The 57,671-nt window shown below is 55.4% G+C and carries 52 protein-coding genes (1 of these 52 running past the window's edge); 30 read left to right on the top strand and 22 right to left on the bottom strand.

What is annotated here, in order from left to right; genetic code table 11:
* On the bottom strand, positions 1–341 hold the 5' portion of the coding sequence (locus PEL01S_RS20245; RefSeq protein WP_127461591.1) for a DUF5367 family protein. Its footprint begins 61 nt before the window's first position; the window shows 341 of its 402 coding nt (coding positions 1–341); the start codon lies at positions 339–341; the stop codon falls past the left edge of the window.
* Between the two features lie 37 nt (positions 342–378).
* Complete coding sequence (locus PEL01S_RS20240) at positions 379–963, bottom strand: TetR/AcrR family transcriptional regulator (RefSeq protein WP_127461590.1); 585 nt, start codon at positions 961–963, stop codon at positions 379–381.
* A 181-nt stretch (positions 964–1,144) separates the two neighbouring features.
* On the opposite strand from PEL01S_RS20240, the gene PEL01S_RS20235 reads away from it, so the two are divergent.
* Complete coding sequence (locus tag PEL01S_RS20235) at positions 1,145–1,765, top strand: PH domain-containing protein (RefSeq protein WP_127461589.1); 621 nt, start codon at positions 1,145–1,147, stop codon at positions 1,763–1,765.
* A gap of 570 nt (positions 1,766–2,335) precedes the next feature.
* Here PEL01S_RS20235 and PEL01S_RS20230 read toward each other — a convergent pair.
* Together PEL01S_RS20230 and PEL01S_RS20225 are read right to left on the bottom strand one after the other, a co-directional pair.
* Positions 2,336–3,070: a DUF5626 family protein gene (locus PEL01S_RS20230; RefSeq protein ID WP_127461588.1), complete on the bottom strand. Its 735-nt coding sequence runs from the start codon at positions 3,068–3,070 to the stop codon at positions 2,336–2,338.
* An 845-nt stretch (positions 3,071–3,915) separates the two neighbouring features.
* Positions 3,916–5,907: a methyl-accepting chemotaxis protein gene (locus tag PEL01S_RS20225; RefSeq protein WP_063179162.1), complete on the bottom strand. Its 1,992-nt coding sequence runs from the start codon at positions 5,905–5,907 to the stop codon at positions 3,916–3,918.
* A 227-nt stretch (positions 5,908–6,134) separates the two neighbouring features.
* Here PEL01S_RS20225 and PEL01S_RS20220 point away from each other — a divergent pair, with 227 nt between their 5' ends.
* The 10 genes from PEL01S_RS20220 to PEL01S_RS20170 all read left to right on the top strand — a co-directional run bounded on the left by PEL01S_RS20220 (position 6,135) and on the right by PEL01S_RS20170 (position 18,395).
* The gene (locus PEL01S_RS20220; RefSeq protein WP_127461587.1) at positions 6,135–7,604 is read left to right on the top strand and encodes a glycosyl hydrolase; all 1,470 of its coding nucleotides are present in this window, start codon (positions 6,135–6,137) and stop codon (positions 7,602–7,604) included.
* A 48-nt stretch (positions 7,605–7,652) separates the two neighbouring features.
* On the top strand, positions 7,653–8,120 hold the full coding sequence (locus PEL01S_RS20215; RefSeq protein ID WP_063179165.1) for a DinB family protein: 468 nt from the start codon (positions 7,653–7,655) through the stop codon (positions 8,118–8,120).
* A gap of 187 nt (positions 8,121–8,307) precedes the next feature.
* On the top strand, positions 8,308–9,252 hold the full coding sequence (locus tag PEL01S_RS20210; protein WP_127461586.1) for a DMT family transporter: 945 nt from the start codon (positions 8,308–8,310) through the stop codon (positions 9,250–9,252).
* A 144-nt stretch (positions 9,253–9,396) separates the two neighbouring features.
* A complete protein-coding gene (locus PEL01S_RS20205) occupies positions 9,397–10,569 on the top strand; it encodes an acyl-CoA dehydrogenase family protein (RefSeq protein WP_127461585.1) in 1,173 nt (390 codons plus the stop codon).
* Between the two features lie 107 nt (positions 10,570–10,676).
* Entirely contained in the window at positions 10,677–11,123 is a 447-nt protein-coding gene (locus tag PEL01S_RS20200) for a hypothetical protein (protein WP_127461584.1), read from the top strand.
* 20 nt (positions 11,124–11,143) lie between these two features.
* Positions 11,144–12,019: a tetratricopeptide repeat protein gene (locus PEL01S_RS20195; protein WP_163768050.1), complete on the top strand. Its 876-nt coding sequence runs from the start codon at positions 11,144–11,146 to the stop codon at positions 12,017–12,019.
* A 3-nt stretch (positions 12,020–12,022) separates the two neighbouring features.
* A complete protein-coding gene (locus tag PEL01S_RS20190) occupies positions 12,023–13,441 on the top strand; it encodes an ATP-binding protein (RefSeq protein ID WP_127461582.1) in 1,419 nt (472 codons plus the stop codon).
* 370 nt (positions 13,442–13,811) lie between these two features.
* Entirely contained in the window at positions 13,812–14,846 is a 1,035-nt protein-coding gene (locus PEL01S_RS20180) for a hypothetical protein (RefSeq protein ID WP_127461581.1), read from the top strand.
* 276 nt (positions 14,847–15,122) lie between these two features.
* Positions 15,123–16,142, top strand: a complete 1,020-nt coding sequence (locus tag PEL01S_RS20175; RefSeq protein ID WP_010493100.1) for an AI-2E family transporter — start codon at positions 15,123–15,125, stop codon at positions 16,140–16,142.
* A gap of 168 nt (positions 16,143–16,310) precedes the next feature.
* Positions 16,311–18,395 (top strand): septation ring formation regulator EzrA, encoded by a 2,085-nt coding sequence (locus PEL01S_RS20170; protein WP_127461580.1) that lies wholly within the window; start codon positions 16,311–16,313, stop codon positions 18,393–18,395.
* An 87-nt stretch (positions 18,396–18,482) separates the two neighbouring features.
* On the opposite strand, the gene PEL01S_RS20165 is transcribed toward PEL01S_RS20170, so the two are convergent.
* Positions 18,483–20,135 carry a stalk domain-containing protein gene (locus tag PEL01S_RS20165; RefSeq protein WP_239551372.1) on the bottom strand — a complete coding sequence of 551 codons (1,653 nt, stop codon included), beginning with the start codon at positions 20,133–20,135 and terminating at the stop codon, positions 18,483–18,485.
* Positions 20,136–20,372: 237 nt separating this feature from the next.
* Between PEL01S_RS20165 and PEL01S_RS20160 the strand changes: the two genes are divergently transcribed.
* The 4 genes from PEL01S_RS20160 to PEL01S_RS20145 all read left to right on the top strand — a co-directional run bounded on the left by PEL01S_RS20160 (position 20,373) and on the right by PEL01S_RS20145 (position 24,123).
* Positions 20,373–21,398, top strand: a complete 1,026-nt coding sequence (locus PEL01S_RS20160) for an ABC transporter substrate-binding protein (protein WP_127461579.1) — start codon at positions 20,373–20,375, stop codon at positions 21,396–21,398.
* A 61-nt stretch (positions 21,399–21,459) separates the two neighbouring features.
* Complete coding sequence (locus PEL01S_RS20155) at positions 21,460–22,509, top strand: FecCD family ABC transporter permease (RefSeq protein WP_127461578.1); 1,050 nt, start codon at positions 21,460–21,462, stop codon at positions 22,507–22,509.
* Positions 22,506–23,519, top strand: a complete 1,014-nt coding sequence (locus PEL01S_RS20150) for a FecCD family ABC transporter permease (protein WP_127461577.1) — start codon at positions 22,506–22,508, stop codon at positions 23,517–23,519. Before PEL01S_RS20155 ends, PEL01S_RS20150 begins: the two co-directional genes overlap by 4 nt.
* A 37-nt stretch (positions 23,520–23,556) precedes the next feature.
* Complete coding sequence (locus tag PEL01S_RS20145; protein ID WP_127461576.1) at positions 23,557–24,123, top strand: DJ-1/PfpI family protein; 567 nt, start codon at positions 23,557–23,559, stop codon at positions 24,121–24,123.
* 47 nt (positions 24,124–24,170) lie between these two features.
* Here PEL01S_RS20145 and PEL01S_RS20140 read toward each other — a convergent pair whose 3' ends face one another.
* Positions 24,171–25,016: a DUF5643 domain-containing protein gene (locus tag PEL01S_RS20140; RefSeq protein WP_127461575.1), complete on the bottom strand. Its 846-nt coding sequence runs from the start codon at positions 25,014–25,016 to the stop codon at positions 24,171–24,173.
* Between the two features lie 198 nt (positions 25,017–25,214).
* Between PEL01S_RS20140 and PEL01S_RS20135 the strand changes: the two genes are divergently transcribed.
* A complete protein-coding gene (locus PEL01S_RS20135; protein WP_127461574.1) occupies positions 25,215–26,294 on the top strand; it encodes a copper amine oxidase N-terminal domain-containing protein in 1,080 nt (359 codons plus the stop codon).
* A 72-nt stretch (positions 26,295–26,366) separates the two neighbouring features.
* Here the strand turns inward: PEL01S_RS20135 and PEL01S_RS20130 are convergent, their stop codons facing one another.
* The 5 genes from PEL01S_RS20130 to PEL01S_RS20110 form a co-directional block, all read right to left on the bottom strand.
* Entirely contained in the window at positions 26,367–26,585 is a 219-nt protein-coding gene (locus PEL01S_RS20130) for a helix-turn-helix domain-containing protein (RefSeq protein WP_127461573.1), read from the bottom strand.
* A gap of 323 nt (positions 26,586–26,908) precedes the next feature.
* Positions 26,909–28,474 (bottom strand): hypothetical protein, encoded by a 1,566-nt coding sequence (locus PEL01S_RS20125; protein ID WP_127461572.1) that lies wholly within the window; start codon positions 28,472–28,474, stop codon positions 26,909–26,911.
* Positions 28,468–29,031 carry an RNA polymerase sigma factor gene (locus tag PEL01S_RS20120; protein ID WP_063179193.1) on the bottom strand — a complete coding sequence of 188 codons (564 nt, stop codon included), beginning with the start codon at positions 29,029–29,031 and terminating at the stop codon, positions 28,468–28,470. The genes PEL01S_RS20125 and PEL01S_RS20120 overlap by 7 nt, the downstream gene beginning before the upstream one ends.
* 89 nt (positions 29,032–29,120) lie before the next feature.
* Positions 29,121–29,987: a polysaccharide deacetylase family protein gene (locus PEL01S_RS20115; protein WP_063179195.1), complete on the bottom strand. Its 867-nt coding sequence runs from the start codon at positions 29,985–29,987 to the stop codon at positions 29,121–29,123.
* 262 nt (positions 29,988–30,249) lie between these two features.
* Positions 30,250–31,149, bottom strand: a complete 900-nt coding sequence (locus PEL01S_RS20110) for a polysaccharide deacetylase family protein (protein WP_063179199.1) — start codon at positions 31,147–31,149, stop codon at positions 30,250–30,252.
* Between the two features lie 188 nt (positions 31,150–31,337).
* Here PEL01S_RS20110 and PEL01S_RS20105 point away from each other — a divergent pair, with 188 nt between their 5' ends.
* Together PEL01S_RS20105 and PEL01S_RS20100 are read left to right on the top strand one after the other, a co-directional pair.
* On the top strand, positions 31,338–32,207 hold the full coding sequence (locus PEL01S_RS20105; protein ID WP_163768047.1) for a GNAT family N-acetyltransferase: 870 nt from the start codon (positions 31,338–31,340) through the stop codon (positions 32,205–32,207).
* Positions 32,208–32,263: 56 nt separating this feature from the next.
* Positions 32,264–33,367 carry a GIY-YIG nuclease family protein gene (locus tag PEL01S_RS20100; RefSeq protein WP_127461570.1) on the top strand — a complete coding sequence of 368 codons (1,104 nt, stop codon included), beginning with the start codon at positions 32,264–32,266 and terminating at the stop codon, positions 33,365–33,367.
* Between the two features lie 69 nt (positions 33,368–33,436).
* Here the strand turns inward: PEL01S_RS20100 and PEL01S_RS20095 are convergent, their stop codons facing one another.
* The gene (locus PEL01S_RS20095) at positions 33,437–34,018 is read right to left on the bottom strand and encodes a hypothetical protein (RefSeq protein WP_127461569.1); all 582 of its coding nucleotides are present in this window, start codon (positions 34,016–34,018) and stop codon (positions 33,437–33,439) included.
* 15 nt (positions 34,019–34,033) lie between these two features.
* Positions 34,034–34,564 (bottom strand): P-loop NTPase family protein, encoded by a 531-nt coding sequence (locus tag PEL01S_RS20090; RefSeq protein WP_063179208.1) that lies wholly within the window; start codon positions 34,562–34,564, stop codon positions 34,034–34,036.
* A gap of 210 nt (positions 34,565–34,774) precedes the next feature.
* Here PEL01S_RS20090 and PEL01S_RS20085 point away from each other — a divergent pair, with 210 nt between their 5' ends.
* From PEL01S_RS20085 to PEL01S_RS20075, 3 genes are all read left to right on the top strand, one after another.
* Positions 34,775–35,203, top strand: a complete 429-nt coding sequence (locus PEL01S_RS20085; RefSeq protein WP_127461568.1) for an Rrf2 family transcriptional regulator — start codon at positions 34,775–34,777, stop codon at positions 35,201–35,203.
* A gap of 92 nt (positions 35,204–35,295) precedes the next feature.
* Positions 35,296–35,949, top strand: a complete 654-nt coding sequence (locus PEL01S_RS20080; RefSeq protein ID WP_063179212.1) for a DsbA family oxidoreductase — start codon at positions 35,296–35,298, stop codon at positions 35,947–35,949.
* A gap of 56 nt (positions 35,950–36,005) precedes the next feature.
* Entirely contained in the window at positions 36,006–36,638 is a 633-nt protein-coding gene (locus PEL01S_RS20075) for an NAD(P)-dependent oxidoreductase (protein ID WP_127461567.1), read from the top strand.
* Positions 36,639–36,670: 32 nt separating this feature from the next.
* Here PEL01S_RS20075 and PEL01S_RS20070 read toward each other — a convergent pair whose 3' ends face one another.
* The 5 genes from PEL01S_RS20070 to PEL01S_RS20050 form a co-directional block, all read right to left on the bottom strand.
* The gene (locus PEL01S_RS20070) at positions 36,671–37,744 is read right to left on the bottom strand and encodes a phosphotransferase (RefSeq protein WP_127461566.1); all 1,074 of its coding nucleotides are present in this window, start codon (positions 37,742–37,744) and stop codon (positions 36,671–36,673) included.
* Positions 37,745–37,849: 105 nt separating this feature from the next.
* Positions 37,850–38,947, bottom strand: coding sequence for a GerAB/ArcD/ProY family transporter (locus PEL01S_RS20065; protein WP_127461565.1), 1,098 nt, complete (start codon positions 38,945–38,947; stop codon positions 37,850–37,852).
* Positions 38,948–38,962: 15 nt separating this feature from the next.
* Entirely contained in the window at positions 38,963–39,187 is a 225-nt protein-coding gene (locus PEL01S_RS20060; protein WP_127461564.1) for a hypothetical protein, read from the bottom strand.
* Complete coding sequence (locus PEL01S_RS20055) at positions 39,184–40,377, bottom strand: Ger(x)C family spore germination protein (protein ID WP_127461563.1); 1,194 nt, start codon at positions 40,375–40,377, stop codon at positions 39,184–39,186. Before PEL01S_RS20055 ends, PEL01S_RS20060 begins: the two co-directional genes overlap by 4 nt.
* Entirely contained in the window at positions 40,374–41,978 is a 1,605-nt protein-coding gene (locus PEL01S_RS20050) for a spore germination protein (RefSeq protein ID WP_127461562.1), read from the bottom strand. Before PEL01S_RS20050 ends, PEL01S_RS20055 begins: the two co-directional genes overlap by 4 nt.
* A gap of 276 nt (positions 41,979–42,254) precedes the next feature.
* Here PEL01S_RS20050 and PEL01S_RS20045 point away from each other — a divergent pair, with 276 nt between their 5' ends.
* Together PEL01S_RS20045 and PEL01S_RS20040 are read left to right on the top strand one after the other, a co-directional pair.
* Entirely contained in the window at positions 42,255–42,695 is a 441-nt protein-coding gene (locus PEL01S_RS20045) for a MarR family winged helix-turn-helix transcriptional regulator (RefSeq protein ID WP_127461561.1), read from the top strand.
* 9 nt (positions 42,696–42,704) lie between these two features.
* Positions 42,705–44,351 (top strand): MDR family MFS transporter, encoded by a 1,647-nt coding sequence (locus tag PEL01S_RS20040; RefSeq protein ID WP_127461560.1) that lies wholly within the window; start codon positions 42,705–42,707, stop codon positions 44,349–44,351.
* A 229-nt stretch (positions 44,352–44,580) separates the two neighbouring features.
* Here PEL01S_RS20040 and PEL01S_RS20030 read toward each other — a convergent pair whose 3' ends face one another.
* Positions 44,581–46,524 carry a TOMM precursor leader peptide-binding protein gene (locus PEL01S_RS20030; protein ID WP_127461559.1) on the bottom strand — a complete coding sequence of 648 codons (1,944 nt, stop codon included), beginning with the start codon at positions 46,522–46,524 and terminating at the stop codon, positions 44,581–44,583.
* A complete protein-coding gene (locus PEL01S_RS20025; protein WP_239551371.1) occupies positions 46,521–48,170 on the bottom strand; it encodes a bacteriocin maturation protein in 1,650 nt (549 codons plus the stop codon). Before PEL01S_RS20025 ends, PEL01S_RS20030 begins: the two co-directional genes overlap by 4 nt.
* 250 nt (positions 48,171–48,420) lie before the next feature.
* Between PEL01S_RS20025 and PEL01S_RS20020 the strand changes: the two genes are divergently transcribed.
* The 6 genes from PEL01S_RS20020 to lepB all read left to right on the top strand — a co-directional run bounded on the left by PEL01S_RS20020 (position 48,421) and on the right by lepB (position 54,808).
* Positions 48,421–49,101, top strand: coding sequence for a response regulator transcription factor (locus tag PEL01S_RS20020; protein ID WP_063179231.1), 681 nt, complete (start codon positions 48,421–48,423; stop codon positions 49,099–49,101).
* A complete protein-coding gene (locus tag PEL01S_RS20015; RefSeq protein WP_127461557.1) occupies positions 49,098–50,474 on the top strand; it encodes a sensor histidine kinase in 1,377 nt (458 codons plus the stop codon). The genes PEL01S_RS20020 and PEL01S_RS20015 overlap by 4 nt, the downstream gene beginning before the upstream one ends.
* Before the next feature lie 84 nt (positions 50,475–50,558).
* Complete coding sequence (locus PEL01S_RS20010) at positions 50,559–52,754, top strand: MMPL family transporter (RefSeq protein WP_127461556.1); 2,196 nt, start codon at positions 50,559–50,561, stop codon at positions 52,752–52,754.
* A gap of 37 nt (positions 52,755–52,791) precedes the next feature.
* A complete protein-coding gene (locus tag PEL01S_RS20005; RefSeq protein WP_127461555.1) occupies positions 52,792–53,253 on the top strand; it encodes a hypothetical protein in 462 nt (153 codons plus the stop codon).
* Between the two features lie 188 nt (positions 53,254–53,441).
* The gene (locus tag PEL01S_RS20000; RefSeq protein ID WP_063179239.1) at positions 53,442–54,083 is read left to right on the top strand and encodes a GTP pyrophosphokinase; all 642 of its coding nucleotides are present in this window, start codon (positions 53,442–53,444) and stop codon (positions 54,081–54,083) included.
* Positions 54,084–54,253: 170 nt separating this feature from the next.
* Positions 54,254–54,808, top strand: a complete 555-nt coding sequence (lepB, locus tag PEL01S_RS19995) for a signal peptidase I (protein ID WP_127461554.1) — start codon at positions 54,254–54,256, stop codon at positions 54,806–54,808.
* Between the two features lie 93 nt (positions 54,809–54,901).
* Here lepB and PEL01S_RS19990 read toward each other — a convergent pair whose 3' ends face one another.
* Positions 54,902–55,918 (bottom strand): GNAT family N-acetyltransferase, encoded by a 1,017-nt coding sequence (locus PEL01S_RS19990; RefSeq protein ID WP_127461553.1) that lies wholly within the window; start codon positions 55,916–55,918, stop codon positions 54,902–54,904.
* A gap of 216 nt (positions 55,919–56,134) precedes the next feature.
* Here PEL01S_RS19990 and PEL01S_RS19985 point away from each other — a divergent pair, with 216 nt between their 5' ends.
* Complete coding sequence (locus tag PEL01S_RS19985; protein WP_063179243.1) at positions 56,135–57,079, top strand: TRM11 family SAM-dependent methyltransferase; 945 nt, start codon at positions 56,135–56,137, stop codon at positions 57,077–57,079.
* 33 nt (positions 57,080–57,112) lie between these two features.
* Here PEL01S_RS19985 and PEL01S_RS19980 read toward each other — a convergent pair whose 3' ends face one another.
* Positions 57,113–57,343 carry a hypothetical protein gene (locus PEL01S_RS19980; protein WP_063179245.1) on the bottom strand — a complete coding sequence of 77 codons (231 nt, stop codon included), beginning with the start codon at positions 57,341–57,343 and terminating at the stop codon, positions 57,113–57,115.
* Between the last annotated feature and the right edge of the window lie 328 nt (positions 57,344–57,671).

Here is a 57,671-nt window from a genome sequence, read left to right as displayed (position 1 = left end):
CCAAGCAGAATCAGGGAATAGGCCCACAGCAGCCAGGCGGAAAATAAATAGAGCCCGGATACGGGGATGGCGGGAAATACCAGCGTGTGAAAGCTTGTGCTGACGATATCCAGCAGCATCCCCGGAAGAGCCAGAAGCAGCGCAGCCAAGGGCCGCTCCGCCGGAGCGGCTTTGCCCCACGCGAAAGACAACTTTAGCAAAAGCGCAACGACAGGGACGACCCCGATAAACGTGGCCCACAGCAGAGGGGTATGGGGGGCAAGCAGCTCCGCTCCCCATAAGCGAAAGACGGCGGTCGCCGCCAGCCACACGACAAAACCGATAACGGCAAACAAAGGCACGAAAGCCTCCTCCTTTCTGGAATGAATGTTAATGTGTTCATTCGGCTGCGATTCGGGCAAGGAGCGCCGACAGCTCCGCATAAATCTTCTCCGACTCGAAGTCCGGATTGATTAAGGCCTGCAGGGCGAGACCGTCCATCAGCGCGTTGGCAAGAATCCCCCAGCTTTCCATGGATACGATGGAGCGGGCGGAAGCGGGCAGCCACCCGTCCAGCAATTCGGCGGCCTGCGCATTTTCCTTCTCCAGCAATCGGCCGAGCTGCTTCAGCATCTCTTCGTTTTGAAGGCTGTGGACGACGAGCGAGAAAAACAGCGTGTGGTAGAACGATCGATAAGCGGCGCGCTCGCGGGCCCCGGCCAGCGCTTGAAGAATAGAGGCCAGCCGGTCTTCGCCAGCCGTTTGAGCGGGCTGCACAACCTTCCATGAGGCGTCGCAGAGTGATTGAACGATTTCGAACAGCAGCTGCTCCTTCGTCTTGAAATGATAGTAGACGGTTCCCTGCGTGACCCCGGCTCCTTCGGCCACCGCCTTGAGCGTCAATTTGTCGATGCCCTTGTCCCGGATGCACCGTTTCGCAGACTCGATCAGCTCCTGCTTGCTGATGCCGTTGGGCTTGGCCAAGTGAATCCCTCCTGTCTTAGTTAGTTGAATAACTAACTTGTAAATTCATTTTACCGAAAAGATGGAAAATTGTAAATGAAGGATCGCGAGGCGGGTGCTGGAGAATATCGTTCAAGCGCGCGGAATGATATAATCGTGTTGGATTGAACAGATCCAGCAGACCAGGGAGAGGGATGATGACATGTTTGGGAAAGTAGCCGCCGACATCTTGGGAATCAGTGACATCGGGTCGGTCATTAAACCGCAGGATTACGACAAGGTCGACTCCGACGATTATGTGATGCACGAAGACAACGAGAAAATTTACTTCCTTATCAAGTCCAAGACGGACGAATACTGCTTCACTAATCTTGCACTGATCCATCTGGACGGCACGAGCGCCATCAGCAAGAAGCGCACACTGCACCGCTACAGCTACAGCACCTACAGCATCTCGGACGTTCTGCTGGAAACGGCCGGAACGGTGGATCTGGACGTCGAAATCAAATTTACGATGGGCTCCGGGTCCGCAGCGTTCTCCATCGATGTGCATAAGAAGCATATTGCCGAGGTCAAAGATTTGTACAAAGCGCTCATCAAGATTTCCGAGCTCACGCATGAGAACGAAGTGACGATGGCGTACGCGAAGGAAAGTCTCGAACTGGCGTCCTCTACCTTGAACCGCGTGGTCAAGCACGACATCGATACCGCCGGGCAGTTCAAGGAAATCAACCAAGCGGCGTTCGATTGGCTGACTAGTGCCCGCAAGCAGTATAAAGTCAAAGACTTCGGATTCGTATTCGAGAAGTATATCAACCAATAGCGGCGGGTTGTCGCACTTGCAAAAAACTGCCAAGTGAAATGATGAATTGTGACCTACAAGAGGGATACTTTGAAAAAGGTGCCCCTCTTGTGGGTCATTTATGTTTTATTCAGAATAAGGATAAGGTGTGAGTCGAACACAGGTTATTTACAAAAGACAGATCAGAAGTTGGAGACGAATTCTTAATGTGCAACATTTGTCCGATTCGATCATTACCTACACGCCTGCTTTCAAATTTGTAGCGGTACAAGCCTACGCGGGACAGACACCTTCGGGAGATTTTCATACAATCTGGCATTATCGCCAAGGCTGGCCCAAAACAGTCTCAGTCCCAACGACGCTTCCATGGAATCGTTTTTAGGTCACATGAAGGATGAGGTTGGTTTCAGATGTTGCCTGACTATTGAAGAGGTTCAAATTACGTGTTGCTGACTAAGAGCGATATCAATGTACATTAAAAAGATGACCCCTTATGAATTCCAGGGTCATCTGCTAGTAAGTTAAGCTTATGACTACTAAAAATTGTCCACAAGTCGGGTCACAGTTCCTAACCTTGGGCAAGTTTTAGGATCAGCCTTGTTGAGAAGTTGCTTTATTATTTCCGACGTATAAGTGCAAGTAATAAGTAGAGGTAGTCGAGCCATTCCATGCTGTCCATGCGAATCTTAAAGATGCACGAGCAGGTCCCTCCAAAGATTCATTTTGTTTATCAATCTTGAGGTCAGCGTTAGAGTACGTCCCACCATAAGTTGTGATGTGGTAGTCCCTAACGGAGCTAATAGAATCGTTAAAATCGCCATCGACTAAAGTATAGCTAGCCTTGAAATCGGCCTTAAATACGACAGCCGAATCGGAAACAGTTGCATCGGTAACAGTGCAATAACCACTACCACACTGTTTGAGGCCACCTTCAACGGCGCTAGGAAAAATTGTTTGTTTCGGCTCTGAGACATTTTGTACTCTTACTGAACCATCCGGAAAGGTAACCTTAGTAGTGCGAATAATTGAATCTTCTGTTTCTGCAGTTGTTTCAACGGCAAAACCCTTATCTTTCATTTCTGGATTGATAGAGTCAATTAATTGACCAGCTTCAATTTTTTTAATCAAGCTTTCTTGTGTAGTCGGCGATACACCAAATTCTGTGAAACCTTGTTTAAGACCGTCAATGTCGCGTTGACTCAGTTTAGTTTGATTCACCTGAACTTGAGTCGAGGTTGAGGGCTTCAGCGCGTCCTCAGCAGAACCGACCGCGGCAAAGGACATGGACAATGAAGCAATTAAAGCTAGTGTAGATATTTTTTTCATTTTCTACTCTCCTCTATGGTATAATGTGGATATAGTTACAGGTTTTATTGTAGTCTAATTTTCAACAAATTACAAATTTTATAGGAGGTTACATTTAATGGGTAATGAGGTAGTGTCTAATTCTCAACAATGGGACTTGGTGCCTGCTTATCTCAGTCTAACACTTTCATTAATTCCGCTGCTTGTCCTAGTAATATTGATTACCTGGTTCGTCGTATCTAATAAAAAAAGAGACAGAAAAATTAACCGAATACTAGAAGAACTAGAAAAAATGAATAAAAAGTCTTAGCTTAGTATCGCCGTAGTTGATCGTATCTCCAAGGCCGCTCAGAGCTCCGGCAGTCACGGAAAGAAACGATGGGGAAGCTGTCGCTCGCCGTGGCCCATTGATTATATGGCATGCAGGAACCTAATATCGCCGTAGATGGCGCGTCATCTAGAGCAACACAGCCGGGATGCTGTAGGCTTCACTGTTTACTCTTATTTACAATAGGACACAAAAGCCAGAGGAGATCAAAAATCTGGAAAAAGCATCGTACAACCACGGTGCACCGACGTGAATATAGACATTTTCAACAAAATTATTATTATTTGTAGAATTCGTGAATGTTCACTTTATGGCAATCGATTGCTATAGCCACTTAAGCATAGAATTTTCCTTATTTCTCCACGTCGCCGATTTCCTTACATCGAAATTAAATATAGAATCATGCGTCGCCGAGAAATTTTGCTCTCATTTTGTCTCAAACAACCCGCTTAACTTAGTCTCTGTGAGAGAAAACTGGTCTAAAAATTAAAAAATCGGCAGCTCCGAGGATAACCCTTGGATCTGCCGATTTTGCCGTTTATACCTTGAACTTCAGCAGCTCTTCGTTGAGCTCCTGCGACATCGAGCTCAGCGATTTGGAGGAAGACGAGATTTCCTCCATCGAAGCAAGCTGCTGCTGGGAAGCAGCCAAAATTTCCTGCGCGTTCTGGAGGGAAGCTTGCGAGATGGTGACCAGCTCGGTCATCGAAGCGCTGACTTCCTCCGTTCCGGCCGACATTTGCTCGGAGGCGGCAGAAATTTCTTGAATTTGCTCCGAAATGCTTTGTACGGATGCGTAAATGTTTTGGAACAGCTCTCCGGCTTCGGTGATCAGCTTGGAGCCTTGACCGACGTCGGCAACCCCTTGATTCATCGAGGTCACCGCTGCACGGGTCGAGCCCTGCACCTCTTTCACCAGACCGGCGATATCGTCGGCGGATTGCTTCGCCTGCTCCGCCAGCTTCTTGACTTCATTGGCGACGACGGCGAAGCCCCGGCCTTGCTCCCCGGCGCGCGCCGCCTCGATGGAGGCGTTGAGCGACAAGAGCTGCGTTTGATTCGAGATATCCGCGATGACTTCGACGATGTTGCCGATTTTTTGGGACAACTCGTTGAGAGCCGCCAAATCGGATGCCGTCTGTCCGACCGAAACTTGAATCGACTTCATTTGGCGAATCGCCGAAGTGACAAGCTGGTTACCTTCCCGCGCTTCCTGCGCCGAGGCGAACGATAGCTCCGAGACGTTGGAAGACGATTCGGCGATTCTTTGTACGCCGACGGCCATTTCCTCCATCGCCTTGGATGTCTGTTCCGCGCCTGTCGCTTGCGCCTCCGAGCCGTTGACGACTTGCTGTATCGCCTCGGCGACGTGATTCGAGGTTTCGACCGACTGGTCTGCAATCGCGTTCAGCTCCTCGGAGGAAGCCGCGACATGCTCGGCGGTCGCATGGGCCTGCTGGATCATGCCTCCGATCGAAGTCAGCATCGTATTCATGTTCTCAGACAGCTGCCCGACTTCGTCCTTGGACTTGACCGGGAGTCGCGTTGTGAAATCGCCCGTTCCAATCCGCTCGAGAAGCTGGGATAGAAGCACGATCGGCTTCGTGTTGGCTCTGGAGATGAGCAGCGCCAAGAGCGTGTTGATGACTACGAATACGGCGATGAAGATCCAAGAGATCAGCTTGGACTTGGCGATTCCTTCGTACACTTCGGAGGCCGGAGCGACCGTAATGATTTTCCATCCCGTAGAAGGCACGGTATCGTAGGCGGCGATATTTTCGCCGTCCTCGGCTGCGAAGGTCACCATACCGCTCTCATTGGCCAAGATGTCTGATCGGAACACCGCCGCTTGCTCTGCGGTGAACGCCTCTTCGACTTTTTTGCCGACGGCTGCCACATCCCGGAACGTAACGACAGTGCCGTAGGAGGTCACCAGGAAGCCGAAGCCGGTTTTCCCGAATTTGATATTTGACGTCAGTCCGTACAAAATCTCGGAGTTGAGTATGGTGGAAATCGCGCCGATAAATTCGTTCTTTTCGTTCAGCATAGGCACAAGCAAGATGATGACATTTTTGCCGGTTTGGCGGCTCACGATCATGTCGCTGACGACGGGCTTCTTGGTTTCCCGGGCTTGCTTGTAATAATCGCGGTCGGTAATTTGGCTAGTTTTTCCGTCGGCGGCATTGCTGATTCCGTTGGCGTCCACATAGGAGTAGTATTCGACCTCGCTGTCGATTTCCCCGAACGCCTTCAGCAGGGGTCTGATCGCTTCGACATTGCCAGATTTGAAGACCGGATTTTTTGCGATCATCTCTTGTACGAGTTCCGTCCGTTTACGCACCCAATACTCCATATATCCGACATTGGATGAGGCCAGACTTCTCTCTTTGTCACGGGTCTCGTTTTGAATTTCCGCTGTCAAATAATTGGCCAAAAAGATGGTGCTGCACAGCAAGGGAAATAAAGAAAGCACCAGTAATAATACGGTTAGTTTGATACGGATTGAAGTATTGACCCACTTTTCTAGCATGCAAGTTCCTCCCGGTTGTAAGTTTGAGTCCAATGTATGTTGTCTTGCGGCAGTGGCCGAAAGCATCTGGTTATTATATCGGTGTTGCCAGGAAACAAAATGATAGCCATGCGTGCAGTAAATAAAAAATTAATGAAACTTTAGAATTGAAACGATTATCTTTTTCGTTGCGCTCCGACTTTTTCCAAGCTAAGCTCTTAGTATGGAAAGTTCAGGAGGGGTCCCAGATGCGATGGACGGCAATTCCGTGTGCGGGCAAAATCAGTATCGCCGCCGTGCTGGCGCTGAGCTTGTGGTATGGCGCAGCCGGCAAAGAAAGCGGGGCCGCAGCCGCGGCGTCTCCCGACATGCTGTACGAGGCGGAGGACGCCCGGACGGAGGGGACGGTCATAGCCGCCACGCGGCCCGGGTTCTCGGGGACGGGCTATGTTACGGGCTTCGAGCACGCCGGGGAAGCCGTGCGGTTTACGGTGAACGTGGAGGCGGACGGGTTCTACCCGCTCAAGATCGGATACGCGTCGCCGTTCGGCGATAAGACGAACTATGTGGAAGTGAACGGCAGCACGGCGGGGGAGAAGCTGTTTCCGCAGACGGAAGCGTTTACGGAAATCGATTTCGGTCAAGTGCAGCTGGAGGAAGGCGAGAATGAGATCCGTATTTCCACCTACTGGGGCTACTTCGACGTCGATTACATCCGGCTCGGAGCGATGCAGCCGCGGCCCGCGATCCCCAAGGTAACGCCAAAGCTTGCTACGCCGCAGCCCTCGCGCGAAGCGCAGGCTTTGATGGACTACATGACATCCCGCTACGGGAAAAACATATTGTCCGGCCAGCAGCGCACCTCCTCCGAGGAGCTGAACTATATTTACCGCATCACGGGGAAGCTGCCGGCCATGGCCGGGTTCACCGCGACGGATTTTGGTGACAATGCGCTGGAGTGGGCGAAGTACGGCGGGATCGTTTCCGTGGAATGGCATTGGCCGGCGCCGATGGGGGGACATGAGTTTTTCGCTTCCAAGACGACCTTCGACGTGGCGAAAGCCGTGACCCCTGGCACGGAAGAGAACCGCATGCTGCTCCGGGACCTCGACGAGATGGCGGAGAAGCTACTCCGCTTCAAGCAGGCGGGCATCCCGGTCGTCTGGCGCCCGCTGCATGAGGCGGAGGGAGGCTGGTTCTGGTGGGGAGCCAAGGGGCCGGAAACCGCGAAGCGGCTGTACAATCTGATGTTTGACCGGTTTACCGGCTACCATGGGCTGGATAACCTGATTTGGGTATGGACGACGTCCGATACGATCCATTCGAAGGATTGGTACCCCGGCGACGACAAGGTCGACATTATCGGGGTGGACCGGTATATCAGGGACGGGGATTACAGCCCGCTGCTCAGCGTGTACGATACGCTCGTAAACATGACCGGCGGCAAAAAGCTGGTCGCCTATCTGGAGAACGGCCCGATCCCGGACCCCCGGCAGCTCAAAAAAAATAAGGTCGGCTGGATGTATTTCAACACGTGGAACGGCAAATTTCTGATGGACGGGAAGGTCAACGCCGAGCAGCATCTGCGGACCGTGTACAATCATCCGTATGTGATCACGCTGGACAAATTCCCTTCGCAAACGATTTATGGCAAGCCGCCGGAGCCTTATCCGTACCCGGCGCGCAAGGAAGCCCCGCAGCCAGTTACCGCGCATTGAGCGGGTCGGCAGGGCAGGAACTCTAATTTCGAATAAGAGGTGGGACTTATGCAAAACACTCCAAAGCTGTTCGAGCATTTGAACTGGGCCAACCTTCGGATCTTGGAACGATTGAGAAGCGGGGAGACCGGCAGCCATCCGAAGGCGGTTGGGCTTTTCGCCCATATCTTGCAGGCGGAGCGGATTTGGCTGACCCGGCTGCAGGGCAAGGACAGTTCGGCGCTGACGGTCTGGCCCGAAGCCGATCTGGACTTCTGCGGCCGGATGGCCGAGAGGAATCACGAAGATTACACCGCTTATTTGGCGGGCCTGACCGCTGCCGAGTGGGACCGCGTTCTCCGTTACACCAATCAGTCCGGCAAAGTGTTCGACACTTCGGTCGGGGATATTTTGACTCACGTGGCTCTGCATGGACAGTATCACCGCGGCCAAATCAACGCCTTGCTCAGAGCGACCGACACGGAGCCTGTGAATGTGGACTTCATTACCTTTGTTAGAGAAAAAAATGGCGCATAAGCGAAGAGGCCATCCCGGCAAGCAGATTTGCCACGGGGCGGCCTTTCGTCCGTTCTCGGACGAAAACAGGGACTTTTCGCCGGGCGGGCCGCAGTGGTACCCTCCGATTCGGGGCTCAGTGGCTCTAACCGCAGCGGGTAGGGCATGGTATAGTATCCGCACGTGAACCAGAAGGAGGAACTCGTCCATGTCCAAGCCTTGGGCGGCTTATGCCGCCATGACCTTATCGATGATGACCGTGGGAAGCTCGGTCGTCGCCGGAAAGCTGCTCGTTCAATCCGTCCCCGTATTCGTCGCTTCCGCTCTCCGTTTCGGGATCGCCGCCGCCCTGTTGATCGCCTTATGGTTTATTTTGGACGGAAATAAGCCCGTATGGGTCAAAAGCGAAGTATACCGGATGCTGCTTATGTCGTTCTGCGGGTCGTTTCTGTTCTCGGTCTGCCTGCTGTACGGTCTGCAATATACCGGTGCTGCGGAAAGCGGCGTCATTACCAGCACGACTCCGGTATTCGTCGCCTTGCTCTCGGCGCTCCTGCTTAAGGAACGATTGACGCCGCCGGTCATGCTTGGCGTCGCCGCCGCTGTCCTCGGGGTGGTGGTTCTGCACATCGGTGAACCGGTCGGGACGGAGGCGGGGACGGGGGCTGCCTGGATCGGCAATCTGCTGATCCTCCTCGCCGTAGCGAGCGAAGCGTTATTTACGGTCATCGGCAAGGGGCTCACCGGGAAATACAGTCCGGTTCTTCTGTCGGCGATCTCGTGCACGCTCGGGTTTTTGTGGTTTCTGCCGCTTGCGGTTTACGATGTCGTACGGATGGAAGGGCTTCATCTGACCGCCGGCGAGTGGTCGTACATTGTATATTATGCGGTCGTCGTGACCGTGCTGGGGTACATCCTGTGGTACGCTGGAATGAAGAAGGTTCCGGGATCGGTCTCCGGGCTGTTCACGGCGGTCATTCCCGTCACTTCGATCGTATTGTCGTTCTTCATTCTGCAAGAGCAGGTGACTTGGCGTCACGGCATCGGCGTGCTGCTCGTCGTCGCGGGCATCTTCGGCTATGCGCTCCTTGCGTCCGGTACTCGCAAAGGATGGCAATCGTCTCGTTCCTCGTATGCAGGCAAGAAAGTTTAACGCGCGGCTATGCCATCCAAATGAATCCATAATATAATTGAAAATAGAAGCCGGGTTGACATGTTCGGAAAATTCGTCGTAGGCTAACCTGGTTCAAAACATATTATTCTTATATGAATAATAGTAAAAAGGGGTGTGCATCAGATGAACCCAAATCAACCGTCGGATATGTTCATCCGCAGCGAGCGTGAGGCTGAACTTGCCGCGTTGGCGGACCGATTGGCGGCACGCTTCGCGCAGCGGGCGCCGGAGTATGACCGGGAAGGGAGCTTCCCGTTTGATAATTTCGCCGATCTTCGGGAAAGCGGCTACCTGCGGTTAACCGTGCCGCAGGAGTACGGGGGCGACGGAATTTCGCTCTACGAGCTCGTGCTGGCCCAAGAACGATTGGCACGCGGTGACGGTTCGACGGCGCTGGCGGTCGGCTGGCATGTCGGGCAGATGCTTCATTTCCGCTGCACCCGGTCGTGGCCGGAAGCCTTGTTCGCCCGATTTTGCGGCGAGGTGGTGCGCGAGGGAGCGATGATCAACCACTTCGGGACGGAGCCGGCGACCGGCAGTCCGAGCCGGGGCGGGAAGCCGCAGACGACGGCGGTCCGGACCGAAGGCGGCTGGCTGCTGAGCGGACGCAAAACCTACAGCACCTTGAGCCCGGTGCTGAACCATTTTACGGCAACGGCCGGAATCGAAGGGGAGGACGCGACTGGCGTCTTTTTCGTCCGGCGGGGTCCCGGCATCCGGGTGGAAGAGACGTGGGATACGCTCGGCATGCGGGCAACAGGCAGTCACGACCTCGTGCTGGAGCATGCTTTCGTGCCGGAGGATGAGCTGCTTGGCCGATCGGACTCGGGCTGGCCGCGTGTCGACGACGGCGACGGCTGGCTGCTGAACATTCCCGCATGCTATATTGGCATCGCTCATGCGGCAAGGGATTTTGCGATCGGCTTTGCCCGGGATTACCGGCCGAACAGCTTGCCCGGACCGATCGCGGAGCTTCCCCATATCCGCCAACAGGTCGGCCAGATGGAGGCGGACCTGATCACAGCCCGCACGCTGCTGTATGCGATGGCCGACCGGTGGGACCGGGATGAGGCCGGACGGCCTGCGCTGAAGCCGGAGCTCGGGCTGGTCAAGTACGTCGCGACGAACCATGCGATCCGGATCGTCGATGCCGCGATGCGCATCGTGGGCGGCGCGAGCTTGTCCCGCAAGCTGCCGCTGGAGCGGATGTACCGCGACGTCCGCGCCGGGCTGCACAATCCGCCGATGGACGATGTTGCGCTGCAGCGGCTGGCGGCACGTGCGTTAGCGGAGTAAGCGCAGGAGGCCAGCCCCTGAAATTTGGGTAAATTTTTGTAAGCCGCCAGCCGATATTGGTAAGAGAAACATAACCTGACCAAGTTCGAACGATGGGGGCATTAAAAGTGAGTTTGTACGAAGCCAGCTTGTCGCAGGAAACGATACGCCGTACCAAATCCTACGATATCGGCAATTTATTCTATGTCGCGTTTTTCGGAGGCGTCATTGCGCTTACCGTGCTGGCGAACCGGACCGGCCGCTGGCTGCATGTGAATCCGAACGTCTTAAGGGGCTTCATCCTCGTGGCGGCCCTGCTGTATCTTGGCAAAATGGGCTTCTACTACGCTTATTTTCATCACATGATCGAGCTGGAGCGCGTTTATGTAAAATATATTGCCCGGGCCGCGGAGCTGCTGCTGTTCGGTGGGTACTATTTGGCGCTCCGCCAGCCGTACCGGCAGCATATGCTGACCGTCGGCGAGAACGAGCCGCTCAAGAAAAGCGGGATCATATGGTGCCTGATTTCCGCCGGGATCGAAATCGTTTCGATCGTGCTGTTGATCGCACTTTAAGGCTGGGGGGCTGCGGTTTCGTGGACGAGAGAGCAAGCAGGGCGTTGGATTCGAAAATCGACCATTATTTGGGCATGCGGCGCTACGCCAAAGTGATCGAGCTGGCGAAGGAAGGGCTGGCTGACGATCCCGGCCAGGCGCGGTATTATTTTTATCTTGGCGTCTGCTTCTATTCTCTGGAGCGCTACCGCGAAGCGGAGGATCATCTGCAGGAAGCTCTGGTGCTCGGTTACGATAAAGAAGCAGTATTCGAATGGCTCGGAGACGTCTACACCAAGACGAAGCGCTGGGTGGAGGCGGAGCGGGCGTATCTGGATGCGCTCGGTGATAACCCCGAGAGCGCACGGGTTCATGCGTCTTATGCGATGCTCCTCAGGGAGACGGGGCATCACGACAAGGCGGACCAATTGATGCGGAAGGCGCTCGAGCTGGACCCGGAGGACGATTACGTGGTGCGTTCCCACTATATGTTCGCGCTGACGAAGGACAGCCGTTTGCAGCAAATCCATTCGCTGGAGCGGCTGATACAGGTGTCGGGCGATCAGATCGCCATCGAGGTGCATCTCGGGCTGGATGCCCTGTACCGCGACCGTCTGACGGAAGCCCGCGACCATTTCCGGCAAGCGTTCCTGCTCGACCCGACGAATAAGGAGCTTGCGGCGCTGTTGGAGGAGCTGGACTGGGGACGGCATCCGATACTCATCCCGCTGCGGCTGGTCGAAAAAATCGGCGGCCCCATGGTCGTCTACGTCGTCGGCCTCGGCGCGATGCTGGGGACCCGGGCACTCGGATGGGAGCAGGCGACGATCGTGCTGCTCGTTCTATATTTTTCTTACTTAATCTATTCGTGGACGGCCAAGCCGCTGGCGAAACTATTAACGAGAATCCGAGGGTAGCGTATGGACAAGATCAATTGGCTGGAGCAAATGGCACAAAAGCAGCCGGAGGATGCGCAGACCTGGTTCTGGCTCGGCAAGGAATACGAGGCCGTGGAACGCTGGCTCGATGCGATTCAGGCGTTTTCCAAGGGCCTAACGTATGCCCAAGACGGTGCCCTGCGCGGCGAAATCGTCGCCGTATTGTCCCAGGTGACGGCGCGGCTGCAGCAGAGTGCGGCGGCAAGCGCTCCGGCGGACGCCGCTGCAAGCACCCCGTCACCGGCGGAGTCCCGGCTCGAAGGCCGGCCGGACACTTCCGGCGGCGGCACCGTGACGGAGCTCTTTTCCGGCCGGGGGCCGGAAGCCGCAGAGCATGGGGACCGCTTTGAGGAGCGTGCGGACTGGCGTGACGAGCGGTTCGGGGAGCGGAAGCCGGAGGACGACGGGCCGGATGAAGACGAGGCGGATGTCCGCCGCGTTCCGGGCAAGCAAGTGACGGCGTTCCGTCCGAAGGTACACCCGGGCTTGCAGGTGGTGGCCGGCGGCAAGGAACCGGTTTCCGAGCGGAAGTCCGACATTCCGGTCATTATGTTCGAGCACGTGGCGGGCCTCAAAGACTTGAAAAAAACGATCCAGATGAAGATCATCAGCCCGTTTTTCAACCAGGGCTTATTCTCCAAGTTTCGGAAGAAGACGGGCGGCGGCGTGCTGCTGTACGGGCCTCCGGGCTGCGGAAAGACGTACATGGCCCGGGCGACCGCAGGAGAATGCCGGGCGAAGTTTATTACGGTGCACATTACGGATATTTTGGACCCCTATATCGGGATAAGCGAACGCAATCTGAAGGAAGCGTTCGATAAAGCGCGGGCGCAGCGGCCCAGCGTCATGTTTTTCGATGAAGTCGACGCCATCGGCTTCAACCGCTCCAAATCGTCCTCGCTCACGAGAGGCTTGGTCGATACGTTTCTGCACGAGATGGACGGTATCGACAGCGATACGGACCACCTGCTGATCATCGGCGCGACCAATATGCCGTGGGACGTCGACAATGCGCTGAAGCGGCCCGGCCGGTTCGACCGTCTGGTCTTCGTCGAGCCTCCCGATGTGGAAGCGCGAGAGCATATTTTTGCGTTGCAGATGCATGAGCGGTACGCCGAGAAGCTGGACACGGCCAAGCTGGCGAAGGCGACGGAATTTTTCTCCGGCGCGGACATCGCGAACGTATGTGAGCGTGCGGTGGAGCGGGTGCTGATGGAAATTCTCGAAACCGGCGTCGAGCGTCCGGTCCGGATGCGGGATATGGAGGAAGCGCTGGCGGAGGTGCAGCCATCGACGCTGGACTGGCTGCGGACGGCCAAAAACTATGTCAAATACGCCAATCAGGGCGGGATGTACAACGATATCGAGCGGTACTTGCGCCAGCATGGGAAGCATATTTGACCGGCTTGTCGCGCACCCCGAGACAAGTTGAAAGTGGAAGTCCGGAATGCTATCATTTAAGTACTAATCATCATGTATGGAAGAGGAGCCCGATTGTGCGTCGTTCGGGCTTCTCTTTTTTGTAAAATCGGACCCGGGAGGAGGCGGCGCATGAACTTCAGAGTGCTTGTGGCGGATGACGAGCAAGCGATTGTCAGCGCAATTGCATATGCCTTGAAGCGGCGAGGCTGGGAGCCGACGATTACATGACCAAGCCGTTCGATCTGCGCGAGCTGGTCGCCGAGCGGGTAGCCGGAAAGTCCGGCGAAGACTTCTTTACCACGGTGTATGATTTGAAATCGTAGAGAAACCAACATGAGGTGGAGTGCAGATGATGAAACGTGCTGGAAGGATGGCTGTTCTGGCGCTGCTTGTCGTGACGGTGATGACAGGGTGCGGAAGCGGCGACAACTCGTCGACCGTGAAGGAGCCGCAAGGGCAGACGACTTCTCCGCAGCCGGGGACGCCCAATTCGGAACCGGTCCGCGGCAAGGACTTGCTGAAGCAGTTGGACAAGACTGCTTCGGGAGCGAAGGAAGCCCGGGAAATTACGGCGTTTCTGGACGTTAACTTGCAGAAGGCCGACGTGAAGACGGCGGACAGGATGCTGCTGCGGCTTGAGCAGTATTACGACCAGTTGCTGCCAGGCGTGAACGGCAATTTCAAGCGGATGCTGGAGCAGCCGGGAACGGCCGAGAAGCTGCGCGAGCTCGGGTTTCCTCTCGATTTCAATAAAATCCAAAACGACGATACGCTGAAGCAGTGGCTCCTGCGGCAAACCGAAGGGAAGCTCGCGCTGGACATGAGCGGCGAAGGCGATTTTTATTGGAAAATCGACTATGAGGCTTTGAAGAAAGCGTACGCTTCCTTCGCGTCCGACGATGTTAAGGCTTACCTCAGCATCCGGGCGGCGGAATCGAACAAGACGTTTTTCGACGACGGCCGTCTGCTGATCGGACGCAGCGAGCTTGCGGATCGCATCCTGCGGGCGGAGAACTACTTGACGAGCTATCCCTCCGGCCATCGGAGGACCGAAGTCAAAGCGCTGTATGTCGATTATATGGAGCAGTACATTCACGGATACCGGTACGACGCCATCGATGAAAGCACGATGAAGCTGCTTCCGGCGGTCAAGCGCAGCTACGAGCAGCTGGTGAAGCAGCACCCGGATACGAAGACGGCGCAGATTGTGCAGGATTACCTGGAGGAGATCAACCGGAACAAGGACGTGATCTATCATCCCGGCAAAAAAGGCGAGAGTATCGTCGGCGATCCGAAGCGGAATATCGGCGAGTTCTGGAGCGGGCTCCGAAGCCGGATCGATGCCGCATTCCAGACAACGAAGCAGCAGCCGGGGGCGGGATAAACAACAAAACTGAATAAAAAACGAAAAAAGGACGATAAAAGCTAATGAAGCCGTGGAAGAAGGCGATCCTCACGTTGACGGGCCGCGGGATCTTATGATGTTCTTTTTCCTAGGGCACGCAAGCCCGGACAGCGGGACACGTTCCCGTGCTGTCTCTTTGCCTTTTGAAATATTTATGTCAATCGGGCGCGTTTCCCTGAAACTTTCGTTCCCTTTGCTTCGTATACTGCATGGGAAGTTTTATTCCTTATTCCGGCGGAACAGGAGATTAAATGTATGGAATGGCTTAAAACGATGTTTACCAACCTGACGGTAAGAAGATTCGCCATATTGCTCATAGTTTGCTTTTTGCTGTTCCAAATTCGGGATATGCTGAATTTGGTGCTGCTGACCTTCCTGTTCACCTTCATCATGTACCGTCTGCAAGGGTATGTCACGGCGCAGTTGAACCGTTTCATCCGGATCAACAGCAAGACCGTTGTGATCTTGCTGTATTTGATCATTTGCGGCCTGTTGGGCTGGGCGATCGCTCACAATCTGCCCAAGGTTATCGTCCAAATCAAACAGCTGTACGACGTCGTGTTTTCACTGATGAACTCGCCTCACCCGGATGATGAGCTGTCCAGATGGATCGCGGGCATCTTGAAGGAATTGAATCTGCAATCGTATGTGAAGCAAGGCTTCGAATATGTGCTCAAGATCAGCAACTGGGGAACGACATTTATTTTCGCGCTGCTGCTCAGCCTCTTCTTCATCCTGGAAAAGAACCGCATCGTCCGATTCACCTCGAAATTTAAAACGAGCAAAATCGCTTGGCTCTATAACGAGCTGGAGTATTTCGGCCGGAAGTTCGTGCTTTCCTTCGGCAAGGTGATCGAAGCGCAGCTGCTGATCGCCGTGTTCAATACGATTTTTACTGCGATTGGGTTATGGATACTGGGGTATCCGTACTTGTTCGCGCTGTCGATCATGGTGTTCCTGCTCAGTTTGATCCCGGTGGCGGGCGTTATTATTTCACTTATTCCGCTCTGCATTATCGGCTATACGCTGGGCGGCCTGCTGATGGTCATCTATGTGATCGTGATGATTACCATCCTGCATTTCCTGGAAGGGTATTTCCTGAACCCGAAGCTGATGTCGTCCAAAACGAATCTGCCGATGTTCTATACGTTCATCATCCTCATCTTCTCTGAGCATTATTTCGGGGTATGGGGGCTCATTATCGGGATTCCGGTGTTCGTCTTCCTGCTGGACATTCTCGACGTGAACGTGGATGAACGCTCTGGCAAGGGATGAGCGGGAAGCTGGTTGGGTAAAGTCATAAAGCTTGAAACTTAAGACAAGGCGCCTTCGGGTGCCTTTTTTGTTGCTCTAACAGTGCCATAATCCGACAAAAAAGGATGTTGGCCTGCCTCCGTTTCTAGTATAATCTTCCTATAACACCGATGCGGACGAGGTGGAAGGATGAAAAAAATACTACTCGGCGTCATGCTGGCGTTAGGGTTGCTGGTTCACCAGAACGCGCTGGCCGACCCGGCTCCTGCAGGCGGCGTGCCTTCGGAGAATGCTCCGGCCAAGCCTGATCAGGCGGTACAGCCGCCTGCAGAGAAACCGCAGGAAACGCCGTCTTCGGTTCCTGCTCCGGCGGATGCCCCGCAGTCAGGGAAGATTACCATTTCTGCCGGTACGTTCTTCCTGGTGCTGGGTACGGTACTGGTTTTACTTGTCGTACTCGGCTGCGGACTTGTCTACAAGCTGAGGGTCAGAAGGCTTCGCCGTGGGGCGCAGCGTCTGCTGGTAAACATGATGAGCGCGGTGGAAGAGTTAAGACCTTACGAAGGGAATGCAAGGGGAAGCACCGAATCGATCGTGAAGCAAGCAGACGAGCGGCTGGCTAACCTTACGGTGGCTGTTAGCCGGCGGTTGACTGTGTTAACGGAAACGAAAATTTTCTTTCTCCACTTCGTCAAGCTCTCGCGGTTTATCCGTGATTCGAAGGGCGAACTCAAGCGGTTGAGGGCGTCCTTCAAGGAGGTTCATGCCGAGGTCCGCCGCGTTCTGGAAGCGGCCCAAGCCCTATCGCCGCAGCTTCAGAGGCTTACCGATCAGCGTGTCGCCGTAGAAGCCGAAGCGAAAAGCCGGACAGCGGAGCTTGCATTTCCGCTGAACCAAACGTACGAAGAGCTGGAACGGCTCCGGCAGGAGCTGAAGCAAGCGTCCGATGCGGCGCGGCCCGACCCGGTCGGAGCGCAGCGGATTGCGTCGCAAGCCGAAGCCCGGCTGCAAAGCATCAGCCGGGACGTGAAGGACATTGGCGTCTATCTGAACGAATACCGGGCTTTCCCGGGCCGGGTGAACCAAGCTGAGGCCAAAGTGAAGAAGCTTGTGGAAGAGCATTGTTTAAATCTGCTTCATATCGATCCTTACGGGAGCCTTGCCGAGGCCCGGAGGCTGTCGGAGGACATGCTGGAAAATCTCAAGGCCGGCAGCCTTGAACAGGTTAGAACCACCGCTGCCCAAGTCAGCGCCCTTTTAAAGGCTGCGGTTGAGATGACGCAGCGGCATGCGGCGTTCCGCCAGCAGAACCCGAAAGACATTCAGCTTGTGCAGAAGAAGCTGTGGGAATACCGGACAACGGACGCGGCGCTCGCGCCGGCGCTTGCGAGAACGCGCCAATGCTACGCTCAAGAGCATTGGCAGGACATGTGGGAGCGTTACGTGACAATCGATCGGCATGTGAAGCAGATGGAACAGCAGTTGCCCGAGGTGAAACGGCGATCCGACGACGAGCACCAGGATTACGATACCGCCAGACACGCTTTGGACGACATGCTCGCACGGCTGCGCGAGGCCGAGGAGATGCAGCGGAATTGCCGCAGCGCCATTGAGCAGTTGGATCGGGGCTACGGCAGCTTGAAAAGCAGACAGGAGCAGGCGTGGTCGGCGCTTGACGCGGCAGTGAAGCAGGTGAAACAAAACCATCTGCGCTTCCTCGTGGCGGACCAGGTCGACATGGTGCTCGCAAGGGCGGAATCGTTAAATAACGAGCTGAATCAGCGGCTGTTCGTCCCGCCTTATCGTCTCGGAGCGATTGAGCAGCATGTTGTCCGCCTAACCGATCTCGCCAATGAGTTTGCCGGAACCGTCAAGCAGAGGCTGGATCAGAAGCGGCAGGCGGAAAAAGCGCTTGGTCAAGCGCAATCGAGCTACCGCTCCACACGCGCCAAGGTAAGATCCAGGATCGAGGTTCGAAGGTTCGACGCTCCTCATACATCCGTTATTCAGCGCGTAGAAGGCCTTATTGCCGGAGGCCGCTACATCGAGGCTGTCCATGAATGTCATGATATGGATAAAATTATAAGCGAGATGAAACGGCTGTATCGGCGGGAAATCGAAGAAGAACGAAGAGTAGCGGCGGCACGCCGGGCAAGCGCATCAAGCTCGAGCTCAGGATTCTTCGGTTCCTCCGGCTCTTCCGGTTCCTCTCGCACTTCCCGTGCTTCCGATGACGATGACGGCGGAGGGGATAGCGGAGACGAAGACGAATAGACGGCGCATAAAAAAGGCACCGCTCCTGTTTTGGCAGGATGCGGTGCCTTTTGCATGGATGGGTTTGGCTCTGACAGGGTCGCCCCATCAGTAAGTAATCATAACCGTCCGCGTAGCTTCGGCGTAATCTACTTTGGCCCCCAGCACTTCGGCCAGCAGGCGGACTGGGACCATCGTGTTGTCGCCAACCAGTCGGGCAGGCGTATCGGTTTGCCGCAGGTCGCCGTTCACTTCGTAGGCGTTTCTCGTCGTGTATAGCGTGACCTTAAGCGTTCCTTTCGTATACACCGCCGCGCGCTGCTGCTCGTCCCATTCCACGTTCGCACCGAGCGCCGCGGCCAGATCGCGGATATACAAGTACGAGGAGCCGTCGACGATGACCGGCGTCCGCTGCATCGGGAAGGAGACGCCGTCGACCGTATAGCTGCTATCATCCAGCCCGAAGCTGGCTTTACGCTGAGTCGGCAGCACGGTGACCGCCTGTTTGAGGTAATCGGACGCATTGCGGTGCAGCTTCGTTTTTCCGAGCTGCGGCAGCGGCTCCGTCGTGAAATTCCATTCTTTCGACTCGGTCGTCGTGGTGCCGTCTTTTTTGGTCACCTGCAGGCTCAGCTTGACGAGATAAGTCTGATCCGCTTGCAGCGGCTTGCGCGGTAGCACGATAACGGCATTGGCCAATTTGTCGTCGTTTTCGGGCGAATTCGCGAACAAGTCGATTTTCTGCTTGGCGTTATCGGTCAGTTCGGCGCTCAGCAGCTTGATTTTGTCCACATTTTCACCGAAATATTGGGCCATGATCGGGTAGCCGACGGGGTAATTGCCGTCTGTATGCATACGCAGCGGGTCCGGGGCTTCGTTCCCGTCAAAGGACGTCGGCACATACCGCTCCCCGTCCGCCGGCGAGACGACGATCGGCGAATTTTCGCTTGATCCGAAACCGAATTCGATGATCGTGTAATCGCCTATTTTAGCAATACCGACTTCTTTGGCATCCGGATTTAAGAAAGGGGAACGATGATACGGCGCGTCGAACAGTACGTCGACCGTCTCACCGATCGATCCCACGTGATACGCGGCGTCTTCCCCGAGCTTGGCCGAATACCCGTAGTAAGCGGCGCGTTCCCGCGGCGATTGGCCGAAAAATCCGGGTTTGTTCAGGTTCTGATTGTGCAAGCTCTCCGCGCTTTTATCGTCTTGGGCGATTTTATTCGCATCCAAATATTTTGCATGCGCCTTCGCCATTGCGAGAAGCCGATCGTTCATTTGAAGCTGGGGAAGTCCGTACAGCACCCGGTAGTCGTTAATGGCGGCGAGTCCGGCCAGATCCTCCGGAGCAGGGGCTTCGAAACGGCTGATCGCGTCTTTCGCTACGGTAAACGACCACGATTGCTCGATAGGCTTATAGCCGGGATAGGTGATCGACATTTGCACGGTGTAATTTCCGGGCGCAAGGTCTTTGTCGGGCGTGTAGGTGAATGTCCCTTTGTCATGGTCGTAACTGGCAGGCACGCTCTGCCCGTTCAGCGTCATGGTGTAAGACGAAGGCGCAAAGGTCAAATCGGTATCGAAATAAAACGTGAGATTCGGCTTGGTGACGCCGACGGTTCCTTTGGGAGCCGCCTCGTAAGAATAGGAGGACGCTTGCGCTTGGGGTACCGGAATTGTAAGACCGATACACCATAGCATCAGCGCCAAGGATAGGAGCATCAGAGATTTGCCCAGACGGGCGGTTGAATTCAAGGGAAATACCTCCTTACTAAATGTATGTTAGGGGTGTGGGCTTCCTCTCTTAAACTATTCGGCGTTTGCAGGGGAAACCCTTTTTCGAAAAAATTTCCAGACCACAGCGGGCGCGAAGTGCGGGGAGGAAAAGTTACGGGAATTTATATGATAATGATAATCATTGTCACTATAACGATGATTTGCTATAATGAGTGCCGACCGGAAGATTATACCTACGCAAAGGGGATACATAACGTGAAACTTCTTAAGTCACTTTTTCTGATTGCTACTGTCGCCTTGATCAGCGCCTTGCTGTTTGGCTGCTCCAAGGAAGGCACGCCGGATAAGCCGGCCGAAGCCAAATCCGCTTCAACGGAGACGAAATCCGCATCGGCCGAGACGAAAAACGCAGGCTCCGCTGCCGTGATAACCATCAAGCATGACCTTGGCGAAACGCCGGTTCCAAGCTCTCCGCAGAAGATTGTCGTGCTGGAGCTGGGCTTCATTGACGCGCTGCTGGATGTCGGCGTGAAGCCGGCCGGCGTCGCCGACGACAATAAACCGAACCTGATCGCTGCTGAGGTGCTGAAAAAAATCGAGGGCTACACCCCGGTAGGCACCCGCGCGCAGCCCAGCCTGGAGAAGATCAAAATGCTGCAGCCCGATCTGATTATTGCGGACACGGACCGGCATAAAAATGTGTATGCGGAATTGTCCAAAATCGCGCCGACGATCGCCTTGAAAAACTTGAACGCCGATTACGACGATACGCTGAAGACGGCGCTTACGGTCGCCGACGCTGTCGGGAAACGCAGCGAGATGGAGAAGGTGATCGAAGCTCACAAGACCAAGCTCAAAGCGCTGCAGGCCAAGGCGCCGCAAGGGAAGCCGAGCGTGCTGCTCATCGGCAATACGAACAACGAAATCGCCGTACGCAGTCCGGAATTTTTCGCCTCGCAGCTGCTGACGCAATTCGGGTATACGTATGCGTTGAAGGATGCTTCGAAATACGCGTCTACTTCGACGAACGCCAATTTGACACTTGAGCAGCTTCTTGAGATCGATCCTGACACGATCGTACTGATGTCCGCCGAGAGCGACAAGCGTGACAAAGAGGGTGGCCGGCCTATCGAGAAAGACCCGCTGTGGAAGGACCTCAAGGCGGTGAAGAACAAGCAGGTATACGAGGTGGACCGGTACGCTTGGTCGCTCCGCCGCAGTGTGCAGGGGGCGAATGTGATGATCGACCAGGCGGATAAGCTGCTATTCGCAGCCAAATGACCTTGGCCTCATACGCTTGGTACAAGTTCGGCAGATTCGATAGCGAAGGGGTCGGGTACTAGTGGATTATTCCGTACAGCCGCATACGGAAACAAGAGCGGTCCGCAGACGCGCGGCCCGGATCGCTCTGGTAGCCGCAGCCGGTTTCGTGCTGCTGACGGTGGCGCTCTTGCTGTCCGTTGCCGTAGGCTCGACGTCGATGCCGATCTCGTCCGTTCTGACCGCGCTGCTTCACGAGGACGGGTCGCGGACACACAGTATTATCCGGAACATCCGGATTCCCCGCACGGTTGTCACGGCGCTTGTCGGGGCGAATCTGGCCGTCGCGGGCGCATTGATGCAAGCCGTGACGCGCAATCCGCTTGCTTCGCCGGGCGTCTTCGGGATCAACGCCGGGGCATCGGTGGCGGTCGTCTTTGTGGCCGTCACGTATCCGTTTGTGACGGGCGGATATACGGTGGCAGCCGCTTTCGCAGGGGGAGCCGCAGCGGCGGTTGTCGTCTTCGCGATGGCTTCCGCCTTTAAAGGAGCTCATATGGAGGTCAACCTGGCGCTGACGGGAGTGGCCATCCAAGCGATCCTGTCGGCGGCGACGCAGGCACTGCTGATTTTCAACGAAACGAAAACCGATAGCGTGCTGTTCTGGCTCGCAGGATCGGTGTCAGGGAGGAGGTGGGAGCATGTCCAAACGCTCCTCTGGTGGGGCGTTCCCGCGCTTGCCGTCGCCTTCGCGCTCGGGCGCTCGGCCTCCATCCTCAACTTGGGCGAAGACATGGCCCGGGGACTGGGCCAGCGTGTCTGGAAGACCCGGAGCAAGATCACGCTTGTTGTGATCTTGCTGGCCGGCGTGTCCGTAGCCGTCGCCGGTCCGATCGGCTTTGTCGGGCTGATCGTGCCGCATATCGCGCGTTATTTGACCGGCGCGGACTATCGGGCGGTGATCCCGCTGTCCGCTCTACTCGGGGCGGTGCTGCTGCTGCTCGCGGACCTCGCCTCCCGCTTCGTGCTGTTTCCGTATGAGACGCCGGTTGGCGTCGTCACGGCGCTGATCGGCACGCCGTATTTTATTTATTTGGCCCGCCGCAGGCGCAAGGAGGGGAACGACGAATGAACGGACAGCATGCTCCGGTTGCGGCAGGCAGACGGCGAAACGCCGGCGTCCTCGGCCTGCTGGCGCTCGCGACCCTGCTTCTTGCCATAGCCAATATCGGCATCGGGGATGCAAAGCTCGGGATCGGGCCGATCCTGGCGTCGCTCGTCGGCCAAGGCGACCCGAACACGGCTTCGATCATTTTCGACTACCGGCTCCCGCGCATCGCGCTGGCGCTGCTGGCCGGCGCCGGTCTGGCCGTCGCGGGCGTCATCGCCCAAGGCGTCATGCGCAATCCGCTCGCCGCTCCCGATACGCTCGGCATTACAGGAGGCGCGGGGCTGGCTGCGGTCGTCGTGACGCTGCTGCTGCCGCTGTCAGCGCCCTCCGCGCTCATGGCAGCGGCCTTCGGCGGCGGTATTGCCGCCGCATTTGCCGTGTATTTGCTTGCTTATCGCAGAGGCGTCGCTCCCGTCCGGCTGGCGCTGGTGGGGGTGGCCGTCAGCGCGTTTTGCTCCTCGGGCATTCACCTGCTGGTGTCGCGGGCGACGCCCAACGTGAACACGGCGCTCATCTGGCTCAGCGGAAGCTTGTGGGGCAGGTCATGGGACCAGGTGCTGCAAGTGCTGCCTTGGATGCTGCTTCTTATTCCGCTCGCCTGGCTGCTGGCCGTTCATTTGGACGTGATCCGCCTCGGCGACCCGGTCGCCCTTGGACTCGGCGTCAAAGTCGAGCTTCTGCGGGCGTCTCTGCTGGCGATGGCCGTCGCGCTGACCGGTTCGGCCGTAGCCGTGGTGGGCACGATCGGGTTCGTTGGACTGATTGTGCCGCATGCCGCCAGGCAGCTTGTCGGGGGACGCCATCGCATCTTGATCCCCACGGCGGCGCTCCTTGGCGGGCTGCTCGTTCTCGTCGCGGACGCGCTCGGCCGGGGACCTGTGCCGCCGATGGAAATTCCGGCCGGACTGGTCGTTTCGGCCGTCGGCGGTCCTTATTTTCTTTACTTGCTTTGGCGTCAGTCGAAGCGATGAGAGCTATTCTACTTTATGAGGGGAAGGGGAGAGTCGCATGAAAATTGCCTTGGTTATTTTTGATCGGTTTACCGATCTGGATTTGTTTCTTCCGTGGGATTTGTTGAATCGTGTCCGTTCCGTCGCGGGCGTGGAGGATTGGCAGGTGAAGATCGTAGGGACCAAGGATACGCACGTATCCGATGCCGGGCTGCCGATCCAGACGATGGGGACGATCGACGAACTGCAAGAGATGGACGCGGTCCTCTTTACAAGCGGGGTACTGGTCCCGGAGCTGATTCAAGACACAGAGTATATGGCCCGCCTCAAGCTGGCTCCGGACAGGCAGTGGATCGGTTCGATGTGCTCGGGGGCGCTCATTTTGGCGGCGTTAGGCTTGTTGGATGGTAAAGAAGCGACGACGTATCCGACCCGAAGGAAAATGCTGGAGAAGATGAACGTGAAGGTGGTCGCCCAAGATTTCGTCAGCGACGGAAGAATCGCGACCGCTGCCGGCTGCCTGGCCGCCCAACAGTTGGCGGAATGGGTCATCGCGTCCGCGATCAGCCCGAAGGTCGCTGCACAAGTATTGAGAACGATTCAGCCGGTTGGCAAAGGACTGTAGCATAAAAACAACCCGCGCGGATCGTAACTCCTCGCGGGTTGTTGTCGTTATTGCGGAAGCTGAACTTTCATCTCCAGTTCCTTCAGGAACGTCACTGGCGTCATGCGCTTGGTCAGCACCTCAAGCTGGGCTGTCGGGTCCACGGCCGGAAATTCCAGCTCGTATTGGTAGACGCCGTCCTCTACGCTAACCAATTCCGTGCGGGTATAGTCAAGCCGCTTCCCGTTTTGTACCAGCCAAGTGCCCGTCTTCTGAACGGATGCCGTTTCTCCGGCGATCGCCAGTTTCAGAACAGTTTTATCCTTGCCGAAGTCCACGCCGGTTACCGACATGCTGCCGATTTTGCCTTGATCGAGCGTTAGCGGATACTGACCGGTCAATGGCGCGGTCACATTTGCTTTTTCCGAGAACATCGTGCTTGTATCGTCATACCAGGCTCCTACATATGGCCTAATGGTCAGCTCCTTGGGCTTGCCCTGCAATGGCTTCACATTTTCGGTATAGTGGGGCACGAAAGAGCCATCCGGCTGCTCCTGTCCTTGCTCTTTGGCTTTTTCGTACTCGTAGATCCATCCGTTGTCGTCCGTCACCACATAACGCATGTCCATGAGCTGTTCATCGACTTCTTTCGCAATCCCATTCGGGACGTGGCGGGCCAAGACAAATTCGGTCGTCTCCGGTGAGGCCGACAGCGACTTCAACGTGAACGTGGCCCCGCCGTACTGCTTCTGGATGGCCGGGTTCAGCTTGAAGGTTTCTGCGTCTTGAGTGGCAACTGGCACTGCGGCGGTTTGGTTTGCGGAAACGGCGGTTGCATCGGCCCGAACGGCCAGCGGTGCGAGTCCTCCTAATAATACGGCTGCGCTTAATACGGCAATGGTTGTTTTTTTCATTGTGGTTTGCTCCTCCTCTTTTTGGGTCGTACACCTTATAGGCGAACGAACCGGCGGCTTGGTTCATGGGTGAACCGAATTCGATTTTGTTTCGCCTTAAGATAAGGAGGTGTTTTCGTCCGGCCCAAGCGGCGATGATTCGGGGCGAAAACTAAGCACCGCCGCAATCCCTTATATGGAAAGATGGAGGATATGATGATGTTGAACAAACGAAAATGGATGTCCGCAGGACTAGGTCTCGCATTGCTTGCCATGGCGCTGCCTCTTAACGGAGCGACGGCTGCCCCGGCAGGAGCCGGAACCGGCGCATTGACCCTTGAGCAGGTCGCCAAGGAAATCGAAGGGAAGAAGCCGAGCCTGTTTTACTTGGAATGGAAGCAGACGTCCACGTTCGAAAATGGAACGAGCAAGGTTGTGTCATACAAGCAATGGGAGGATGTGCCGAATGCCCGGTACCGCTCGGAGATCAACTATGACGGAAGCGGCAAAACGATGAGCACTTCGATCATCAACGGAGATGACGGAGTTTTCATCACGGAAGGGAAAACAAGCGGAGTAAAGTTGAAGGGGATGGAATGGGACGGCTTCTCCAGAATGTCCAAGCAAAAACTTAAGTCACTGTTAGAATATAACGAAGCTCCGGTTTTTAAAGGAGAAGAAACGCTCCTTGGCCGGGCCGCCTATCACCTGTCGGGTGCAAGCAAGCCATTGAATCGAAAATTTACGGATGCCCAAGGGATCGAGAGAGTAGAAAACGGGGTCATCCCGGCCAGTGAGCAATGGTTCGACAAAGAAACCGGCATATTGCTGAAAGAAACCACAACCGATCCGCGTGGCGGCGGCAGCGAGAGTATCGTAACGTCGGTTGATTTCACGCCGGTATTCGGCAGCGATACGTTCAGTTTCGAAGCGTCCACAGGCGGCACCGACGCCATTAAGGTAACGATTGACGGTACCGCGCAAAGCTTCGAGCAGCCGCCGGTTATCGTCGAAGGCAGCACGCTTGTGCCGCTAAGGGCGATTTTTGAAAAGCTGGGCGCCACGATCGATTGGAACGAAAAGGAGCAGTCCGTGACCGCCAAGAAAGGAACGACGACGGTGTATTTGAAAATCGGCGATAAACGTGTCACGGTCGGCGGTTCGGCCAAATCGCTGGAAGTGCCGGCGCAGATCGTGAACGGCCATACGATGGTCCCGGTCCGCTTCATCGGCGAAGCGCTGGGAGCGGAAGTGAAGTGGGAGCCTTCGTCCCAAACGGTTATTATTACGAATAAATAACGGGATAAAATAAATTAAACCTTGGTTTGGGTCACGGTTGGTCGTGCCCGAATCAAGGTTTTTTTACATCCGCTAGTGTCTTTCCGGATCATTGGACCGGCCAACGAGATAATCCAGACTAACGTTGAAATAATCTGCAAGAGCAAGAAGACCTTCATAATCCGGCCGTCTGTTGCCCAACTCATAATGGCTGATTGAACGAACGGAAACCCCGAGGATTTGGGCGAGTTCCTCTCGTTTGACCTGATTTTGCTCGCGTAGTTCTTTTAATCGTTCGGCAATGGTAGGCATAAGGTTCTCCATAGTGCTAATACAAGTCATAGTAATGATTGTGCATGAAAATGAACTGTTAAATATACTTTAAACGATTTGGATATTACAGACAATTTAATCAAATCACCGTACGTTGGATCATGCCGGAGGAAACCTACGAGAGCCGGATCGCCGATATATGGGGTTTTGTGCGGGGCAACCGTAATGCTGCTATTTCCCCAAAAAAACACCCCGTGCCTTGACCGCATCATGCCGGCGTGATTCCGTCATGAACGCGTTCAAAACACGGGGAACTTCAAACAAAGCGACGATGGTGCCAAGTATTCGCAAGGTTACGACTGCTACTTTCTAATTTCAAACGTGATCTCTTTTTGCAGCGGGATCGGGTTGGCGTTGCGCAGCATCGTAATTTCGTAAGAGTCCTGCTCGGGCGTCATGATGCCTGCTTCAAAATAGTCGTCCTCTGGCCGCTCGGACCGCGGCACCCCGTCGATTAACGCAACGCCGGGATGCGGCTCGTACAATTCATACAATTCCGGGGTGTTCTGGATTTTCTCCTGATAAGCTTTGTTGAGGTCCTGAGGAATGCCGAACTGGATGCCCAAGCGGACGTCTTCCGGACGATCCTTCTTGATTTTGAGCCACAGGTACCCCTTTTTATAAGAGGTCCCGACGATCGTAAATTGTTTATCCTTAAAGCGTACCGTTTTCGGCAGCTTTTCGCCGGGCGAGAGCGTGAATGAGGCGCTCGGCGTTTTTTCGGTAAGCTCGAAGCCGTTCAGGTGCAAGGTTAGCCGCTTCACGGACGGGTCGAAATAGGGCGAAGACATGAACTCCATCTTGTTGCCGTCCCAATCGCCAGGCCGAGCAAGGCTATCATACATTTTCTGCGGACTATCCACATGTAACGGGTATTTGTTCCCCTTGTCATCGGTAAGATAAGGGTCGAATTTACGCTCATAATCGCCAGTCTGCCTAAACTCCAAATAGTGGTTTGCGCCCTGCTGGATCTTCACATCAAGTTGCGTATTCGTAGGCGTAATCTTGACCTGATCCAAGGCAAACGACGGAAGATCCGGGTCCCCGGCCACCTCAACCTGTTGATGAAGCGGAACAACAAGGTCTTCACGCCATTGCGACTTGTCGAACGGCACGCTGATCTCGGACAAGAACTCCGCATTTTGTTGTCCCGGTTGAACCTTGGATACGTCGAACCGCAGCTCCTTCGGGTTCTTATTCATAAAATCCTGGACTTGCTGCGGCGTCAGGGTGAAGCTGTGAGTTCCGGCATAAATAGGCTCCTTGGTTGAATCGTCGGACATAATGATGCCCCCGCTGCCTCCGCCCCTAATTTCATTAAAGTCTTCGATACTGAACAAATAATTCGTTGTGTTTCTCCAGTCTACGTCCCAATAGCCGTTATCTCGTTTGAACGCGTTTTTCTTAATCTCGTCGGACTTGACGAACGTTTTGTAGGAAAGCTTATCGCCGGTCAAATAAACATCGCTGATACCGATGGTGACGTCGCCGAACTGCTTCACGACGGGCTCGGCCGGTTCATAACCATAGGAGCGCGCATTGCGGACGCCGTCATAGCCCCGTACTTCATCCAGCCAGCTTAACACGCCGGAGAAGCCCGGAAGGCCCTTTACCATATTGGCGAACGTCGGGGAAACCTGCGCCGCGCCGACTGAAGCGACTACGGCCAAGGCACAGGCGGCGGCAATGGTGAAGCGTGCCTTCCTGCTGCGCTGCCGGATCGGCCTGCGGGCCGGGATAGCAGGCAGCGATTCCGCCATGTTCGGAACGTCCTTTGCGAATTGAAGCAGCGATGCCGGGACAGGAAGCTCTTGAAGCGATTGGCTGAGCTCTTCTTTGACTTGTTTATCGCGTACCGATTTCAACATTCCATCACCTGCTTTGGATTAGGTTGCATCATTTTTTCGTTCAATTTCAAGCGGGCGGCATGCAGCCGCGATTTGATCGTGCCCTTCTTCACGTCGAGCACATCGGCGATTTCGTCAAGCGACAGCTCCTGATAATAGTACAAAATGACGACTGTCCGGTGGTTGATGTCCAGCGACATCACCGATTCCAGCAGCTCGTGGCCCGCTTCCTTGCGGATGAGCGCGTCGATCGGGGAGGCTTGCTCGTCCGGGACTTCAATCTCCTCCAGATCGCCGGTCCGGCTGGCCAATTTCGAACGTTGCCTGGCCAGATCGAGCGCGCGGCAGGCGGTCAAATGATTGAACCAGCTCTTGAAATTGCGAATATTTTTGCCGTTCATAATGGCTTGATATGCTTCGAGCAACGCATTCTGTACCGCATCCTCCGCCAGGTGCGAGGAACGGAGTATCGCGGCCGACGTGCTGTAGACGCGGCTTAACAACGGCTCGACCAGCTTGAAAAAAGCTTCTTTATCTCCGTTCCTGCACTGCTTCATATATAGCTTTTCCTGATCCATTTACGTCACCTTCCTGACTTCCTCTACCTTATAGGCGAACGAAACGGGGCTTCGGTTCATTGATTCCGCAAAAAAGTTTTGCTCCTTCTTTAATGATACTTGCTTATCGTCGCGATCAAGGCGTCCGCCGTCATGTACGGCTCGCCCGCATTGATCCGGTACACCAGCCGGTCTGCGGCGGTATTGATGCCTTCCTTAATCGTAAACAGCAGCCCGATGCCTGCTTCCTCCGCCGCTTGAAGCGTCTCTTCATTGTACGCCCCGTACGGAAAAGCAAGCAACCTCGAATGATTGCCAAGCTCGGCGCGGAGCCGCTCGTTCATAAACGTCAAGTCGCTGCGAATCCGCCTGCGGTACTCTTCGGCTGACTCGGTCCGATTGCGCTGGGTCAGATAGGCGGGATGGGTCAAGGCCGGCTGCGGCTGGCCGCCGGGGGCGGTATGGAGCATGCGGTGCGAGTCGTAGGTATGGCTGTAAATGCCGTATCCCGCCCGGACCAGCTCCCGCATTTGGTCCCACGTCAGATGCGGCTCCGCATCGGGATGATATGTATCCGACAGCGCTCCGATCATAAAGTTGGATGCGGGAACGCCGTGCTTTTGCAGAATCGGATACGCGCGGGTATAGAACGACTCGTACCCGTCATCGAAGGTGAGGACGACGGCGTTGGCGGGAACGGGTTTTCCTTGCAGGGCGAAGCGGACGTAGTCTTCCATGCCGATGATCTGGTAGCCGTGATCTTTCAGCGCTTTCAGATGAGCGTCGAATTGGACGGTCGAAACTGTTGAGGGCTGCGGAAATCCAGCCGCCTCCGGTTCTTGGACATCGTGGTACAGCAGAACGATAACTTTATTTTCATAATGGGCTTCGACCTCCGACTGCAGCGTGTGCCCGGTCAGCGTGACCCCGGTCAGCAAGAGCAGCAGAAAGGCGAGGCCCGGGATAAGCCTTCTCATGCGTGCCTCCTAAGCTTGATGTGGTGTGCGCACATGATATAGGCGAACGAAAGGGGCAGGCGGTTCAAATGATTCCGATTCCAAAATTACAAAATTATGGGAAAAATTTCATGAGCATCAAGGGGGGCAGAAAGGGGGAAAGCGTCACGTACGCCGTCAAAACGCGGGGAAGCTTCAATAAAAGCGAATGTGCCGGCCGCCGGCAAGGTAAAGACTTTACTGCCGGCTTCCGGACTATCCTCGTTATTTTTAAAGATGGTTATCATTCATTTTTATGATACTTTCTTATCGTCGCGATCAAGGTGTCCGCGGTTATATACGGCTCGCCCGCGTCGATCCGGTGCACCAACCGGTCTGAGGCGGTATTAATGCCTTCGCGGATGGTGAACAGCAGCTCGATGCCTGCTTCCTCCGCCGCTTGCAGCGTTTCTTTATTGTACGCCCCGTACGGAAAAGCGAGCAGCTTCGAACGGTCGCCAAGCTCGGTGCGGAGCCGCTCGTTCATGAAGGTCAAATCGCTGAGAATCCGCTTGCGGAACTCTTCGGCCGATTCTGTCCTTTTCGATTGTGCCAGATAGGCGGGATGTGTCAAGGCCGGCTGCTGCGGGCCTTTCGGCGCTGTATCGACCATGCGGTGCGAATCGTAGGTATGGCTGTAAATGCCATGCCCCGCCTTGACCAGCTCGCGCATCTGGTTCCATGTCAAATACTGTCCCTTTTTGGGATCTCTCTTATCCGTCGGCGCTCCGATCACGAAATTGGATGCGGGAACGCCGTGCTTTTGCAGAATCGGATAGGCGCGGGTATAAAACGATTCGTATCCGTCATCGAAGGTGAGGACGACGGCATTCGGGGGAACCGGTTTCCCTTGCCGGGCGAAGCGGACGTAATCTTCCATGCTGATGACCTGATAGCTGTGGTCTTGCAGAGCCTTCAGATGAGCATCGAATTGTTGTGGCGTGACCGTCAAGAGGCGGGGCATGCCGGCCGCATCCGGTTCTTGGACGTCATGGTACACCAGAACGATCACTTTGCTTTCATAATGGATTTCGGCTTGCGGCTGCCTGGCCGTTGTGATATCAGACAGCTTGAGTGCGGTCAGCAAAAGCAGAAGGGAACCGAGACCCAAGAGGATAGCGATAGTTAAAATAACTCTTTTCATGCGTAATCTCCTATGTGTTGATATGTTGTGCGCACATGGAGTAGACGCGGGAAATGGCTTTGCTGTTCCCTTGAGGGGAAAGGGGATTCCAACATCTTGCAAATCAGGAATCTGTATGAGAATCTAGAGAATAGGGAGGGGAACGTCATGTTCCTCCGCCTAAGTCATACGCAATGGGGGAATCGGCAATGGAGCTGACGGTGAAGCGGCTGTCCGAATGTACGTTGAATCAAGCAATAGAGGCTTGGAACAAAGGATTCGAGGATTACTATGTTCAGATCGTCATGACGATCGATGCGTTCTTGGCGCGAATGGTGGCCGAAAGCTTGTCGGCGGACTATTCCTTTGTCGCGTTTGACGGGGACGAGCCGGTGGGGATCATTCTGAACGGCATCCGTACGACGAACGGCGTCAAGACGGCCTGGAACGGGGGAACAGCCGTTGCCGTGTCGCACCGCAGGCATGGCGTTGCCAGGCAGCTGCTGGAAGCTTCCATCCGGTTGTACCAGGAGGAAGGCGTATCGCTGGCGACGCTCGAAGCATTCAAACAGAACGAAAAGGCGATTGCCTTATACCGGAAAATGGGCTACGAGGTAACCGATCAATTGGTGCTGCTGGAATCGGCGGAGGCTTGGCAGCCGGGAGAGCTTCCGCGCGGGGACTATACGGTCCGCTGGTCCGGCCCGCATGAGGGGGCGAGGCTTCCTTTCTACAACGCCAACTCGGCTTGGCAGACGGGATGGCAGAGCTTGAAGGACGGACATACGGTTATTGCATCCGACTCGGAAGGCCGCCCCGTCGGCTATGCGCTGGTCAAGCGGGCATACGATGCATCCGGCGAGCATGTCTCGACGCTCTTGTACCAATGTGTAACGAGCCCGGACGTCACGGATGCGGGCGGAATCGTCCGGCTCTTGTGCTCGGAAGTGTTTGACGGAGCCGATGCGCTGCGGAAACGGGCGTTTAACTTGTCGAAGACGTCTGTCTGCGCGGAGGTTTTGACGGCGGGAGGGTTTACGGTCGCTGTGGAGCAGGTTAAAATGGACAAAAGCCTCTAAAGGAACTGTGCGGGGGGAGCCTTGCGCGGAACTGCAAGAAAAAGGGGAAGTTTGCGATGCCATTTCAATTCGAAGCGGGCGAATATCCGGAACGCCCGGGCTGCTACATCATGAAAAATGCCGAAGGCCGTATCCTTTACGTCGGCAAAGCTAAAAATTTGCGCAGCCGTCTGCGCTCGTATTTCCAAAACCGGGATCAGCGCAGAGGCATTCGTCAAATGGTGCAGGACATCGCATCCATTGAAGTGGTGCTGGTCAACAACGAGTCGGAAAGTCTGCTGCTGGAGAACAATCTGATCAAAATTCATAAGCCTCCGTACAACCGGGCGCTCAAGCGGGATAACAGCGGGTATGCTTATTTGCAGATGACGGACGAGCGGTTTCCGCGGCTGACCGAATATTACCGCGACCGCAGGCTGCGGACCGCAAGTGGTGAAGGCCGGGATGCTGCTTGGGGAAAGGAACACCGCTTCGGCCCTTACCGGAGCGCCCGCTTCCGCGATGCCGTGCTCGAATTTGTCACGGAGCACTATAAGCTGAGGACGTGCGACAAGCTGCCGAAGCGCGTCTGTCTGCTCTATCACCTTGGCAAGTGCAGCGGCGTATGCGAAGGGAAAATCACGGAGGAAGCATACCGGGAAACGGCGCAGCAGGCGGCCGGTCTGCTTTTGAACCAAGGGGAGAACCTGATCGCCACGATGCGCACCAAGATGAGCGAGTACGCTGAACGTCTGGAATTCGAGAAAGCGGGCAGCATGCTCCACCACCTGCGTATTTTGGAGGAAATGCCGGAGAAGCAGATTGTCGACCGGGAAGGCTCGATCCATCAGGATGTGCTGTATTTCGGCGAGGATCGGGTGCTAATCGCCAAGGTGCAGGAGGGCATGCTGCGGGATTTTCAGATGCATGAACTGGAGCGCGCTTACGATGAGGTCGCTTGCGACCGTTTTTTGGTTAGCCGCTATGGGGAAACCGAGGGGCCGGACGAGCTCATCGTGAACAAAGTAAGCGACCCCGGTTCGGTTCGTGCCGTATTGCGGCGAACGGGAGGCCGGGCGATCAAGATTACGACGCCCAAGCGCGGCTTGAAATACGATTTGCTGCAATTGTGCAAGGACAACTACGAATACCGGATCGGGCGCGACGGGAAGAGGCCGTAAGCGAACGGCAAGCCTAATAAAATAAGCACGGACCGCGGACAAGACGGTACGTGCTTTGTTTGTATTCGCTCAAGCCTCCCACCAGGCCAAATTGATCGCGGATGTAATCGTAAGGCCCGCGACGGAGCTTGACGACGTGACCGTGGCTGACAGAGAGCTTCCCGGAGGGACGACAATGCCGCCGATGAAATTTTGTACGAATGGTCCGGGAGCCAGCTGATAAGAATAAACGGTGGTCCCTCCGGTTACGCCTGATGTGGACGATTGTGCGGTGACGACGCTCGCGGTCGTGCTGTTAAAATTGTTGTTGGTCGGCGTCTGGGACGCAGCCCCCGATAACGTCCCGCCCTTGAACAAAGTCGTGCTTCCGAAGAGCGACGAAAGCAGGGAAGAGCCGCCGATGCTGCCCGTCAACCGGGAAATGTATACGGTCTTGCCGCTATTGGACGGATTGGACAGCAGAAGGGAGAACGTTGCCGACGTCAAGCCCAGCACGACCAAAGCCGAAGCGGAGCCGGTCAGACTGAACAAGCTTCCGGCGCTTCCGGCGCTCGTCTCTGGCGGAGCAGAGATGTCGGGCGTTTGGACGGTGTTGGTCATTTGCACGTAAACCGGATCGTTTTTATAGTCGAAAACGTTATCGTTCGTCATCCCCGCACCTCCGAATCAGTACTCCCACCAGTTGATATTGGCGGAGGCTGTAGCCGAACCGAGTCCGACGCTGACAGTGATGGAATTTCCGGGCGGCACGACGATTCGCCCGCCAAGCTCCAAGACGAACGATCCGGCCGATAAAACTAATGTCAGAATGGCGACCGGACTCCCGCTTACGGTTCCGGCCAGGCTTTGTGCGGTCATCACCGATACCGTAGTGCTGCCGAAGTTCAAGTTCACCGGCGTCACGGCGGAACCGGCAACCGTTGCGTTCTTGAGCACATTGACGGTTGTACCTGCAATCGAGGAGCTTCCGGCGATGCGCGAGACGTACATCGTTTTACCGCTGTTGGACGGATTGGACACCTGCAGAATAGCATTCTGCGCAGCCGTGATCGACGAAGAGAAGTTGGCGGCGAACAGAATACCCGCCATAGCTGCTCCGCCTTCCGGCGACGAGTCGATACCGGGGGTGGAGAACGTATTGACCTGCTGGGTAAATAGCGGCCCGTTTGAACGGTTAAATACGCTGTAATTTGGCATAATTTCGTGCCTCCCGCCTTCCGGCCTGCAGGCAAACGTGCTTAATTCGTCTGCAGACCCTAAACCTGCTGTATCAGTATATGCGAAAACGTTGTGCAGGTTATGGGGAAAGGGCTTGCCCTTCAATTACTTTTAAGGGTTGACAAACCGAGTAATTGTAACTACAATGGTTACAGGTGATGGATTTTGACAGAGAGGAGAGGATATGAATTGTCGATCAGCAGTCGTTTTGCCGTAGCGATTCACATCTTGGCTCTCCTCGATATCAATAAGGAAGGCCGGAACACGTCGGAATTTATCGCGGGCAGCGTCAACACGAACCCGGTGGTGATCCGCCGTGTGATCGGACTGCTCGGCAAAGCCGGGCTGGTGCATACGAGTCCTGGCGTCGGTGGCGCATCGCTGGCCCGACAGCCCCAGGACATCAACCTTCTGGAAGTTTATCGCGCCGTACAGAACGACCCGCCGGGGGAGCTGTTCGCGGCGCACGATAAGCCGAATCCGAAATGCCCGGTCGGGCAAAATATTCAAGGCACGCTGGACACCGTCTTCAGACGGGCGGAGTCGGCCATGGAGAACGAGTTGGCGAAAGTTACGCTGGATCAGATTGTGTTCGATTTGGTGCGGGGTGACCGGTAACCCTTTTTTTTGCCATAACCTGTAACTGACATGGTTACATGTGAATGGGAAGAAGAGACTAGGAAGACCTTATTAAGGAGGTGAATTTCAATATGACCGTCAAAATTCAAGTTTATTCCGACTACGTATGTCCCTTCTGCTTTCTGGCGGAAGGACCACTGGAGCAGGCTGTACAAGGCAAGGACGTCGAGGTGGAATGGATGCCCTTCGAGCTGCGCCCAAGCCCGACCGAGCCGCTGGACCCATGGAACGACCCGCCGAAATTGAGGATGTTCGAGCAATCCATTGCTCCTTACGCGCAGCGGCTAGGGATCGATATGAAGCTGCCGCGGCTTTCCCCGCATCCTTACACGCACCTTGCGTTCGAAGGATATCAATACGCCAAGGAGCATGGCAAAGGAAACGAGTACAATCACCGGCTGTTCCGGGCCTTCTTCCAGGAGGAGCAAAATATCGGGGACCCGGACGTGCTCGCGAAGCTGGCCGGCGAAATCGGACTGGATGCCGCCGAGTACCGGGAAGCGCTGGAAACGGGGAAGTACAAGGAAGCTCATCAGCAAGCGCTGAACCATGCTTACCGGGAAGCGGGCATTACGGCCGTACCTACGTTTTTTATCGGCAATAAGGTGCTGAGAGGCATAGCAAACCGGGAGACGCTGGAGCAGGTGATCGCCGAGGAGCTGGCTGGTCAGGCTGGCAAGGCCGCCGAAGGCTTGTCATGCTCCGTGGATGGAGAATGCGATTAATCGCAATAACAATTGATCACAATAACATTTTATAACACGAAAGGATGGAGTTAACGATGAAAATTGCATTGGTTGGAGCAACGGGAACGATCGGACAGCGGATATTGGAGGAAGCCTTGAGCCGTGGACATCAAGTGACGGCGATCGTGCGCGATCCGGCTCGTGTGACGAAACAGAACGAGAACCTGAAAGCTGTAGCAGGAGACGTTTTCAATGCGGATAGTCTCGCCGCAGCGGCAGCCGGTCACGATATCGTGATTAGCGCTTACGGTCCGGCCCACGGCCAAGAGGAGAAGCTGGCCCAAGCTGCCCAAGCGTTGGTTGATGCGGCGAAAAAGGCCGGCGTTAGCCGTCTGTTGAGCGTCGGAGGTGCAGGAAGTCTGGAAGTGGCTCCGGGCGTGCAGCTGGTCGATACGCCGGAATTCCCCGCGGAATGGAAAGGAATCGCACTCGCGCACCGGGATGCGCTGGAAGTATACCACCGCTCCGAGCTTGACTGGACGAACCTGAGCCCTGCCGCATTGATCCAACCGGGAGAAAAAACCGGCCAATACCGTACGGAAGAAAACCGGCTCGTCACGGATGCCGAAGGGAACAGCCGCATCTCGGCCGAGGACTACGCCGTTGCCATGCTGGATGAGGCGGAGCGTCCGCGTTTCTCCCGCAAACGGTTTACGGTCGGCTATTAATCCGATTCCAAACAAAGGCGAACCGCAGCGATTCACATCGCAGCCGGTTCGCCTTCTTCGTTTATCCCCGCCCCCTCCAGGGGACTATGGTCTGATGCTTCCGGCGCTGAAGTTGCCCGGGCCCAACGATCCATCCAGCCAACAGCGTTCAAACGCCGGGCCCATGTTTTTGTCACTACGCGGCTCGCGTTTCGACTGCGGCCAAGCACGATGCGCTTTGCGGAAAACCAAGCCTCGCGCGGCAGCCGGAAAAAGGCGCTGATCAGCAGCCGTTCTTCGGGAAGCAGCGGTCTGAATTGTTCATATCCGCGCAGCAGCGCTTCCATGCGCTGTGGTTCGAAAAGCGCGGTATTCTGCAGCGTTCTGGCAATTTCCAGATAAATTGATCCAAGCCGTACCCGGTCCCAATCAATCAGGAACAGCCTGTCGGGCCGGATGATGACGTTCGGAAAAGTAACATCGCTGTGAATGAGGGTGGGGTGCTCATGCTCCATCAAGATGAGCCGCTGTATCTCCGGCGTCTCTATAATTCTCCAGGCCTCGTCCGCCAAGGCGATGCATTCGGCCTTATGCTTTTGAAACCATCGGCCTCGCCGTCTATCCAACCGCACGAGCTGACGGCGAAACAAGGCATCCTGCCACTTCATGGAGCCGACTTCCTTTAACGTGAAGTGGGACATTGGAAAACGGGTGGTTGGGCAGACATTGTGAAGTCCGGCCAATGCTTTTCCAAGGCTGTCATAGTCTTGTACATCGTTTTGAAGCTCCCGGCCTTTAATCCATTCCGTCAAATAGTAGGGTCTGCCTTGATAGCTGGTCCAGTAACGGCCGGATGACGTTGTCAGCCACTTCGGCAGGTGTGGGTAGCCGGCCTCCTTCAGCGTGCGGATGTGTGTGGAAATGCGTTCAATTTGCTGCTTGGGGGTGCGCCGGCCAAGGAGGCGGCTTTGGCAAAACGGCTTCAGCAGGAAGTCGCCCCGATCGGTGATTGCGCGGTAAGCGGCATTGCGTTTATAAAGCGAATGGTATGGGATGATTCGCTTGATTTGCAGTCCGTAACGGCGGGCCAGGAGACGATATCTCGTTTTGAGGGTTCGGTGAGCCACACGGGGTTCCTCCCATTCGTGATGGTATGGAGTTGGAGTCTACCCCTAGTGTATTCGGCTGCCCGTACCGCGTAACGGACAAACGCATAAATTTGCAGGAAATGTCTAGGTTTGATGCGGGTTCCGATGACGCAGCGACCGGATGAGGTCAACCGCCAAATATAAGAGCGGGATCATTTCGACAATCAGGAGGAAGGCGATCATTCCCTTCTTGCCCAATTGAGCGATATCTATCGTAGTCTCCGCCATGTACAAGGAGAAGCCAACCATCAAAGCCGTCACGGACAACGTAAACGGCTTATGGTCCGTTAGCGAGAAGGTTTGCGCAAGCGTATTCACCGCAAGGAACAGGAGCAAGCTGATTTTCACAAACAAGCTGACGAGCCATAACACGATGATCAAAGGGTCCAAATTTTCCAAAAAAGCGCCGAGCCGGATGTACCGGATCAGCTCCAGCTCGGGGTACGTCAGGTTGCCCATCAGATCGGGACCGAAAATAAGCAGCGCTGGAATAAAGTTGCTCAGGATAATGATCACCGAGGTCACGACGGCCGCCGCCAGCGAGCGCATCGTCTTGCGCTGCCGGGCGAAGTAAGGGAACAGAAACAGAATAAACGCCGTCTCCCCGTACAACGAGGCGACAAAAAGCGAACCGTCCCAAAGGCCCGGAACATTAAAATGATTCCAAAGAGCGACAGTCATGTCGGGGTCTACCTCATTATGCACGAAGAGGGGGACGATGAGGATGCCCGCAATGCTCATGAAAAATACCCCCTGCGCGCTTCGGAAAATGACCCCGATTCCCGACCGGACGGCACAGGCGATGCAAAAGGCGAAAAGTGCGGACACTGCCCAAGAGGGGGTGGTCAGCAAATAAATCTGGATCAGAAAGTCTTGCAGCTCCCGGAGCAGCACGGCCGCAGTAAACACAAAGAAAAGGGCCATGGCCAGCACGATCGGGTAGTGCAGCCATTTGCCTACAATATGTCGCCCGTACAGGACAAAATGCTCGGCGGGACGTTTCATCGCAAGCCGATAGGAGGCATAGGCCAGGGCCCAACCCAGGAAACCGCCGATCAGGATGCAGAGCCAGGTCGAATAACTGGCGATTTTCACGATGGAACCGATCCGGAAGCCCAAGATCGTGGTGAACAAATACAAGGAGAACAGCATATAAATTTGCAACTGCGTAACTTTCCCCATGCCTTGTTCCCTCCGTTACTGTTTCATAAAGAGCAGCTTTTGGATCGGTCCGAATACCGTCTCTACGACGTTGACCAGCGCCCATTTTTCCTTGAATACATAAATCGCCTCAAGGCCGAGGAACATCGCGGCCAAAGACCCAAGCACGACGAAATAAGTCCGGCGCCGCCGGTTGCGTGACGCAAGATACTTCCATTCGTATAGCAGGATGCAGCCGTATACGAGTGCGATCCCAATCATTCTGTCTCCTCCGTATGCGTGGCGGACTGCTGGACCGTTCCCAAACGTTTAATCGAGATGTTCACTTGTATGACCGGTTTCAGGCGATTCCGGTACCATTCCCTCCACTGAGGCTTCATGCTTTTCCACAGCCGCGGATAGTTCCAATCAATATATTTGGCGAATTGGAAAGCATCGGCCCGGACTTCCTTGGTTTTGGCAATTGCGCTGTTCATCCGCTGCTCTACCAGCGCATCCAGCCGCTGCTCTAATTCGGATAGCTGCTTCCGGTCCTCCGTATTCAGACGGGAGTCAGACCCCAGCATTTCTGCCGAAGCTTTCGTTGTGATATGCATGGCTATGCCATTCCCGGTTAGCACCGGTTTGATCTTGCTGTGCATCTGCTCGATCATAAAGCTGACCAGCTTCCCGTCTGTCGGAGACGGCACGCTGATTTCCGCGTCCTGCAGCTGCCCCGTGACCCACAGGGCTCCCCGCATCTCCATCGTATCGAGCGTCCCGACCATTTTGTTTTGCTTGAACACAACCGCTCCGTCAGTGCCCATCCATTTGCCGGTAGGCTTCTGCTCGTCGGCGATTTTCTTCGAAGTAAAAACTAACGAAGGCACGAGAACGTCCCCTCCGTAGTACCTGGCCATTAAAAAATCTTTCACCGTCGTTCGTAAAGTGACGTTTTGCTTAACGTATCCCGTCAAAATATCAACGGGGAACCGTTCGAATACCGCAGGGGCCGAAGCGATATCGTCGGCCTTTCCAAAAGAAACGAACACATTGGCATTGACGTGGAATTTTGGCTCCCGGGCCAAAAAGTCAAGCAGATTGGAGATGCCCTCCCGTGCGAAATCATCGCTGACGATGACGGTGCTCGCCTGTCCGAACGTAATTTTCCGGGACAGATCGGACTGAATTTTGCGGTAGGCTTCTCCGATGTCGCCCCCTGTTTTGGTGATAAAAACGTACGGCTTCCCCTTCCCGGAACCTGCTCCCACCATGCCGGGGATCATGCGGTTCGGCAAAGGAAAGCCCAGGCTCAGCTCGATGCCCTCCTTGGCCTTGCCCACGATCATGACGCGGACAAACGAACGGTCGTTAAGCTCCACAGAAGACCAGCAGCCGGTCAGCAGCACAAGGAGGCAGAGAGAGCCGGCGGCTTTCATTTTGAGGACAAGCGCGTATTTAAGCAATTTCAATCGTTGCCGCCCTCCTGCTCCGGCTTCCGCGAACGGACATTCATTCGTTCGGAGGGCCGCCCGGCCGAGATGAGCCAAGGCCTGAACTTCATCATGCGCCACGAAGTCCGGACCACCGTATCCTTCAGATCCGACGGCACAAGGGGAGCCAGCGGAGCAAGATACGGAAGCCCGAAGGAGCGCAGCGAGAGAAGATGCAGATAGACGAGAAGCAGGCCGCAAGCGATGCCGAACAAGCCGAACATCCCGGCCAGAATCATGATCGGAAAACGCAGCAGCCGGATGGCCAGCCCCAAGTCGTAATGCGGGATGATAAAAGAAGCGATGCCTGTCAGCGCGACGATGATGACCATGGCTGCAGATACGATTCCCGCTTGAACCGCAGCCGTTCCGATGATCAGCGCTCCGATGATCGAAACGGCTTGGCCGATCGATTTGGGGATACGGACCGCGGCTTCCCGAAGCGCTTCGAAGGCAATCTCCATCATGAACGCCTCGATCAGCGCCGGAAAAGGCACCACCTCCCGGGACGAAGCGACGGTGATCAAGAGCCGGGATGGGATAATTTCCGGATGAAAGGTTGTAACAGCTACGTAGGTCGAAGGCAGCAGCATCGAAACGTACAAAAACAAAAACCGGATCCACCGAATCCAGGTGGAAGCGATGTAACGCTGATAATAATCTTCGGCCGATTGCATCAGCATGAACAGGGAGACCGGCGCGAGCACGACAATGGGCGTTCCGTCCATGATCAAGGCGACCCGGCCTTCCAGCAGTGCGGCGGTGACGACATCGGGACGTTCGGTATACTGCATTTGCGGAAAAGGGGAATAAGGATTGTCCTCGATCTGTTCCTCCAAATAACTGCTTCCCAGTACTCCGTCGATCTTGATCTGTGCCAGCCGCTGCCTGACTTCGGCGATAAGCTCCGGTTTGCAGACGTCCTGCAAAAAAAGCAAGGCCACGTCCGTTTGCGTACGGGCGCCGACCTTGACCGTTTCGATCTTCAGCGCCGGCGTTTTCAATCGCCTCCGGATCAACGTGAGGTTGACTTCCAAGTTCTCGATAAACGCTTCCCGCGGCCCCCGAATCAACGCTTCGTTCGGCGCTTCTTCAATCGCCCGCTTCTCGAAGTAAGTAGCGGCGAAGTCCAACAGCAGGGGCTCGTCCTGCATGAGAAGCAGGGCATGGCCGTCCAATAAGGCCGTCAGACCTTCCGACAAGGAAAGCGTCACCGTCGGGTTCGGCATGGGCAAGCGCTTCCGCTCGAGGATATCGCGGCGGAACGCGGCCGCATCGTCGGCCTGCATAGACAGCAGGACGTTTAAAACGTTTTCCTCCAACGTTTTTTGTTCGACCATTCCCCGAATGTAAATAAGCGCACATCGTTGGTCCGGCCCGGCGGAAAACGAATGAAACACGGCGTCGGAGCAATTGTCGAGCTGGGCTTGAAACCAATGAAGACGGATGTCCAGGTCAGCGCAGCCATCGAGCGGCAGGGGAGGCTCGGGGCTCTCTTGAGGAGCCTCATGGGAAGGCGAATCGGACGTCTGGCCGGGAAGCTTAAGACTTCGGTTTCGAATTCGAGAAAATAACGGCATCGTCCTACCTCTCCCTCGGATTGGAATGCGCACCTCTAAAATTTTTGTTACATTTGATATTTTTATTCCTTAATTCGGGGAGGAAGGAAGGAGTAGGGGGGAGAAGGTTATCCAATTTTTCCAGCAGCTTCAAAAATATTTCACAAACGATTGCCTTTGGTGTATAATAAGTAAATATTTTAATTGTTTATTAGTAAATTATTTTGTGATTTAATGGTTTTACTTTGAAAGCACCTTCTTTGGAAGGCATCTTTTGACACGAGAGGAGTGATTTTCATGAATGAGGAGCATCAATTAAAAACCGAACTGGCCCGCACGTTCCGGAAGGTCGTCAAAGAAATGTCGTACCTGTGGAGCCGGCATATCGACAAATCGCTTTCGATGGCCCAGTTTATGGTGCTCCGGCAGCTGCGCGGAGGGCCGCAAAAGGTATCCGACTTGGCTGAAGCGCTGGAGCTGACATCCGGGGCGATTACCGCCAAGGCCGATAAATTGGTAGAGAAGGGGTATGCTAAGCGGTATCGAGGGGAAGACGACCGGCGGGTTGTTTATTTGGAAATAACGGAACGGGGCTTGAGCGAGCTAAGGCAGCTCGGAGAGCAGCAGACGGAGCTGGTCGAATCGTTGTTCGCCGGTTTGTCGGAGGAGGAGATCCGGGAGCATCTCCGATTCTTTAACCGGATGCTGAACAACATGGAACATTTGGGAGAGGAGTAAGAAGGTAACGTGGAACATTTATCGTATAAACGCAAAATCACGATTATGATCGCCATTATCGCGGCGATGTTCTTTTCGGCCATTAACCAGACGATCGTCGGAACGGCTCTGCCGCGGATTATCGCCAAGCTTGGCGGGATGGACTACTATACATGGGTCATCACGATTTATTTGCTTACCTCGACAATCGCGACGGTGCTGGTCGGCAAGCTGTCCGATATTTACGGGCGGAAGCCGTTTATTCTTACGGGGATCGTCTTATTTATGATTGGCGCCCTTATGGCAGGGACGTCTGCGGATATTTTTCAACTGATTACGTACCGCGGTATTCAGGGGCTGGGCGCCGGGATCATCATGGCAACGGCATTTACTGCCGTCGGCGACTTGTTCGCTCCCCGCGAGCGCGGGAAATGGTCCGGGATCATGATGTCGGTGTTCGGGTTCGCAAGTGTCGTCGGTCCTGCGCTTGGCGGCTATATCGTCGATCATTTGGAGTGGCACTGGGTATTTTGGATTTTCCTGCCTCTCGGTATTGTCGCTTTCATCATGATTCTGACGATGTTCCCGAAGGTGGAGCGCAAGCCGGCGGAATCGATCGATTATTTCGGCTCGCTGTTCCTTACGTTGACGATCGTGCCGATGCTGCTCGCGTTCTCGTGGGCTGGCACGAAGTATGCCTGGGGCTCGCCGCAAATTATCGGCTTGTTTGCCTGTACATTGGCGGCGCTGGTTATTTTCCTATGGATCGAGAGCCGAGTGAACAGTCCGGTGCTGCCGCTCTCGTTATTCAAAAACGGGATTGTGACGATCTCGAACGTTATCGGGTTTATCATGAACGCCGGGATGATGGGAGCGCTCATGTATACGCCGTTCTTCGTTCAGGGCGTGATGGGCATTTCGCCGACCTACTCCGGTTATGTGACGATGCCGATGTCTATCGGCATGGTCGTCACCAGCTCGATCAGCGGGCAATTAATCACGAAGACGGGCAAATACAAGCGGATTGCGATTATCGGGCTTGCCATTATGGTTATCGGAATGATGATCATGCATTACATGAATACGATCTCGGTGACGGTGCTCAGCATGGTCGTGTTCGGCTTCGGTCTGGGGCTTGGGATGCCGGTCTTCTCCTTGACCGTTCAGAATGCCGTATCGCCGAAGGATCTTGGCGTCGCCACGGCTTCCTCGCAGCTGTTCCGCAGCTTGGGCGGCACGATCGGTATTGCCGTCATGGGAACGGTCATGTCGACGGGTATGACGAACAAGCTGCAGGAAATTCTGGCCAGCGGGCGGGGCGTCGACTTGAGCAAGCTTGATCCGAAGGTGGCCGAGAAGCTCGCCGCGTTCCACAATCCGCAGATGCTGCTTGATCAGCCGAAGCTGGCGCAGATTCAGGCAGCCCTGCCGCCGGAGCTGCAGACGGTGTTCAGCCAGATGATCGACTCGCTTCGCGAGGCGCTCAGTTACTCGCTGGCCAATGTGTTTTTGGCGGGGACTGCGCTGCTGGTGGTCGCGCTTGTGCTGACGTTCTTCTTGAAGGAAATTCCGCTACGTACCGGAAGCGGCGGCCAAGGGCCGAAGCCGCAGGAAGCTGCGGAAACGGACCGCGAACCGGCGCCCCGACTCCGCGGCAAGCAGCCGGCGAACGGGTAAAACCATACACGGGCTTGGACCATGAGCTTGGTCCGGGTCCGTTTTTTTGGTTTAATCGAGCAGACATAAACAATTTCTATCGAATTCGATAAATTCCATCACATCAGCTTCAGCTCTTTGATAAAGTCGACAAACGCTTTAATCAACGAAATATGCAAGGGCTCCTTCCGGTAAATCATCCACGATTTTCGCAAAAGCGGCTCCCCGTGCTTCGTCCTCAATTGAAGGCCTAATGAAACGGATGCGGGTGCGGATTGAGCTGTCCAATCGATAACAATTGCTTGGTATATCCGAGTTCCTTCGGCACCTTCAATACTCTTTCAAGGCCTGCCAAGCGAGTAAAGTTATGTCCGAACGTCATCGGCAGCATACCCGGAATCAATACTTTCGCGCAATACAATCCGTTTCGTACCGTTTCCGGCGTTGACTGGTCGATAACAATGACATCAAGATTCAAGTGCCGTAACTTTTGCAAAATATCCTTCAAATCGTCGGTTAAATCCGCATGCCCCGTCTTTCGCTCGAATTCTTCGTCGAATGTTCGGAGCGGACGATGCTCATCCAGCAAAAAACGCAGGCGTTCCTCGGCTTGAGGCGCACAGTACAGCAGGGGATGATCCTCCATCTCCGTCACCAAGGAAGGATCGCTGTACATTCGGATGATCTCTTCGCGGTTCGTCTCAAAGGTTGTGCCCAAGTAATGTATCAGGCCGTCCAGCTCATGAATCGCGCTTTTAGCAGCCCGTAACGGGTCCAAATGAGCTGCAGCCGCGCAGAAGACATTTGCTCCCGTTGGGTTCCTGTTTTTCGCCAGCGCCCAAATGCTCGGAATCCCGCTCTCCATCGTCGAATTAAACAAATATATATCGTATCCGGCTACTGCCCGCAAACGGTCAATCATGAGCCGCAATTCTCTGTCTCCAGCGGAATAAGGATCAAGGCGCGGGATAGGCAGGCGCGCGTACCAGGTCATCAGGAACGAATCACGTTCCGCCACTTCCAAAATACCGTATAAAATGGCTTCTTCCAAGCTCCCGCCCAGGGCGCAGCCATTGGAGGTTTCAATAACATAACGATCTCCGGTATCCACGCAGTAATAAGCAAGTGATTCCGGAACCAGAATGGGGCGTTCTTGCAAAAACGAATAGCCCCATACCCAATCGATCGGACGGTCGGGATCAAACGGCTTGAGCGGAAAATCCGGCAGCGCATACTGCTCCTCCGTATGGACTCCGACCGTAACAGGGTCAAGCGCTTGCTCCGCCAATTTGCGGTAATTGTCGTGCACTACGGTCCGTTTGCCGCGGGGCAGCATGCCGCAATACCGTTCCAAGCCCTCCAGAATCGCGGTACGCTCGCTTTCTGCATAAGAATGAGTCCGGCCGGCTGACAATATATCTTTTCCGATCAACACCGGAAGATTTACCATCACATTAGCGAATGCCGATTCGAGATTGGCCGTTTTCCCGTTCAGCAAGCCGGTTCGGTCATCCAGGTAATGGATGGTCAATACTTCTTTCAATTCCTCCAACGATCTGCAACGGTAACGGTTGGCGTCTGTCTTCAGATTCGGCCGCAATAAGATGCGGGCCGCCTCGGAAGAATCATCGGGCAGCCGGCCGCAAATCTCACAGAACGGGTCGGGAAGAAAAGAGTGGAGCGAGCTCTTCAACGTTTTCAGATCGATTAAGAATATCCGGCCTTCCAAGAGGGACTCCCTCCCCCGCAGTACTTTCCGCGCTTCCGCCGCAATCAGGCACGCCATCTGGAAGAGCGCCAGACGCGAAACCGGCGCGCCGCTCGGCTTTTCCCCCTGCAGGAGAAGTTTCAGCCGTTCCGGGATGGCCTCGCTGCCGTGTCCGGCCATTTGTCTCCTGCTCACCGCACACTGGGCACATCCGGGTATACCCGGGCGTACCAACGGCCCCACGATGCCCTTGTCATACGAAATAAAACCGCCTAGCCAAGGGAGGCCGGAGCTTTGCAGAACCTCTTCGGCCATCCGATACTCGGAAGGACGCCAGTCATCGTACAGCAACAAAGCCAATTGCGCCGTTTGCGGTACGTCTTCATCGAAGCGGGCCAGGCGAATGATCTCGTATTGGTTAACCAATTCTCTGTATACGAAGTCGGAGAGCAGCCCCTCTCCAATTACTGTAATAAGCTTTTTCACAGGGCATCCTCCTCTCGTACAAGCACGCCAACGACCCCGCCCAGCCCCTCTCTCAAAAACGGTTCCATCGCCATGTCGAAGATCAAAAGCCGCTTACGGTTCCGTTTCAAAGCCTGCAGAGAAAGCTGTAGAATCTCCGCTTGCGCGCTTCTTTCCCCCGTTGGAATCACAAGGCTCGACGAAGCCTTTTCTTCCAAATGTACGGAAGGGGCCTCTACCCCTTGCGCAACGAGACTAGTGGACTCGTTTTGCGCTCTCAACAATGCCCGCTGCAGCGACAGCCGCAGGGCCCATGTCGTATTCAAGCCCGCACAACCGTACCAACAGCCGTTAGCGCCGACCCAGAACACAGGAAAACCGAAGCGTTCCTCGCCCAGCCCAATCACCGGTGTTCCTTGCATTTCGGTTAATGCCTGCAAGTAATATCGGCAGCGCTCATCCTCCATTTCGCCAAGCTTCGCCGGAATAACGGAAGGCTTCTGACCTGCCGATACCTGCCTTGCCAAATCTTCCTCCAGCCATTGTTGCAAACCGCGGCAAACGGCTTCATCGATCGTTTCCCCTGCTCCGATTCCCACATGTTCCTGCGGTCCGATTTTATGGTAATCAGAGCTTTGATTCGAGGCGGGAGTCGTAAGAGCTCGGGTTGCCAATCTTGAGACATACGCTTCGATCCCGGACAATCCCGCTTCCCGCCGGGCCTCGCCATGAGTAAAACCCGCACACGCCATTTCAGGGAGCAGGTCAGCCGGACCATCCGATAGCGGGTCAACCGGCTGAACAAGGCACTGGAAAAGCGGAAGCTGCCCCTGTTCTCCCTCCTCCCAAGTGTGAAAAATCCCCGATACCGCCGATGTCAATCCGCTGAAGAAAGAAAACAGCCCGTTCGATGCATTCCTGCCCGTGCTCCGTCCGATTTGTTCATGCAGATTTTGAATCTGTTTTATGGGACGATGTCCGGTAACAAGCGGATGGGGGATAAACGAATAATAGCTTCCTTCCAACGTCCGCAGATCAAGACAAAAAATTTGATCCTTCAATTCCGGTTTGGCCGCTCCAGTAACCGCTTTTGCCAAATCAAATGCGATCACATTCGCGAGCAACGCCCCAGCCTCGGAAGAAAAAGGTTGCGAGTGAGCATCCTTAATAAGAGCGCATTGATGAATGCGCCGCCAGGACGATTCCCAACACCCCTCCGAATCCGGATGTACCAACGGACCCGCCAAACCCACTTGCCCCGCACGGATGGCGGGAAGAAACGCTTTCTTCTCTTCCCTGCAAGCCGCATGAAGAACTTGAAGTTCTTCGATACGGCTTTTCTGGGAAACAAACAAGACGGCATCGTACGGCCGAACCGTCTCCCTCCACGGACTCTCCGCGTTTTTCGGAAAGTCGATCTCCTTTGCCGAGGCTTCGGGATGCGCCGCACGGGCTTGCTCAACGCATTCCGCAAGCCGCTGCCGATGGGCAGCCGCGGAGTCTGTAAGCAAAACGTCGAACTTGGATAATCCGGATTCGAACAAAGCTGTAACTAACGAGAGCAGAAACGATCCGGAACCGACCGCCAAAATTTTGACCTGACGTGCAGACTGGAAAGGGGAAAGAAACGTATTTTCTTGCACTTTTGGATTTATAGAAGGAGCCAAGCCTCGAACCCTCCCTCCTGTATTGTCCATTCATTATATTCATCATGAGATTGTAACTGTGATAACAAAAACGAAATCATAAGCAGCGCAGAGGAAACGGCGTCAAATCTATACCCTCAGTCATCGCTCTTCTCCACGCGTTTGAAAACGGAAGGCAAATCGGGCATGATGAGAGTGAAACGATCCGTCAAACGATTCGCAGCCATTGGCGGATTGACGGAACGTATTTCCCATCGGCAGGTGAATCGACTTGAGAGTACATATATTGGTGGCGGATGACGACGCGCATATTCGCGAGCTGCTCCGCTTTTTTCTAAGCCGGGAAGGCTATGTCGTCTACGAAGCGGACAATGGGCTGGCCGCCGCGGAGCTGATGGAGCGCGAACAGATCCATCTGGCGGTCGTAGACATTATGATGCCCGGCAAGGACGGCTGGGAGCTGTGCCACGATATTCGCGGGCACTATGACATTCCCGTCATTCTCCTGACGGCCAAAGGCGAAGTCGAGGACAAGGAAAAAGGCTTCTTGTCGGGAACCGACGATTACGTCGTGAAGCCGTTCGAGCCAAAGGAGCTGCTGTTTCGGATCAAGGCGCTGCTGCGGCGGTACCAGATGGTGTCGTCGGCGAAAATCCGGTTAAACGGGACGGTCATTGATCGCAGCAGCTACGAGATCCGGGTCGGCGGCCGGACGATGACGCTCCCGCTCAAAGAATTCGAGCTGCTGTGCCAGCTGGCCAGCTATCCGGGGCGTATTTTTACCCGGGAGCAGCTGGTGCAGCTCATCTGGGGCCCCGACTTCGAAGGCGACAGCCGGACCATCGACGTTCATGTGAAACGGCTGCGGGAGCGGTTTTCTCCGGTGACGGACGATTTTGTCATCACAACGGTGCGCGGCTTGGGATACAAGCTAGAGGTGAAGGGCGAATGAAGACGCTGTATGTGCGGATCGTCGCAACGTATATTTTGATCGCCATGGTTAGCGGCGTGTTTGCCCTGCTGGTAGCTAACGTGTATTACCGGACCCAGATCCGGGAATATAACGAACAGAAGATCATGAAGGTCGCCAAAGAAATCCGGACGCTGTTCGAGCGGATGCCGGATACCGATCCGGACGGCTATTTTCGCAGCATCGCACAGTTGGGCTTTCAAATGTACCTTGCGGACGGCAAGGGGCCGGGCGTCTTCTACGGCGAGCCGTTCCGGCATACGCAGAGCGCGCCGGATCAAATCCGCCGCGTGCTGGACGGCGAAATCTACCGCGGCATCACGGAGGAGCCCCGCCTGCTGACGATTACAGGCTTTTTTGAAAGCAGCCTGCGCAACACGGTCGGCATCCCGATCGATATCCGGGGGGAACGCCACGCGCTGTTTTTGCGGCCGGCCCTGGAGCAGCAGATCGGGGAGGTCCGTCTGCTCATGGCGGTGCTGCTCGCGGCGACGTTTGTATTCAGCATGCTGCTCATCGTCGTCTGTACGCGGTATATCGTCAAGCCGGTCAAAGCGCTGACGGAGGCGACCACCCGCATTGTGGGAGGAAATTACGAGATTGGGCTCGACGTTGCGCGCGCCGACGAAATCGGCAACCTGGCGCGCCACTTCGCGCATATGGCCGAAGCGCTCCGCCAGCTCGACAGCATGCGGCAGGAATTCGTCGCCAACGTCTCCCATGAAATCCAGTCCCCGTTAACGTCGATCCAGGGCTTCGCCCAAGCGATCCAGTCAGGGGAATTGCCGCCCGAGATAGCGCAGCGGTATTTGCACATTATCGAGGAGGAGAGCAGACGGCTTTCGTCGCTCAGCAAGCAGCTGCTGACGCTCGCCGCTTTGGACAAAGAAACGGGCGTTATCAAGAAAACGAGCTTCCGCTTGGACGAGCAGCTTCGGCAGGCGGTGCTCGTGACGGAATGGCAGTGGATGGAAAAAGGCATCGTCGTCGAGCTGGATCTTCCGGAGATCGTCGTCCATGCCGACCGCGATCTGATGCATCAGGTATGGCTTAATTTGATAACGAACGCTATCAAATTTTCGGATTCCGGCGACGTGCTGACTATCGGCATTTCGGTGGAGGAAGACATCATCGTTCGGGTTTCCGATACGGGTATGGGTATTCCTGAGTCCGAGCTGCTTCATATTTTCGACCGCTTCTACAAAGCGGACAAAGCAAGAACCCGTTCCCGCTCCGGCAGCGGTCTGGGACTCGCCATTGTCAAAAAAATCGTCGAGCTCCACGAAGGTACGATCGACGTACACAGCCGCGTCTCCGAAGGAACGGTATTCACCGTCCGGCTGCCCCGTTTATAAATCGTAATCTCTCATTCATCTTCCATTCATATTTCTGTCCTAGAATCCGAAGTGAGATCGAGGACAGGAGGTTGAATTGAAAAAATGCTTCGCGCTTTGCATACATTTTCCTCATGGGTAAGCAGCCCCAAAGGGGCCAAAAGCATCGTCGCCGGCTGGCTTCTGCTTGTCGTTGTGCTGGCCGCGGCGGCGCCGTCCGCCAAAAAATTCGCCATCAGCAGCGGAGAAGGAAGCGTCAAAGAAAATACGCCGTCTGCGGCGGCCCAGCAAATTATGGACGAGCAGTTTCCGTCCGCCGATGGCTTAACCGCCCTGCTGGTGCTGCACGGGAAGCAGGCGATTACCGCGGAGGAGCGGGCCAACATCCGCCAGCTCAGCGAATGGCTCGCCTCCGATAGTAAGCCGCAGCACGTCACCGGAGCGCTGCCGTTCCACCGGCTTCCCGAAGCGGCGCAGGACCGGCTGTTCTCGGAGGACCGCAAGACGCTGCTCCTGAACGTAACGCTGGAGAAGGGGCTGGAGTCGGACCGGATCTACGATACATTGAAGCAGATCCGGGAGCAGGCCGGGAAGCTCGGCCTTGGGGAGCTGCAGCTTGAAATGACGGGGCCGGCCGGTATTGCCGCAGATACAATAGCGCTGTTCAAAAATGCCGATTTCGTGCTCATGCTCGCGACGGTCGGATTAATTCTCGTCATTTTGCTGCTCATTTACCGTTCGCCGCTGCTCGCGGTGCTTCCGCTGGTCATCTCGGGCGTCGTATACGAGGCCGTGGACCGGGTATTGGGGCTGTCCGCCAAGAACGGCTGGCTCGTCGTGGATAAGCAGGCGCTGTCCATTATGATGATTTTGCTGTTCGCGGTCTTAACGGACTACTGCTTGTTCGTGTTCTCCCGTTACCGGGAGCAGCTCGGCAAGGTCGGCTCGAAGCACGACGCCATGCGCCTGGCGATGAATCAGGTGGCGGAGCCGATTCTGTTCAGCGGCGGAACGGTGCTCGTTGCCATGCTTGTGCTGTTCGCGGCCGTCTTTAAGCCGTATCACTATTTTGCGCCGGTATTTGCCGTGGCCATGGTCGTCATTTTGCTGAGCGGACTGACGCTGATTCCAGCCGTCTTCACGCTGGTCGGGCGCAAAGCGTTCTGGCCCTTCGTTCCGAAGCTGGAAGAGCGGGAAACCCGGCCTGCGGGCCTATGGGCCAAGGCGGGCTCGCTGGTCGCCAGACGCCCCGGCATGACAGCGGGCATCCTCACCGTGCTGCTGCTGTTCGCTTCGTTCAATATCGGCGGCATGAAATATTCGTTCAATCTGCTGAAGTCGTTCCCGGATACGGCGTCCTCCCGGCAAGGGTTCGAGCTGCTGGAGCAGTCGTATCCGCCGGGCCAATTGGCGCCGGTTACGGTCATCCTGCAGTCCGATCGTCCGCTGACGGAGGAGCCGCAGTTCCGGGAGAAGCTGACCTCGCTGACCGGCTTGCTCGCCAAGCAGACGGGCGTGGGGCCCAAGCCGGACACGGCGCGAGGTGAATGGCCTGCGAACGCGTTGTCGCAGGATAAGAAGTCCGTCCGGCTGCAGCTGCTTGTGAAGGGCAACCCGTACGATCCCGCGGCGCTGGATGCACTGAACGCGTGGCGGGGGAATAGCGAGACGATGCTGAAGGACAGCGGCTTCGATCCGCTGCGCGATTCGCTGCATTTTGCCGGTCAAACCGCGCAGCAGCTTGATGTCAGAGCGATGAACGAGCGGGATACACTTGTCCTGTTTTCGCTGATCGGATTGCTGATTACTGTCATGCTCGGGTTTCAGACCCGCTCCTTGCTGATGCCGGTGTACATGATGCTGACGATTCTGCTGTCTTACGCGGCAACGATGGGGCTCGGCTGGGCCATCGCACATGGCTTGCTTGGGTATGACGCGATCAGCTACCGGCTGCCGGTCTATACGTTCGTTTTCCTCGTCGCGCTGGGTGTTGATTACAACATCATGCTCGTCTCCCGGGTGAAGGAAGAGGCGCGCAAGACGGGCTGGAGCGAAGCGGTCAGCCGCGGCGTATCGCTGACGGGCGGGGTGATCTCCTCCGCGGGCCTCATTCTCGCGGCGACCTTCGGAGTGCTGATGACCCAGCCGCTGCAGGAGCTGTTTCTGTTCGGGCTGACGATGACGATCGGGATCTTGATCGATACGTTCCTCGTCCGCGGGCTGCTGCTGCCCTCGATTATGGTGCTAACCGGGAAACGGAAGCCGTCGAGTGCACAGAGCCCGCAGGTTCACTCATCCTAGACTAGACGACGATAAATGAATTGAAGGAGGTATCTTCATGTTCGGCTTTCTGTTGTTTTTGCACCTGACCGGCTTGTCCCTATGGATCGGCTCGGGCCTGACGGCGGTCGTCATGCTGCCGCTGTTTAACCAAAGACCCGGTTCCGTGGAGCTGCGCGCCTTGGCCCGCAAAACGCTTCGCGTAATCAGCACAATCGCTCATCCGAGCGCGCTTATCGTTCTGATCTCGGGCGTCGTCATGATCGTCCAAATGAATATTCCTGCGCAAAGCAAGCCGCTATGGCTGCAGGTCATGGAAAAAGGCGGCGGGATGGTCATCCTGCTCGCGGTCATTCTGACCGGTATCCTCGGCAGCCGGTTGAAGAAGCGGCTGAACGCCGAGAACGGGCAAGGGACAGGGGCGGCCGCCCCGGCCCGCATCGGCGGCTATGTAGCCGCGACGGCCGGCTTCATGACGCTAACGCTGGCTGTTATGCTGATCGTCAGCTTGAAGCTTTAACAGGTACCCTCCGGGAGACGGCTCCACGCCGTCTGCCGGAGGTTTTTGCCGTTTGCGGGCCATCGGACAGGGCGGAGTTTTGTCCACATTATTTTCACAAAATTGCTTCGAGCGCCATAATTTTTTATGATAAAAGAGGACTCCATTAGGTGGTCTAATCTAATACTTAATTGACGAGGGACCAGACTATGATCGATAAATTGAAAGCGGCCGGCGAATGGAAAGAGATGTTCCTGCCTTACAAGTTTGCGATGGAGCAGTTGAGCACGACGATCCGGCATATTAACGAAGAGGCCATGCACGTTTACAACTACAACCCGATCGAGCATATCAAGACCCGGATCAAATCGCCCGAGAGCATCATTAACAAGCTGCAGCGCAAAGGGCTGCCGATCAGCCTTGTCGCAGCGCGAGACCATTTGAACGATATTATCGGCGTTCGGATTATTTGCTCGTTTTTGAGCGACATTTACGATCTGTACGAGATTCTGAACAACCGGCACGACATGAAGATCATCGAATGCAAGGACTATATCCGCAATCCGAAGCCGAACGGGTATCAGAGCCTGCATCTGATCGTCGAAGTTCCGGTACTGCTCTCCAAGGGTACGCAGCTGGTCAAAGCCGAAATCCAGCTGCGCACGCTGGGGATGGATTTTTGGGCCAGCCTGGAGCATAAAATTTTTTACAAGTACAACAAGGATATTCCGGACCGCCTAAAGCAGGAGCTGCTGTCTGCCGCTCACCTAACCGTCGAGCTGGATGCGAAAATGAAAGCGATCAGCGACGAAATCGGACACTTGGATTCGCCTTACGCAAGGATTCAGTAAATCGGCACGCAAACCGGGCTGTACGGCTGGAGAAAGACAGGACGCCAGGGTCTTGTTTTTCTTCGCGGTAAAGAGAAAGCGCTATACGCTGCGTCAAAAAATTTGCATTTTCAAAACATTTCCAGCATAATGGCAAATAATAATACATATAGGGAGGTAACGGCCGCCTGATGAAAGCACTCAAAGAACTTGGAAACTGGATTGGCGCATTCTCCATGGCTTTTGTCCTGTCCTTGGTCATCGGCATCTTTATTTTCCAGCCTTACAAGGTCGAAGGGCATTCTATGGAACCTACTTTGCAGAACGATCAGAGGATCTACGTTTCGAAATTATCCCATACCTTTTCTTATTTGCCGGAGTACGGCGATATCGTCGTGATCGACAGTCGGGTTAACCGGGAACGAACGTTGACGGACAGCATCGTGGAGAATCCCATGGTGCAATACTTCAGAGGGAACACGGACGAGCACGTTTTTTATGTCAAAAGAGTCATCGGCAAACCGGGCGACGTTCTGGAGTTCAAGGAAAATCAAGTTTACCGGAATGGGGAAGCGCTGAAGGAGCCTTACATGAAAGAGGCTATGATGTTTAGCTCGAACCGGAAGTGGACGGTTCCTGACAAGCACATTTTTGTGATGGGGGATAATCGGAACAACAGCAGCGACAGCCGAAACATCGGCTATATTCCTCTGGATCACGTGATGGGAATTATGAAGTTCCCGTAAGCAAGGGAAGAGAACTCTCTGTGAATACGGAACTTTATGAAAAATTGGCCTTGCGTATGCCTTTATGCGCAGGGCCAATTTTTTTTGTCCAATCTAATTCCGGGCCGCGATCCGCGCCACATCCCGCAGCTTGGCGGTTAACCGGTAATTCCCCCGCAGCGGCTCATAGCCCAAGCTGCGATTGATCCGGAGCATGGGCGCGTTCATGGAATCGTTGTCCGTGCGGATATAGGCGGCATTCCGTTCCTTGGCCAAGAGCATGGCTTTGATCTTCAAGCCCTGCGCAATTTTGCGCCCGCGGTAAGCCCGCTTCACGCCTGTGTACTCGTGGTACATCCCGTTGGTCAGCTGATTGTGAAGCACGTTGGTTACTCCGACATAGTTGTCGCCGTCCGCTGCAATGATCACTTGCTCCGGTGCGTAGCCTTCGGCCATAAGGTACCATTTCCGCCATTCCTGAATGCCGGGAACCTCTCCCGTATACCCCGGAATGTCTACCAGCGTCTCCTTGTACAGTTCGTACAGCTTCCGCTCGCTCTCCTCGCCGGGCTCGTCCGCCAGCGTCAGGAACCGCAAACCTTCGCTCTCCAGCAGCTTGAGCGTTTCAGCCTCGCGCAGGCGAATCGGATCAACCCGATCCAGCTTCAGCACCGATTGAAAAGCGTGCCGTTCGACCGTGAACCCCCGGCGCTCGGCAAATTGCAGCGCATCCGGGTGATCGTCCCAGACGTCCGTGACGAGGGTCGTTGCTCCGAGAGCGGTTCCCCAATCGATGACATGCTCGAGCAGCAGCTGACCGGCTCCTTGCTGGCGGTGTTCTCCGGCTACAATAAGCGTGTTACTGAGATGCCCCGGCTCTGTCCATGGCGCCCGCCAAGACCAGACGTATCCGACAATGACATCTTGTTCCGTAACGGCAACGCGCCGTGTGCGGTCATAACCGGCAAGCAGACCGTTCTCATCGAGATACGTATGGCCGACCGTATAGAGCTTGGCATCGTCCTCCTCCAGCCTTTGGGCCGTACAAGGCTCCGACCAGCAGGTATTCAACAGTGCCGCTATCGCTTCGTAATCATCCGGCAGCCGCAAGGGCCGCAGTTCAATGGACATTCCGTCACCTCTTCTTTATGTTCAGTCGATCGACTATGGAACTTATTATGCAATGAAGCGCTTACGGTAAGGAATGGAAAATTTGGTTATAGTGAATTGGGCGTGAAATCTATCTGGATCGGGATCGGCCTTTTTCGGTTTGAATACGGCCGCTCCCTTTGATAAGATTACAACCAGACTCGAAGGCTTGCGCAAAAAATAAGGGGAGACCTGTCCATGAAATTGTCCGGTACGAGACCGGTGTCATACTTGTATACTTATGCTTGTCACGAGGACGAGGCGGAGCTGTGCGCGCTTGAGCTGCGCACGCTGCTTGGCGCGGAAGCGCGGGACGGCTGGCTGGAGAGTCCGACAGACGTCGATCCGAGCCGCAGCCCGTTCGTCAAGCAGCGCGTCGATGTGCTGTGCGAGGCTGACAGCCTGCAGGAGCTCGGGGAGCTGGCTCGGATGCTGGAGCTGGACGGCGGCTCGTTCAAGGTCGTCTTTGTCAAGGCCGGCTGCTATGCCGCGTACGAGGACCAGCGAGCCATGGAGCGGGAGCTCGGCGCGCGCATCCGCGGCCGGGCCGACATGCGCCGGCCGGACTGGCTGCTCGGCTTCGCCTGCACCGGCGAAGGGCGCTGGGTGCTCGGCCCCTGCCGGCAGAACGAAGCGGTCTGGCTGAAGCACAGCCGGAAGCCGCATAATTATTCCACCGCCCTCAGCACGCGGGTCGCCCGGGCGGTAGCCAACCTTGCCGTGCCACAGCCTGCCGGCATCCGGGCGATCGATCCGTGCTGCGGCATCGGCACGGTGCTGATCGAGGCGCTCTCGATGGGGATCGACATCGTCGGCTCCGACATCAATCCGCTTGCGGTCCGCGGCGCCCGCGCGAACCTCGCTCACTTCGGGCTGCCGGACGTCGTCCGCGTGGCGGATATCGGCGACGTGAGCGGCCGGTACGATGCCGCCGTCCTCGACCTGCCGTACAACCTGTGCTCGGTCATTTCGCCGGAAGAACAGCTTCGCCTGCTCGGGAACGTCCGGCGGCTGGCGGAGCGGGCCGTTATCGTGTCCACCGAACCGGTGGAGACGCTCGCCGGGCAGGCCGGGTTCGCCGTTCTGGACCGATGCGTTGTGCGCAAAGGCTCGTTTTCCCGGCACATCGTCATATGCTGCTAAGCGTGGACCTGCCCAGGGTCGGCGCTTTTTTCTTCAGTTAGCCAAACGGATCGGCAAAGAAGCGGCGGAGCCGTATGCGGACGAGGAGCTCAGGAAGCGGAGAACACCCGAGGTGCAGAGCGATTTGTACGCAGTGGGGCGTATCAAGAACACCCCGGGCAGCCGCCTTATGCGGATACGGAAACGTTTCGATTGGAATTGGACAACACGCTGCTGAGATTGCAAAATGCAGCAGGCGCTAATCAGGAGCTGGAGTTTAAGCATCGCGAATTCCTCCCGTTTCGTGAGTAGCAGGTAATACGGACGAACGTAAGGATTTCACGGGCCGCATCCGGCTGACGGGAAAAGCATTGACTTTAACGTTTTGGGCGGCATATACTCAAGAAAACTTTTCATAGCCAAGCTTCTTCAGCGGCTTTATCGTTAAGGCTGAGAAGACTCCCTCTTCGATAAGGGGGAGATGAATCAGCATCTCTTGTGTATGAATGCGAACATAAGTTCTATAATTATCGTAAAATCACCAAAGGAGGTGAATCCCGCATGTTGCATCATAAAGCTTTTCGCTTTCGCATCCACCCTACGGAGGAGCAAA

It is taken from the genome of Paenibacillus elgii NBRC 100335 (genome assembly GCF_004000865.1).
In the GTDB taxonomy this organism is placed as follows: domain Bacteria; phylum Bacillota; class Bacilli; order Paenibacillales; family NBRC-103111; genus Paenibacillus_G; species Paenibacillus_G elgii.
Note: the sequence above shows the minus strand (reverse complement) of the source record. Positions and strands in the feature narration are given on the sequence as shown.

What these genes read in the sequence shown, in the direction of transcription:
- PEL01S_RS20230 (WP_127461588.1), bottom strand. Translation starts at nt 3,070, where the DNA reads ATGAAAAAAATATCTACACTAGCTTTAATTGCTTCATTGTCCATGTCC.
- PEL01S_RS20065 (WP_127461565.1), bottom strand. Translation starts at nt 38,947, where the DNA reads ATGGGGAAAGTTACGCAGTTGCAAATTTATATGCTGTTCTCCTTGTAT.
- PEL01S_RS19980 (WP_063179245.1), bottom strand. Translation starts at nt 57,343, where the DNA reads ATGCTTAAACTCCAGCTCCTGATTAGCGCCTGCTGCATTTTGCAATCT.
- PEL01S_RS20095 (WP_127461569.1), bottom strand. Translation starts at nt 34,018, where the DNA reads ATGACGAACGATAACGTTTTCGACTATAAAAACGATCCGGTTTACGTG.
- PEL01S_RS20170 (WP_127461580.1), top strand. Translation starts at nt 16,311, where the DNA reads ATGAAAAAAATACTACTCGGCGTCATGCTGGCGTTAGGGTTGCTGGTT.
- PEL01S_RS20045 (WP_127461561.1), top strand. Translation starts at nt 42,255, where the DNA reads ATGAATGAGGAGCATCAATTAAAAACCGAACTGGCCCGCACGTTCCGG.
- PEL01S_RS20145 (WP_127461576.1), top strand. Translation starts at nt 23,557, where the DNA reads ATGAAAATTGCCTTGGTTATTTTTGATCGGTTTACCGATCTGGATTTG.
- PEL01S_RS20205 (WP_127461585.1), top strand. Translation starts at nt 9,397, where the DNA reads ATGAACCCAAATCAACCGTCGGATATGTTCATCCGCAGCGAGCGTGAG.
- PEL01S_RS20000 (WP_063179239.1), top strand. Translation starts at nt 53,442, where the DNA reads ATGATCGATAAATTGAAAGCGGCCGGCGAATGGAAAGAGATGTTCCTG.
- PEL01S_RS20050 (WP_127461562.1), bottom strand. Translation starts at nt 41,978, where the DNA reads ATGCCGTTATTTTCTCGAATTCGAAACCGAAGTCTTAAGCTTCCCGGC.
- PEL01S_RS19985 (WP_063179243.1), top strand. Translation starts at nt 56,135, where the DNA reads ATGAAATTGTCCGGTACGAGACCGGTGTCATACTTGTATACTTATGCT.
- PEL01S_RS20210 (WP_127461586.1), top strand. Translation starts at nt 8,308, where the DNA reads ATGTCCAAGCCTTGGGCGGCTTATGCCGCCATGACCTTATCGATGATG.
- PEL01S_RS20120 (WP_063179193.1), bottom strand. Translation starts at nt 29,031, where the DNA reads ATGGATCAGGAAAAGCTATATATGAAGCAGTGCAGGAACGGAGATAAA.
- PEL01S_RS20235 (WP_127461589.1), top strand. Translation starts at nt 1,145, where the DNA reads ATGTTTGGGAAAGTAGCCGCCGACATCTTGGGAATCAGTGACATCGGG.
- PEL01S_RS20100 (WP_127461570.1), top strand. Translation starts at nt 32,264, where the DNA reads ATGCCATTTCAATTCGAAGCGGGCGAATATCCGGAACGCCCGGGCTGC.
- PEL01S_RS20080 (WP_063179212.1), top strand. Translation starts at nt 35,296, where the DNA reads ATGACCGTCAAAATTCAAGTTTATTCCGACTACGTATGTCCCTTCTGC.
- PEL01S_RS20010 (WP_127461556.1), top strand. Translation starts at nt 50,559, where the DNA reads ATGCTTCGCGCTTTGCATACATTTTCCTCATGGGTAAGCAGCCCCAAA.
- PEL01S_RS20140 (WP_127461575.1), bottom strand. Translation starts at nt 25,016, where the DNA reads ATGAAAAAAACAACCATTGCCGTATTAAGCGCAGCCGTATTATTAGGA.
- PEL01S_RS20130 (WP_127461573.1), bottom strand. Translation starts at nt 26,585, where the DNA reads ATGCCTACCATTGCCGAACGATTAAAAGAACTACGCGAGCAAAATCAG.
- PEL01S_RS20090 (WP_063179208.1), bottom strand. Translation starts at nt 34,564, where the DNA reads ATGCCAAATTACAGCGTATTTAACCGTTCAAACGGGCCGCTATTTACC.
- PEL01S_RS20180 (WP_127461581.1), top strand. Translation starts at nt 13,812, where the DNA reads ATGATGAAACGTGCTGGAAGGATGGCTGTTCTGGCGCTGCTTGTCGTG.
- PEL01S_RS20075 (WP_127461567.1), top strand. Translation starts at nt 36,006, where the DNA reads ATGAAAATTGCATTGGTTGGAGCAACGGGAACGATCGGACAGCGGATA.
- lepB (WP_127461554.1), top strand. Translation starts at nt 54,254, where the DNA reads ATGAAAGCACTCAAAGAACTTGGAAACTGGATTGGCGCATTCTCCATG.
- PEL01S_RS20220 (WP_127461587.1), top strand. Translation starts at nt 6,135, where the DNA reads ATGCGATGGACGGCAATTCCGTGTGCGGGCAAAATCAGTATCGCCGCC.
- PEL01S_RS20215 (WP_063179165.1), top strand. Translation starts at nt 7,653, where the DNA reads ATGCAAAACACTCCAAAGCTGTTCGAGCATTTGAACTGGGCCAACCTT.
- PEL01S_RS20190 (WP_127461582.1), top strand. Translation starts at nt 12,023, where the DNA reads ATGGACAAGATCAATTGGCTGGAGCAAATGGCACAAAAGCAGCCGGAG.
- PEL01S_RS20125 (WP_127461572.1), bottom strand. Translation starts at nt 28,474, where the DNA reads ATGTTGAAATCGGTACGCGATAAACAAGTCAAAGAAGAGCTCAGCCAA.
- PEL01S_RS20115 (WP_063179195.1), bottom strand. Translation starts at nt 29,987, where the DNA reads ATGAGAAGGCTTATCCCGGGCCTCGCCTTTCTGCTGCTCTTGCTGACC.
- PEL01S_RS19990 (WP_127461553.1), bottom strand. Translation starts at nt 55,918, where the DNA reads ATGTCCATTGAACTGCGGCCCTTGCGGCTGCCGGATGATTACGAAGCG.
- PEL01S_RS20110 (WP_063179199.1), bottom strand. Translation starts at nt 31,149, where the DNA reads ATGAAAAGAGTTATTTTAACTATCGCTATCCTCTTGGGTCTCGGTTCC.
- PEL01S_RS20005 (WP_127461555.1), top strand. Translation starts at nt 52,792, where the DNA reads ATGTTCGGCTTTCTGTTGTTTTTGCACCTGACCGGCTTGTCCCTATGG.
- PEL01S_RS20225 (WP_063179162.1), bottom strand. Translation starts at nt 5,907, where the DNA reads ATGCTAGAAAAGTGGGTCAATACTTCAATCCGTATCAAACTAACCGTA.
- PEL01S_RS20105 (WP_163768047.1), top strand. Translation starts at nt 31,338, where the DNA reads ATGGAGCTGACGGTGAAGCGGCTGTCCGAATGTACGTTGAATCAAGCA.
- PEL01S_RS20135 (WP_127461574.1), top strand. Translation starts at nt 25,215, where the DNA reads ATGTTGAACAAACGAAAATGGATGTCCGCAGGACTAGGTCTCGCATTG.
- PEL01S_RS20060 (WP_127461564.1), bottom strand. Translation starts at nt 39,187, where the DNA reads ATGATTGGGATCGCACTCGTATACGGCTGCATCCTGCTATACGAATGG.
- PEL01S_RS20175 (WP_010493100.1), top strand. Translation starts at nt 15,123, where the DNA reads ATGGAATGGCTTAAAACGATGTTTACCAACCTGACGGTAAGAAGATTC.
- PEL01S_RS20015 (WP_127461557.1), top strand. Translation starts at nt 49,098, where the DNA reads ATGAAGACGCTGTATGTGCGGATCGTCGCAACGTATATTTTGATCGCC.
- PEL01S_RS20150 (WP_127461577.1), top strand. Translation starts at nt 22,506, where the DNA reads ATGAACGGACAGCATGCTCCGGTTGCGGCAGGCAGACGGCGAAACGCC.